Genomic DNA, 55,748 nt, shown 5'->3' with positions numbered 1-55,748 from the left:
GGCCGGTGATGACGTTGATGACGCCGTCCGGGACACCGGCGTCGGTGGCCACTTCAGCGAAGAGGAGAGTGGTGAGCGGGGTGATTTCGGCGGGTTTGAGGACGATCGTGTTGCCGGCGGCGATGGCGGGCAGGATCTTCCAGGCGGCCATCTGCAGGGGGTAGTTCCACGGCGAGATGGAGCCGATTACGCCGATCGCTTCACGGCGGATGGAGGAGGTGTGGTCCGCGGAGTATTCGCCGGTGGCCTTGCCTTCGAGGTTGCGGGCGGCGCCGGCGAAGAAGGCGATGTTGTCGATGGTGCCCGGGACGTCGAATTCGCGGGTGAGGCGGATGGGTTTGCCGGCCTGGCGGGATTCGAGCTGGGCGAATTCCTCGGCGCGTTCTTCCATGAGCGCGGCGAACTTCGTGAGGACGGCGGAGCGTTCGGCCGGGGTGGCGCGGGACCAGGCCGGGAACGCGTCCCGGGCGGCCTGGACGGCTTGGTTAACGTCGTCGCTGCCGGCGAGAGTGATGGTTTCGACGACGGAACCGTTGGACGGGTCGATGACGTCCACGGTTTCCCCGGTGGTGCCCTCGACGAGCTTGCCGTTAATGAACTGGCTCACAACTCCTGCTTTCAGTTGGTTGGAAGAATGGGGTGTTTTATGAACCGGGCGCCCAGATGTCGCCGACGGTGTATCCGGATTGGAAGGGGTCAGTGGGGTCCAGGATCCACTGGCTGTGCCCGGTGACCCAGCCCCGCCCCGTGACGGTGGGAAGGACCGCGTCCCGGCCGCCGACCGTCGTCGTGCCTGTCAGCCGACCGATGAATTCGCTGCCGATGATGCTGTGGTGCAGGAAGTCTTCCCCGATCCCGAGTTGGCCGCGGACGTGGAGTGCTGCCATGCGGGCGGAGGTGCCGGTGCCGCAGGGGGAGCGGTCCAGCGCCCCGGTCCAGGTGGAGGGGTCGGACGGGACGAGCTTGCCGTTGGATAGGACCACGGTGTTGCGGTCCTGCCGGCCCGGGACGCGGTCGCCGGTGTGGAGCATGATCAGGTTGACCCCGTTAATGGCCGGGTTCTCCGGGTGGGTGACCTGGATCTGCTCCAGCGCGGCCATCTTGATCAGCGCCCCGGCGCGGGCGAGTTCCTTGCCGTTGTCCGGGTGCAGTTCCAGTCCGACGTCGGCGACCCGCGCCTGGGCGAAGAACTGGCCGCCGAAGACGACGTCGACGGGCACGGTGCCGAGTTCGGGGACCTGGAGCGGGTAGTCGAGTTCGACGACGAACGCCGGGACGTTCACCACGGTCACGGAGAGGACCTTGCCCTCGTGCACCTTGGCCACGGCCTGGACGGTCCCGACCGCGGTGTCGATCGTGACGACCGTTTCGGGGCCGCGGACGGGGACGATGCCGGCCTCGAGCACCGCGGTGACGGCGCAGATGGTGTTGGACCCTGACATCGGGGTGAAGCCGCCCTGTTCGAGGACGACGATGCCAAAGTCAGAGCCTTCGTTTACGGCCGGCAGGATGATCACCGAGCACAGGCCCGGGTAGCCGCGCGGCTCATGGAGCATGAGCCGGCGCAGCCAGTCCAGGTTCTCCTTGCAGTACTGCAGCCGCTCCACCATCGTCTCGCCCTCCACGAGCCCGGCGGCGTTGGTCAGGATCCGCCCCGGTTCGCCCTCAGCGTGCACCTCGATGGCGTCCAGGGCGAGCCGGCCGGCAGGACGGGCGGTGGTGGAGCGGGTGCTCATGCTGCTACTGCCGGGAGGACGCCGGCGTTCTGCAGGATGGCGGCGAAACGTTCGCGCTCCTCCGCCGGGAGGGGCAGGATGGGCAGGCGGGCGGGGCCGACCGGTTCGCCGATGAGTTCCAGGCCTGCCTTGATGCCGGCGACGTAGTTGACGGACTCGAGGAAGTCGCTGATGGCCCACAGGTGCTTCCACAGTTCGCGGGCGCGGTCCAGGTCCTTCTGTTCGGCGAGGGCTTCCCAGAATTCGACGGCGAGTTCGGGGACGACGCCGGCGGTGCCCCAGACGGAGGCTTCGGCGCCGGAGGCGATGCCGAAGAACGTCAGGGTGTCCCAGCCGTTGAAGGCCTTGATGCTCCCGGTGTGATTGGCCAGCAGTTCCGCCAGGGCAATGGCGTCGTCGGAGGTGTTCTTGATGTAGTCCACTCCCTCGATCTGTCCGAGTTCGGCGAGTTCGGCGGCGGTGAGCCTGACCCCGGTGACACCGGGGATGTTGTAGTACATGACGGGGATGGAGATGGAACCGGCGACGGCGGACAGGAACGCCTGCAGGGCGGTGAAGTCCAGCGGGTCGTAGAACGGCGGAACCAGCATGATGGCGTCGGCGCCGACGGTTTCGGCGTGCCGGGCCAGGTCGATGGCGGCCTGCGTGGTCATCGCGCCGATGCCGGCGACCACGGGGATCCGACCGTCGGCGCCCTTGACGTAAAGCTCGATCACGCGGCGGTACTCGTCAGTGGACAGGGAAGTGAACTCGCCGGTGGAGCCGGTGGGGACCAGCCCGTGGATGCCGGCGGCAACCAGCCGTTCCACCTGCTGCAGCAGCGTGGCTTCGTCGACGGCGGACCCGTCCTCGGTGAACGGGGTGGTGACGGCTGCGAGGATGCCGCGGAGGTCCTTCTTGGTGCGTGACATGTGGTTAAGGTCCTTTCGTTGTTAAAGCTGTTTTGGCCGCGTGGTTGCGGGGGAAGCGGGGTGTGGCGTTAGAGGGCCGGAGCCGGCTGCCGGCGTTGGATGCCGCTGAAGCGGTCGGCCCTGAAGGGCTGGAGGGTGGGTGCCATGCGGCCGTGCACGATCAGGTCCGTGAGCACGGCAGCGGTGCCTGGTGCGAGGGTGACGCCCATCATTCCGTGGCCCGTGGAAACGTAGGTGTTTTGCAGGTGTCCGAGGTGACCGATAACCGGAAGTCCGTCGGGTGTCATTGGCCGCATGCCTGCCATCGGCGTCGGCTTGGTGGCTGGCGGCTCCCAGTTGCGGAAGTATTTCGCGGGAGCACGGAGGATCGCGTCGACCCGGACCTGGTTGATCTTCTCGTCCAGTCCGCCGAACTCCATCGTGCCGGCGAGGCGAAGGCGTTCGTTGAACGGGGTCACCGCGACCTTCGCGTCCCAAAGGTTGACCGCGCTGCGCAGGCCCAGTGCGGGAACCTCAACGCTGTAGCCCTTCCCCGGACGCACGGGCAGCGCAACCCCGAACTGCTTCGACAGGTTCCCGCTCCAGGCGCCGGCAGCAAGCACGAAGTTGTCAGCGGTGTAGCGGTTTCCGCCGCTGTGCACTGCGGTGACCCGGTCGCCGTTGCGATCAACCTCATCGATCGGCGAATTCTCAACGATCCGCACGCCCATCGCCACCAGTCGGCGGTGCAGCGCCGTGGCCATCGCTCCAGGATCGACGTGCCGCTCCTGGGGGAAATAAATGCCGCCAAGGACGTCGTCGGTGAGCAGCGGTTCCTGCTCATGCACTGCGTCCCGGCCAAGCACCTTCGGCTCGCGTCCGTACTGCGACGCCAGGTCCAGGTTGTCGATGTGGTGGTCGAAGTTGTCCTGCTCCATGAACGCCATGAGCAGCCCGTCAGTGTGCATCTCGAAGTCCATGCCGTCAGCGCGGTACTCATCAAAAATCTGGAGGGTGTCGGCGGCAAGGCGGAGATGACCCTCGAATCCTGCGCGCTGGTCACGGGCGTTGGACTTGCGCCACATGCCGAGCATGAACCGTATGAAGGACGGATCAAGGGAGGGACGGATGTAGAGCGGGCTGTCCGGGCGGAGCATCCACTTCATGGATTTGAGGACGACGCCGGGTCCCGGCACGGGTGCCGATTCCGCCGGACAGATCCAGCCTGCGTTGACCTTCGAAGCACCCAGGCCCGTGGCCCGCGCATCAATGACGGTCACTTCCTCGCCCTCCCGGGCGAGGTGGTAAGCCTGCGTCAGGCCGATAACGCCGCCGCCAACTACAACGGTGTGCACAGTGTTTCCTTTCTTGGTCCACTTTTTAACCCAGCCGGGCTAGAAACGGACGGCATCCACGAACTTCTTAAGGTCTTCGTTGTCGCATTTGTCGAACGCGGCTTCCGGGGTGGCGTTGACCGCTATTTCGCCGTTGTGGAAGAACACCACGCGGTCAGCGGCCTTGGAGGCGAAAGCCATGTCATGGGTCACGAGGGCCACCGCGATGCCGTCCTCCTCCTTCAGCCGGCGGAGCACATCCAGGACCTCGGCCGCGACGGGCGGGTCAAGGGCGGACGTGATCTCGTCGCAGAGCAGGAGCTTGGGCTTCATCATCAGGGCCCGGGCGATGGCGACGCGCTGCCGCTCACCGCCGGAGAGCTGGGTGGGCTTGCTGAGGATGTGGTGTTCCATGCCCACTTCGGCCAGCGCGGCCTCGGCCCGGTCCCGGGACTCGGAGGCGCCGGCGCCGCGGACCTTGCGTGGTGCCAGGACCAGGTTGTCCAGCACGTTCATGTGCGGCCACAGCGTGTAGGTCTGGAAGACCATTCCGACTTCCGAGCGGACGCTGTCCCATTCCTTGGTGCGCTGCTGTCCGGCGAACACGGTCTGGCCGTCGACGACGATCTGGCCTTCATCGGGGTCGGTGAGTCCGGCAAGTGCGCGCAGCAGGGTGGACTTGCCGGAGCCGCTCTTGCCGATGATGACGGTGATGTCGCCCTTGTTCATCTGGAAGTCCACGTTCCGGAGGATCTTCCGTTCGCCGAAGCTCTTCTGGAGGCCGCGGGCCTCCACCAGGGCCTGTCCGCTGCCGGCGCGGCCCGCGATCTGCTCCAGAGTTGTCACCGGGGTGCCCTTCTGTCCGTTTCCATCATTGTCCTTCTGCTGGCGGCTGGAAAGCTGCGTGCCGGCTGCCGGCTGGCTCAGTGCGGCGTGGCTCATGCCGGCACCGCCGCCTGCGAGTCGGTGCGGGGGTCTGTCGTCCGGGAACCCGGCATCATGCGGGATACCAGCTTCTTCTTCGCTGGCGGGGCGCCCATGCCGGAGCTGTTCTGCATCCGGCGTTCCAGCGTGCTCGTTGCCAGGGACACGGGGAAGGCGATCGCGAAGTAGACGAGGGCAGCCAGGGTGAAGACCTCAAGGGACCGGTACGTCTGCGAGGAGATGGTGTTCGAGATGAACATCAGGTCCGCGACGGCGATGGTGGAGACGAGCGCGGTGTCCTTGAACAGCGAGATGTTCAGGGACAGGATCACCGGCAGCTGCTGGCGCAGGGCCTGCGGCACGATGATGTAGCGAAGCTGCTGGAAGCGGCTGAGCTGGAGCATGCGCCCTGCCTCAACCTGCTCCACGGGCACCGACTGGAATCCGCTGCGGTAGGCCTCGGCCATGAAGGCGGTGAGGTTGGCCGTCAGTGCGATGACTGCCGAGACCTCGCCGGGAAGGGTGACCCCGGTCAGCGCCGGCATGGCGTAGAAGATCCAGAACAGCTGGACCAGCAGCGGCGTGCAGCGGAAGACCTCGATATAGGCCTGGGCGGCCCAGCGGACGACCTCGATCTTGGACATGCGGCCCACGGCCACGGGGACGGCGAGGACCATGCTGATGGCAATGGTGATGAGTGTGATCTGGACGGTGATTCCCAGGCCCTGCATCATTGCAGGCAATGCCCGGGCAACCACGTCCCAGTCGAAGTTGTAGTTCATGATGTCTTGGCTCCTTACCCGGCGACTTGCCCGGTGACTTCCTGCGAGGTCACTTCTTCTTCAGGTCGCCGAGGTTATCCACCTCGAAGTAGTTGACCTTGGCGTAGGCCTGGGCGAGCTTGCCGCTCTTCTGTGCGCGCTCGATGGCGATGTTGACGATCTGCATCGAGCGGGCGTCGACGCCGGCTGGTACACCGTATGCGGCGGTGCCCGAGTAGATCTCCGGATCCGGGACGACGATCTTCAGCGTCTTGTCTGCCTGGGCTTGGGATTCAGCGGTGGGAAGGTCGGTGAATTCCGCGACCGCCCGGCCGGCCTGGATGGCGGAGATGGCGTTCGAGTACGAATCCATGGGCATGATCTTGGACGTCAGGCCCTTCAGCGTGGCTTCCGGGGCTGCGCCCTGGGCGGTTGCGATCTGGCCGCCGCTTTGGACGATCTGGTCGGAGGTGGTGTGCGGCGAGTTGGCCTTCACCACGAACACGCCGGGGTACTCGTAGACGGGGTTAGTGAAGGAGATCGCCAGTGACCGCTCCACGGTGTAGTCCAGGTTTGCTGCGAAGTCGTAGCGGTTGGCCTGCAGGCCGGCCACGATGTTCTTCCACTCTGCCGCAACCGGCACCAGCTTCACGCCGAGCTGCTTGGCCAGTTCCTCCAGCGGAATGAGGTTGGGGCCGCCGAGGGTGCCGTCGGGCTGCTGGACGGTCATGGGCGGAGCGATGGCAACGCCTACGCGGAGTTCGCCACGCTTCTTGATTTCCTCGATGAACGTGCCCTGCGCCGAGCCGGTGGAAGCCGAAGCACTGTTGCCACGGAATCCGCTGCCAAAGAAGCCGGCGGCTGCGGACAGTACGGCGATGGCGAGGACAGCAAGGACGATCTTGCTTGTTTTGGTCATTGTTTAAACCCTCTTTACGGGAAATGGGTTTCCGGGCTGTCAGCGCCATCAGGGGGCCGTCCGCAGCTCGAAGGAAATTTGTGTCCGGCGGCGCTGGCGCAGCCGGTTGGGGGTGGGGGCGGACTAAACACGAGTGCCGCCGTCGTGGTTTGGTTGTTTTATTGTCAAACAATCTGCGTGCTGGTTCAACAGTAGCGTTGTGACCCCGGCCACGTCCAGTACTTTTTTCGCGGGGCGTGGGCTGGGAGGAAATATTGCCGAAATCGGGGCGCCGCGAGTTCGCGGGCCGGTGCCCCGCGGGTGGTGAGATTGCGGGGGGATTGTAAATTTCCCGTTACCGTCCGGCTGGGAGCCGTGGGTGACGTTAAATGTCAGACCCTCCCCCTAGTCTGGGAGCGTCCGGTGGGGAGTGGCCGGCACTGATTTCCGGGAAGGAGGAGAGGCATGGAGGTTCAGGCGTTCGCCGGCGATGACGATGTGTGGGTTCCGGCTGTCGACTTCACGGACCGCGAGGGTTCGCCGCTGGCTGGCACCGTGAGCTTGCCCCTCGCTTCTTTCCTCACTGCCGACGATGCGCTAGGCGTGGTGGAATCGACGGACAGGCTCATCGCCTGGGCAACAGCACAGAAACTGAGGGCCCTGGCCAGGGTCGAAGAAGCGATCCACGAGGAATCCCCCCGGCGGCAGGAGAACCAGCCGGTGCGGTTCGGCGGGGACGAGACCCACGCGCTGGCTGTCTCCGAGGTGTCCACCGCCTGCGCCCTCACGGAAGGCACTGCCGCGCGCTCCCTGAATGATGCCGCGGAGCTGGCGACGTCCCAGTGGGAGGTTCTCGAAGCGGTAGAGACCGGGGAGATCTCCGAGGCGCACGCCCGGATTATTCTCGACCAGGCCCGCTCCCTCCCTGTCGAGCAGGCCGGCAAATTCGCCACGGTGGCCCTGCAGCGCACGCGGACGCGCACGGGCCGACGCCGCACTCCTTCCGAATTCCGCGCATGCGTGCGGCGGCTGCGCGAGCACCTTCACCCCGAAAGCATCACCGCCCGCAAAGAGTCTGCCCAGCGTGAGCGCGGCGTCTGGTTCTCGGCTGAGCCGGACGGCATGTGCACGCTCTCTGCGTTCCTCACAGCGGAAGTCGGGATGGCCATTTTCAATGGGCTCGACCGCGATGCCCGGCAGGCCAGTGCGCGGGCTGCGGCACTCGGAGAACCTCCTGCTTCGGATTCCCACGCCGGTTCCGATTCCCGCACGCTGTCGGAGTTCCGGGCTGATGCACTGGCCTACCGGCTTTTTTATGGGCCTGACGGGTTTTTGGGTGGTTCTGGCCAGCTGGTTGATGGATCCGGTGAGCCGGAAACAGGAGCATTTCGTGCCGAGGTTGTGTTGACCATTCCCGTCGGATCAATCCTTGGCAGCAACGTCGTTGCCGGCGGCGACGTTCCCGGCGCCGAATCCGCCGAATTCGAAACAGCGGAACTCGAAGGATATGGTCCCATCGACGCCGCAACGGCCCGGCGCCTCGCGGCTCTTGCGCCCACCTGGCGTCGGCTCTTCATGGACTGCACCACGGGCCAGGCTCTGGGCGTGGGGCGCACGGCCTACCGTCCTCCGAAGGCGCTGCGCCGCTACCTGCATTGCCGTGACGGGACCTGCCGGTTCCCCGGGTGCACGCGCCGAGCCTTCGTCTGCGAACCTGATCACACGATCGAGTGGCAGGACGGTGGCACTACCGACGCCAGCAATCTGGCAATGCTCTGCCGAAAGCACCACGCGCTGAAGTCCATCGGCGCCTGGAGCTACAGGCAGTCGTCACCAGCCGGCGACCTTGAGTGGCGTTCACCCCTCGGCCGGAATTACACCACTGAGGCAGCGGACGTCGGCAGGGTGACGCTCTGTCCGTCCAGGGCGCCAGAACCTCCGCCGTTCTAAGGCGGGGGCTCTGGGGACGCCCGTTTGGTTGGCGTGCCTCAGTCCAGCGCGAAGACCTGACCGGTCTGAATGCCTTCGACCGACTTCACGTAGGCGCGGCCAACCTCGTCGGCGGGCACCTGGGAGAATCCCGGGAAGAACTCGTGATAGCCGGAAGCCTCGGCCAGGACCGTGGGGCTGACGGCGTTGATCCGGATGCCCCGGGGCAACTCGGCGGCGGCGGCCATCACGAACGATTCGAGGGCGCCGTTGGCCAGCGATGCTGCGGCGCCGGTCAGGATTGGCTCGCGGGCCAGGACGCCGCTGGTCAGCGTGAAGGAGCCGCCGTCGGAAATGAACTCGGCGCCGAGCTGCACCAGGTTGACCTGGCCCAGGACCTTGTCCTCAAAGCCGGACCTGAAGTCCTTGTCGGTAAGCTCGGCCAGCGGCTTGAACGGAACCGAGCCCGTGCAGGAGATGACCGCATCCACAGTGCCTACCTGGTCGAACATGCGCCGGACCGATTCTGGTTCGGCGAGGTCCACGCTGATATCGCTCGAGCGGGAGGCTTCGATGACCTCGTGCCGTCCCTTGAGTGCTGCGACCGCTGCGGAGCCAAGCAGCCCAGTCGCGCCGACGATGAGAATCTTCATGGGCAGTTACTCCTTCGACGTGTTCTGTGGGCTACTTGTTCTGTGCGTCCAGCAGGGTGATGAGTTCCTTCGCGCTGTCGACCGTGTGTTCCGTGAAGGCCTTCCGGATGACCTCAAGGTCCTTGGTCCGGATGGCCTTAACCAGCTTCTCGTGCACGCGGTGGGCGCGGACCGGGTCTGCGCGGGTGGCCTGGTCCTGGGCCAGAATGATGGTGACGTGGGCTTCGGTGACTGGCCAAAGGCGCAGCAGCAGCGCGTTCTCGGATGCCGCCCAGAGCTTACGGTGGAAGGCCACGTGGCTCTCATGCCGCACAACCGGGTCCGGATCCATTTCCACGCGGCTGTACTCGGCCCAGCTTTCCTCAACCATCCGCATCCGGCGCCCGGTTTCGTCCTCGATGATCGCGGTGACAGCGAGCATGTCGAGGGCCATGCGGGTGTGGGCCAGGTCCATGATGGCGGCCGTATCAAGGGAGGCTACTCGGAGTCCGCGGTACGGCTCCTGCACAAGGAGGCCTTCCTGTGCCATCTGGTTTAGCGCCTCGCGGACCGTGGGCCTGCTGACGCTGAGCCATTCTGACAGCTGCACTTCCGTCAGTTTTTCACCAGGCTTGATGGTGCCCAGCACCACCGCCCGGCGGATTTCGTTGACCACCCCGTCCCGGCGGGAGACAGAGGCCACGGGCGACATTCTCACAGGCAGGGATATCGGCTCGGGTGACAGGTGCGTTTCCGCCATGCGCTTCCCCAATTGCTAGGTTCCGGTCTGCCTCAGATTTGCAGATTGTCAGACAAGCCTAGCGGTTTCGCGCACGCGCGTAAATGGGTGGCCGGGGTTTTCGCTGGTGCCCGCCCCGGCTGGATCGTCGGTCGGCCGTTCATTGCCGGCAGCCACAGCGCGAGGCGTGCCGCCGACCGCCGCCATGACGCTGCCCTGTCCCACGAACCTCGGAGCCTGGGCGGTGGGATCGGCCTGCAGCGGGGACCACCAGCCGGTCCGGGGGCAGTGTTGAGCCCCGCCCTCGGGCGTGTACATATGTCGATCCAGTGATAACGGGCTTGACAAATGTAGGGCGCTGGCCGGTGCGCCGCGGGACTACGGTGGCTGGCAAGCCGCTACGGCGCTCCTGCCCACAACCCCGAAAGCGAGAAGAAGCGTGTCCGAAAACAGCGTGTCCGAAAACCAGGAACTTCCCGTTCTGTCCCACTGGATCGGGGGAGAGGAAGCACTCTCGTCCGGTGACCGCACCGCGCCGGTCTTCGACCCCGCCAAGGGCATTGAGACCAGGCGGGTTGCGCTGGCCAATGCCGCAGACATCGAGGCTGCCGTGTCCTCCGCGCAGAAGGCGTTCCCGGCCTGGCGCGATCTGTCCATCACCAAGCGCCAGCAGATCATCTTCCGGTTCCGCGAGCTGCTCAACGAGCGCAAGGGCGAACTGGCCCAGATCATCACCGCGGAGCACGGCAAGGTGCTCTCGGACGCGCTGGGCGAAATAACCCGCGGCCAGGAGGTGGTGGAACTGGCCACAGGCTTCCCGCACCTGATTAAGGGCGAGCACTCCGAGAACGTCTCCAGCGGCGTGGACGTTTACTCCACCAAGTCACCGCTGGGTGTCGTGGGCATCATCAGCCCGTTCAACTTCCCGGCCATGGTGCCGCTGTGGTTCCTGCCGATCGCCATCGCCGCGGGCAACGCCGTGGTCCTCAAGCCCAGCGAAAAGGACCCTTCGGCGGCCAACTGGCTCGCCGCGCTGTTCAGCGAAGCGGGGCTGCCGGACGGTGTCTTCAACGTCCTGCACGGCGACAAGGAAGCCGTCGACGGCCTGCTGGAGCACCCCGACGTGAAAGCCATCTCCTTCGTCGGCTCCACCCCGATCGCCCAGTACATCTACGAGACCGCCGCCCGCAACGGCAAGCGCGTCCAGGCCCTCGGCGGCGCCAAGAACCACATGCTGGTCCTGCCCGACGCCGACCTCGACCTGACCGCCGACGCCGCGATCAACGCCGGCTTCGGTTCCGCCGGCGAACGCTGCATGGCCATCAGCGTCGTGGTCGCCGTCGAGCCCGTCGCCGACGAACTGATCGAAAAGATCACCTCCCGCATGGCCACGCTGCGGATCGGCGACGGCCGCCGCAACTGCGACATGGGCCCGCTGGTCACCCGGCAGCACCGCGACAAGGTGGCCTCCTACATCGACGTCGCCATCGAGGACGGCGCCAAGGTGGTGGTGGACGGCCGCGGCATCAACGTCGACGGCGACGAGAACGGCTACTGGCTCGGCCCCACCCTGATCGACGACGTCCCGGTCACCTCGCGGGTCTACACGGAAGAGATCTTCGGCCCGGTGCTCGCCGTGGTCCGCGTCCGCAGCTACGAAGAGGGCCTGGACCTGATCAACTCCGGCGCCTTCGGCAACGGCACAGCGATCTTCACCAACGACGGCGGCGCGGCCCGCCGCTTCCAGAACGAGGTCGAGGTGGGCATGGTGGGCATCAACGTACCCATCCCAGTGCCCGTGGCGTACTACTCCTTCGGCGGCTTCAAGGACTCCATCTTCGGCAGCTCCAAGGCCTACGGCCTGCAGGGCTTCCAGTTCTACACCCGCGAGAAGGCCATCACCTCCCGCTGGCTCGACCCCAGCCACGGCGGCATCAACCTCGGCTTCCCGCAGAACTAGCAGGGCGTAGGGGAAAATCCCGCAAGATCTGAGAGGGCGTTGGGAAAAGGGTGCTGCCCCTCCCAACGCTCTCTCAGTTAAGGCCGGGTTTCACCCAACGTTCTCTCACTTCCCGCGGTTTCCAGCCTGACGCTCCTCCAGGAACTGCACCGCGGCGAACAGCTCCAGCCGGTCGCGCATACCGTCAAGGTTCAGGCCAAGAATCCGGCCGGCGGCGTCCACGCGGTTCCGCAAGGTGTGGCGGTGGACGCCAAGGCGCCGGGCGGTCTTGTCCCACACGCAGTCGTTCGCGAGCCATTCCCGCACCGTGGCCAGCAGCTCCGTCTGTTCCGCCGCATCGTGCGCGATGAGCGGCTGCAGCAGTCCCCGGGCCACAGGCCCGGCCTTTTCCTCGCGCAGCAAACCCAGCATCCCGCCGTCGGACAATTCGGAAAACTCGACGGCGGCCCTCCCCAGCTCTGTAGCGCGCCGCTGCGCGCGGCTGGCTTCCTCAAGGGCGCCCCGCAGCGCCTCCATGGCGGTCTCGGAGGAGACGCCGCAGGCGCCGTGCCGTTGCAGTAATTCCAAGACCTTGTCCTGGTGCTGCCGTCCCGCCAGAACCACCAAGAGGTCACCGCGGAGAGCGTAGAATACGGCGCCCCGGTAGTCATCGGCCAGCAGTTCGAGTGCCTCGAGCAGGTTCGGCGCCGGATTCTCCTGCCGTGAGGCGGTCACGAACAACGGATCCCGCGGCAGCTGGCCCCACACCTGCCGCGCCGTTCTAACCGCGACGTCGGTGCTGCCCGCCAGCAGCTGCTCGAAGACGCCCGCGCGCAGGTGCCGCCGGGCGGTATCGAGGGTGCGGGCCTGCTCGAGTGCCAGGCTGGCCAGGCCGATCACGCTGTTGACAATGTCCGTCCTGGCCGGGTCCAGCGGTTCGATGGCACCCAGAACCAGTGCGCCGCGAAGGCTGCCCTTCCGGCCAAGGGTTTGCAGCGTCACCGACTGGCCCGCGATCTCCAGGTGCGAGGCGGAACGCGTCCCCAGGTCCAGGGCATTGCGGACCTTCGCCGTGACGTCGCCGGCGATATCGGAAGGAACGGGACGGTTCCTGGGCATCCGGACGTAGTTGCCGGCAGCGTCGTATAGGGCCACCCAGCTGTGCAGCTGGCGCTCCAGCTCACCGAGGATGGAGGTCAGCCCGTCGGGTCGGAGGGCTGCGCGGGAGATGGCGCGCTGTGCCTGCAGCGACCATTCCGCCCGGGCGTGCTCTTCCTTGGCCAGGTAATCAGCCACCATACGGATGATCGCGATGAACGGCGTCCTGTCCGGGACTTCCAGTAACGGCAGCCCCTGCTTCCGGCAGGCGTCCTCCAGCGCGGGCGGCAGCGTTCCGTGGATCACCTGCGTGGCGAAGCCGAGGCCTGCGATGCCGTGCTCCACCAAGCGTTCAACGTATTCGTCGTACATGGCCTTCGCATCCCGCGGAACGTCCACCGGGAACTGGGTGCCGTCGGTGAGCAGCAGCTGGCCCGCGTCGAGGAACGGCGTGGGGTCCTCCAGGTCGGAACTGTGGACCCAGCTGATGGGTTCGTCGAGCTGAGCGGACCCGGCGTCGGGCACGACGAGGCGGAGCTTCAGCGCGCGGCTGCGGAGAAGGACGTTCAGGCTTGGCGGCATGCCGGACCCCTAGGGATGTGAAAATGTCGAACGGAATGGAGCTGATTGTACAAAGGTATATGGGGGCGCGGCCGCCGGGAACCGGATGATGAAGGAACTCCCCGATCCTTCCACCGAGAGGAACCGTCATGGTCGCCAGCCAGGCAATCCTGGACTCCGCAGTCACCAACGCCGAAGTCTCCGGCGCAGCCGCCAGCAACGGCACCATAAGCAATGCCGACGTCGTCGCCCTGGACCGGGCGAACGTCTTCCACTCGTGGTCGGCGCAGAAGTCCCTCAACCCGATGGCCATCGCCGGCGGATCCGGCAGCACCGTCTGGGACCACGACGGCAATACGTACCTGGACTTCTCCAGCCAGTTGGTCAACACCAACATCGGCCACCAGCACGCCAAGGTCATCGCGGCCATCGCGCAGCAGGCAGCCAGCCTGGCCACCGTGGCCCCGGCGCACGCCAACCACGTCCGGGCGACCGCGGCGGCCAAGATCCTGTCCCACGCACCTGCCAACATGGAGAAGGTCTTCTTCACCAACGGCGGAGCCGACGCTAACGAGAACGCCATCCGGATGGCCCGGCTGCACACGGGCCGCGACAAGGTCATCTCCCGCTACCGCTCCTACCACGGCAACACCGGCTCGGCGATCGTGGCCACCGGGGACTGGCGCCGCATTCCCAACGAATACGCCCGCGGCCACGTCCACGTCTTTGGTCCGTACCTCTACCGCTCCGAGTTCTGGGCGGAGACGCCGGAACAGGAAACCGAGCGCGCCCTGCACCACCTGCGCCGCGTCATCCAGGCCGAAGGGCCTCAGTCCGTCGCCGCAGTGCTGCTCGAAACCGTCCCCGGCACCGCCGGCATCCTCGTCCCGACGCCCGGCTACCTCGAAGGCGTCCGGGCGCTGTGCGACGAGTACGGCATCGTGATGATCCTGGACGAGGTCATGGCCGGCTTCGGACGCACCGGCGACTGGTTCGCGCTCGACGCCTTCAACGTCACCCCGGACCTGATCACCTTCGCCAAGGGCGTGAACTCCGGCTACGTCCCGGTGGGCGGGGTCATCATCTCCGGAGACATCGCCGCCACCTTCGACGAGCGGGTCTTCCCCGGCGGCCTCACCTACTCCGGCCACCCCCTGGCAGCAGCCTCCGTCGTCGCCTCCATCGAGGCCTTCGAGGAAGAGGACATCGTGGGCAACGCCGCCCGGATCGGCCGCGACCACCTCGAACCCGGCCTGCGCGCGCTCGCCGAGAAGCACAACGTGATCGGCGATGTCCGCGGCCGTGGCGTGTTCTGGGCCCTCGAACTCGTCCAGGACCGGACTTCCCGGGTGCCGGTTTCAGCCGACTACCTGAGCCGTCTCAAAGCCGAGCTCCTGCGCCTTGGCCTGCTGCCCTTCATCGCGGACAACCGCATCCACGTCGTTCCGCCCGCTGTCGTAACACCCGAGGAAGTGGCCACGGCACTGGCCATCTACGACCAGGCGCTCACCGCCGTCGGCCTCTAACGCCCATTATCTGTACAAAACCCAGGGCAGGGGGAAGTACGACGCCGGAGGAAGGGTCAGGCAGTGGCTTCGTCAGCCTCGCCGTGGTCAGCCTGGAGGGTGTGATCGATCTGGGCGGCTTCGATGAGCTGCGTCATGGCAACGTGGATGTCCTCCGCCTGGGCGCGGGTGAGGCCGAGCTTGGCCAGCATGGTGCCTGGCACTCCCATCGCCTTGTCCCGGAGCGCAGCGCCATCGGGGGTCAGGCCGACCGCGAGGGACCGTTCATCCCCGGGAACGCGGCGGCGGGTGACGTAGCCCAGGGCTTCGAGCCGCTTGAGCAGCGGTGACAGGGTGGCCGGGACGAGGAGGAGGGCGTCGCTGATTTCCTTGACGGAACGGGGGCTCTTTTCCCACAGCGCGAGCATCACCAGGTACTGCGGGTGCGTGAGGTTCAGCTCCTGCAGCACGGGCCGGTAGGCACTGATGACGGTGCGCGAGGCGACAGCGAGAGCGAAGCAGAGCTGCCGCTCGAGCAGGAGGTCTTCGTCGCTCCCTGAAGGGGAAGTCATGAAGCCATGATATCGAAGTACAAAATCAACTACGGGAACATGGCCAGGAAGAGGAACGCGGCGAACAGCACCAGGTGGATGGCCCCCTGCAGGCGCGTGGCCCGGCCGGGCACCACCGTGAGCGTTCCCACGATGACGGTCAGCAGGAACAGGACTATCTGAGTGCCGCCGAGGCCCAGCGTCAGCGGTCCCTCCAGCCAAATGCTGGCCACTGCGATGGCGGGAATCGTCAGGCCGATGCTGGCAATCGCCGAGCCGTAAGCCAGGTTGAGGCTGATCTGGATCCTGTTCCGTGACGCTGCCCGAGTGGCGGCCAGCCCCTCCGGCAGCAGGACCAGGAGCGCGATGACCACGCCCACGAAGGACTCCGGAATCCCGGCTCGGGTGACGCCCGCTTCGATGACAGGGGATACGGTTTTGGCCAGTCCGACGACGGCGACCAGCGCCGCACACAGCAGCGCCAGGCTTATGTAGGTGGCCCGGTTGGTGGGGGTGGGGCCGTGCAGATCGTCCTCGCCGTCGCCGGGTGACAGCACGGGAAGGAAAAAGTGGCGGTGGCGGACGGTCTGGGTCAGCACGAACACGCCATAAAGGGACAGCGAGGCCACGGCGGCGAAGCCCAGCTGCAGGGGAGAAAACTCAGGTCCGGGCCGTGATGACGTGAAGGTGGGCAGGACCAGTGTCAGGGTAGCCAGGGTTGTGACCACGGCCAGGGCGGCGCCTGCCCCCTCCGGGTTGAACCGCGGAATGCCGTACCTGCGGGCACCTACCAGCAGGGCGATCCCCACGATGCCGTTGGCGGTGATCATGACCGCGGCAAAGACGGTATCCCGTGCCAGGGAGTGGCTTCCCTCGCCGCCGGACGCGATCAGCGTGACGATCAGGGCCACCTCGATGACCGTCACCGCTACCGCCAGCACTAGCGACCCGAAGGGCTCGCCGACACGTTGGGCCACCACTTCCGCGTGGTGCACCGCCGCCAGGACGGCGCCCACCAGAACCACAGCAATGACGGTGGCCAGTGCAGGCCCGGGCGAGACTCCCCAGGTCACGGCCAGCACGATCAGGCCGACGACAGGAACGACGGCGGTCCAGGACGATCGGAGCCGGGCCAGCACAGCGCTATCTTCTCAGTGCTGGCCCTGTAGTGCCAGACCTTCGGTACTAGCCTTCGCACTCCGAGCAGTACTTCTTGCCGTCCTTTTCACGTGCGAGCTGGCTGCGGTGATGGACCAGGAAGCAGGACATGCAGGTGAACTCGTCCTCCTGCACCGGAACAACCTGGATCAGCAGCTCTTCGTGCGACAGGTCGGCACCGGGAAGGTCGATGCCTTCTGCGGTGTCGGCTTCCTCCACGTCAAGCAGGGCAGTCTGGGACCCGCCCTGCCGGGACTGGATGGCCTCCAGGGATTCGTTGGCCGGCTGGTCCTCTTGGGCCACGCGAGGGGCGTCGTAGTCAGTTGCCATGGTTTTAACTCCTTCGGCTGAGCGCCGGACGGCGCCCGTTCGCAGGACTCAACGAGTGGGCACCGCCAGGTATTCCCGGTAACCGGGGACGGGTCAGGGTCCCCAAAGTTTAGAGGATGATTTCGCGGGTCATGCCGAATGGAACCTGATCGGAAAGCGTGGCGGTGTAGCTCCCGGGCCGATGGCGCGTGACGATGATCCCGTGCGTTCCGGCGAGCATGGCAGCTTCCTGGAGGCACTTGACGGCGGCATCGAGCCTTTCGTCGAGGACCTTGCGGCTGTCTACCTGGATGTCGATCGTTTGGGTGGTGCTGGGCATGGGTGTCCTTTGGGCATTGAAAAATTGGGCTCTATCAGAAATTGGTGGCCGCGCGGAATGGCGGCAGGGCGTTCCGGGATCACTGCATACGCAGCTGCGCCGGGCGCCAATATGTTCGGCCGGTAGGCCGCTGGTGCACCGCCCCCACGGGGCTCTGATGAAGCCGGTCCACGCATACTGTCTCGCGTGCATCTTGTTCGGTGCCTGCATAAAAGTAGAACGGCGAGACAGGCACTTTGTCAACGTATTGGGGCCGCCGCCGGGTTAGGCTGTTCCGTGCTTCGTCTGAAACGCCTTGCGGTGCTCGGCCTTTTCGCGTTCTGCGCCATCACCGGGCTTGCCTTCTGGCTCCTCGGCATGGCCAACGCGGGCGTACCCGGTGCGGGGGCTCGGACAGGCCAGCCGGCGCCGCCGCAAGCAGCGGGTAAGTTCGTGCCGCTGGCAGGTGGCAGCAGGCATGCCGTGAACATCACCAGGACCGTCGATCCCGGCTGGCTGGCGCGGACAGCCGCGCAGACGGGAATTCCACCGCGGGCCCTCCGGGCCTACGTTGCCGCGGCCGGCATGGCGGACACTGCGGCGCCGGCCTGCAGAATCGGCTGGAACACGGTGGCCGCCGTCGGGTTTGTTGAATCAGTTCACGGCGCCCTTGGCGGCGGCCGGCTGACGGCGTCGGGGGAGGTGACCGGCCCGATCGTGGGCCCCGGCCTCAACGGCGACGGCTTTGCCGCCATTGCCGACACCGACGGCGGTGCGCTCGACGGCGATCCCCACTGGGACAGGGCCGTCGGGCCGATGCAGTTCATCCCGTCCACGTGGGTGCTGGCAGGGCAGGACGCGAACGGGGACGGGGTGGCTGATCCGGACAACATCGACGACGCCGCCCTCAGCGCGGCCGGCTACCTGTGTGCCGGGGGCCGGGACCTCACCACCGCCCAGGGGTGGAGCGACGCCATCTGGTCCTACAACCAGTCGGAGGCCTATCTTGGCCAGGTTGCGGAGAAGGCCGTTGAATACGCGGAGCAGGCCGGGCCCACCAAGTAGGCCCGGCCTGTCAACGCAGGTGCTGTTCTGTTCAGACGCGTTTTGTTCAGACCCGGTGCGGGGAGCCCAGTTCCACGGGCTCCTCATCCATCAGGTATGCGGATTCGGAGTGTGCCGCGATGTCGATGCCGCGGAGTTCGGCGGCCTCGTCGATGCGGAGGCCCACCGTGATGTTGAGGACCTTGGCGATGACCCAGGTGACGGCAAAGGAGTAGGCAAGCGTGGCCGCGGTTGCGACCGTCTGGATGCCGAGCAGGCCAAACCCACCGCCGTAGAAGAGCCCGTTGACCTTGTTCGGCGCGGCGTCCGTGGCGAAGAACCCGATCAGCAGGGTTCCAATGATGCCGCCGATGAGGTGCACGCCGACGACGTCGAGTGAGTCGTCGAAGCCGAGGCGGAACTTCAGCTCGATGGCCAGGGAGCAGACGGCCCCGGCGATCGCTCCGATGGCCAGTGCGCCGAGGGGGCTCACGGCGCCACACGCCGGGGTGATGGCCACGAGGGCCGAAATCAGTCCGGACGCCGCACCCATGCTGCTGGCACTGCCGAGCCGGAGGCGTTCTACGAGCGCCCAGCCGAGCAGTCCGGCGGCGCCGGCTACGGCCGTGTTCAGGAAGACTACCGACGCCGAGTGCCCGGCCGTGAGGGCGGAACCGGCATTGAAGCCGAACCAGCCGGCCCACAGCAGTCCTGCCCCGACCAGCACCAGCGGGCGGCTGTGGGGCCGGACGTGCTCGCTCTTGGGCCAGCCCGCGCTGCGTCCCAGGACCAGTGCGAGGGCGAGGGCGGCGATTCCTGCGTTCATGTGCACGGCTGTTCCGCCGGCGAAGTCGACCGCCTTGAGGTTGTTGACGATCCAGCCGCCGGTCACGGAACCGTCCGCGGAGCTGAAGGCGAAAACCCAGTGGGCCACCGGGAAGTAGACCAGGGTGGCCCACAGGGCGGCGAAGGTCATCCAGGCGCCGAACTTCATCCGGCCGGCTGCGGCACCCGCGATGATTGCTGTGGTGATCCCGGCGAAGAACAGCTGGAAGGCGGCGAACAGGGCCGGCGGTATCGCGGCGTCCGGGTCCTCGGCCAGCAACTGGCCCATACCCAGGTACTCGGTGGCGTCGCCGATGAGCCCGGCCCCGCCGAGGGAATTGCCGAAGACCATCGAGTAGCCGAACACCGCCCAGAGTACAGCGACAAGGCTGACGCCGCCGAAGCACATCATCATCATGTTCAGGATCCGGCGGGAACCCACCATGCCCCCGTAAAACAGGGCAAGCGCCGGGATCATCATGCAGACCAGGGCGCTCGCGGCGAGAATCCAGGCAACATCTCCAGAATTCATGGAAACTCCAATCGGGAACGGAAAGAGGCGTGTCCTGCCCGGCTCTTTATGGACAGGACGCGGGGTTAGTGGCGTGAAACCATGATTCACCACAGTGAACTTCCCTGGGTTTCCTCCGGGTTAATTTGCCGTTGCAATCTGCACCGAACACGGACTTTCAGATTTAACAAACAGGGCGCTCTTTTGTAACATCGGCTTGGCTACTGTGATTCAACAGCGTTTCACAGCAGGTAACACCGGCCGCCGGCCAGCCAACCACACCCCTCCAGCAAAGGACCTGACATGTGCGGAATTGCGGCGCTCCAGCTGCGCAATCCCCTGCTGCACCCCCGGATGGGCAGCCTCCTGTCCTCGATGATGTGCCAGATCGTGGACCGCGGCCCGGACTCTGCCGGCTTCGCCGTCTACGACACCCCGGGCCTGGCTTCCGGCAACACCTCTACGCTCAGCCTGCTGGGCAAGGACCAGGGCCTGCCGGCAGCCGGGATCGCCGCGGCGCTGGAAAACCTGCTGCCCGCCTCCGCCGGAACAAAAGTGAAAGTGGTGGGCGATACGACGTTCGTCACTTCCGCCGTCGACACCGGGCTGCTCGCCAAGGCCGTGCGCGAAACCCTTCCGGACTCCACCATCATCGGCCGCGGTGAGCACGTGGCCGTCATGAAAAGCGTCGGCCATCCGATGGAGATCGCTGCAGGGCACGGACTGGAGGCCATGTCCGGCAGCCAGGGCCTCTCCCACACCCGCATGGCGACCGAATCGGCTGTGACCGCGGGCGGATCCCATCCCTTCTCTGTCGCCGACGACCTCTGCCTGGTCCACAACGGCTCGTTCTCCAACCACGCCACCATCCGCCGGGACCTGCTGCGCGAAGGCGTGGAGTTCGACTCGGACAACGACACCGAAGTTGGTGCGCGCTACATCGCCTCCCGGCTGAAGCAGGGCGACACCCTGGAAGAGGCCCTGACCAACCTCGGCAAGGTCTTCGACGGCTTCTACACGCTGGTCGTCACCACGGCGGACAGCATGGCAGTGGTCCGCGACCCGATCGCCTGCAAGCCGGCCATCATCGCCGAAACCGACGACTACGTGGCCATGGCCTCCGAATACCGCGCCTTGGCATCCCTGCCCGGCATCGAAACCGCCCGCATCTTTGAACCGGAGCCCGGAAAGGTCTACACATGGTCGCTCTGACAGCACCCGAGACAACAGCAACCACAACCACAACTGACCTCGCCGTCAGCCCGGTCCGTGACTTCAACCGGGCCCTGCACGGGGCATTCGACGGGCAGTCTTGGACCGTCGAGAACCCGGGCGGAAAGCACAGCCTCGCCGTCGGTATCGACGCCGAGGTGTCCGTCACCATTAACGGCCATGCCGGCTACTACGCTGCCGGGATGCACCAAAAAGGCACGGTGACCATCAACGGCAATGCCGGCGTCGGACTCGCCGAGAACATCATGTCCGGGAAGGTCCATGTAAAGGGTGACGCCTCCCAGTCGGCCGCGGCCACCGGCCACGGCGGACTCGTGGTGATCGACGGCAACGCCGGAGCCCGCTGCGGGATCTCCATGAAGGGCGTGGACATCGTGGTGGGCGGCAACATCGGCCACATGTCGGCCTTCATGGCCCAGGCCGGCCGGCTCGTGGTGTGCGGCGACGCGGGGGACGCCCTGGGTGACTCCATCTACGAGGCCCGCATCTACGTGAAGGGAACCGTTGCCTCCCTCGGCGCGGACTGCATCGAGAAGCCGATGAAGGCCGAACACCTGGAGGAGCTCGCCGGGCTGCTCGCCGCCGCCGGCCGTGCTGACAACCCGGCCGACTTCAGGCGCTACGGCTCGGCCCGGAACCTCTACCACTTCAGCGTCCGCAACTCGACGTCTTACTAAAGGACAACGCCATGACCATCACCTCGCCGGGCGCACCGGCCCTCCCCGCACGGCAGGTCGAAGAACTGGGCCTGCGCGAGTCCGCCACGTTCGACCGCGCCACCATCGCCGATATCCAGCGGGCCGCCGCTACCGGCGTCTACGACATCCGCGGCTGGGGAGCCAAGCGCAAGGTCCCGCACTTCGATGACCTGCTCTTCCTCGGCGCTTCCATGTCCCGCTACCCGCTGGAGGGCTACCGCGAAAAGTGCGATACCGACGTCGTCCTCGGCGACCGCCACGCGAGCAAACCGCTGCACCTGCAGACTCCGGTGACCATCGCCGGCATGAGCTTCGGCGCGCTGTCCGCCAACGCCAAGGAGGCCCTGGGCCGCGGCGCCAGCGAGGTGGGCACCTCCACCACAACGGGCGACGGCGGGATGACGCCCGAAGAGCGCGGCCAGTCCAAGCATCTGGTCTACCAGTACCTGCCTTCCCGTTACGGCATGAACCCGGACGACCTCCGCAAGGCCGACGCCATCGAAATCGTGCTCGGCCAGGGCGCCAAGCCGGGCGGCGGCGGCATGCTGCTCGGGCAGAAGATTACCGATCGCGTGGCCGGCATGCGGACGCTGCCGGTGGGCATCGACCAGCGCTCCGCCAGCCGCCACCCGGACTGGACCGGCCCGGACGACCTGGAAATCAAGATCGGCGAGCTCCACGAAATCACCGACTGGAGGACGCCCATCTACGTCAAGATCGGTGCGTCCCGCCCCTACTACGACACCGCACTGGCCGTGAAGGCCGGGGCCGACGTCGTCGTCGTCGATGGCATGCAGGGCGGCACCGCCGCCACGCAGCAGGTGTTCATCGAAAACGTCGGGATCCCCACGCTGGCAGCCATCCCGCAGGCCGTCCAGGCGCTGCAGGAAGCCGGCCTGCACCGCAAGGTCCAGCTCATCGTCTCCGGCGGCATCCGCACCGGGGCGGATGTTGCCAAGGCGATGGCCCTGGGTGCCGACGCGGTGGCCATCGGCACGGCGGCGCTAATTGCCCTGGGCGACAACGATCCCCGCTACGCCGCCGAGTACGCGGCCATGGGATCGGCGGCGGGTTTCTACGACGACTTCCAGGACGGGCGGGATCCTGCCGGCATCACCACGCAGGACCCGGAGCTCTCGTCGCGGCTTGACCCGATCGCGGGCGGGCGGCGCCTGGCCAACTACCTGCGGGTCCTGACCATGGAGGCCCAGACCATCGCCCGGGCCTGCGGCAAGTCGCACCTGCGCAACCTTGAGCCGGAGGACCTGGTGGCCCTGACCATCGAGGCGTCGGCCATGGCCCGGGTTCCGCTGGCGGGCACCAGCTGGATCCCTGGAGCGAAGTAATGCCGGCCACCGTAACCGGGCTGCTGCGGGACATTTCCGACGTCGGAACGGACGCCCGCCGTGGCGGCTACTCCAGGCCGGTCTTCTCCTCCGCTGAAACTGACCTCCGGGCATGGTTCACGGAGCAGGCCGAACGGCGCGGGCTGGACGTCCACACCGACGGGAACGGCATCATCTGGGCCTGGTGGGACACGGCAACCGGCACCCGCCGGGACGCCGTCGTCACCGGCAGCCACCTGGACTCGGTGCCCGGCGGCGGCGAGTACGACGGGCCGCTGGGCGTGGCGTCCGCGCTCGTCGCCGTCGACATCCTGAAGGGCCGCGGGTTCCGTCCCCGCCGGCCGCTGGCCATCGCCGTCTTCCCGGAGGAGGAGGGCTCCCGCTTCGGCGTGGCGTGCCTGGGGTCGCGGCTGCTTACGGGCGCCCTGGATCCGAACAAGGCCCGCAACCTCAAGGACGCGGACGGCAACACGTACGCCGACGTGGCCGCAGCGAACGGCCAGGACCCCCGGTTCATCGGTGCCGACCACAGGACCCTCAGCCAGCTGGGCGTCTTTGTGGAGCTGCACGTCGAGCAGGGGAGGGGACTGGCCGAACTCGGCCGGCCGGTGGCCATCGGCTCCTCCATCCTGGGCCACGGCCGGTGGAAGCTGTCGGTGCACGGCCAGGGGAACCACGCCGGGACCACGCTCATGAAGGACCGCAGGGATCCCATGATTGCCGCGGCCAAGATCATGATCGGCATCAGGGATACTGCCGCGAAGTACCGGGACGCGCGGGCGACGGTGGGCAGGCTCCAGCCTGTTCCCGGCGGCACCAACGTCATTGCCTCCCGCGTGGACATGTGGGTCGACGTCCGGCATCCCCGTGACGGGGTCACCGCGGCGCTGGTGGAATCGATCCATCTCAACGCGCAGGTGATGGCGGCGGAGGAAAACTGCACCGTGACGTTCGGCGTCGAATCCCTCAGCCCTACGGTGCACTTTGACGCCGGCCTGCGTGACCGGCTCCAGGCGATGCTCCCGGCGGCGCCGGTCCTGGACACCGGGGCCGGGCACGACGCCGGTGTGCTGGCAGGGCACATCCCAACGGCGATGCTGTTCGTGCGGAACCCGACCGGCATCTCGCACTCGCCCGAGGAACTGGTGGAGGATGCCGACGCGGAGGCAGGTGCCGCGACGCTGGCGGAGGCCCTTGCGGGCCTGCTGGGAGCGGCCCGGGTGCTCGGATCCGGGCTGCAGGCTCCGCCTATGATGGCTTGATGACGGATCAGGCTGGCGAGGCGCGGGACATGGCTGCGGAGAACACCGAAGACGGCGTGGCCGGCAAGCTGGAGCGTATCATCGCCGGCCAGGTCCGCCACTACCGGACGGCGAACGGGCTCTCCGCGTCGGAGCTGGCCTCACGTACCGGCATGTCCAAGGCGATGATCTCCAAGATTGAAACCGCCAGCACGTCCTGTTCCCTTACTACGCTGCAGCGGCTGGCGGACGGGCTGAAGATTCCGGTCACCGCGCTGTTCCGCGGGGCGGACACGGACCGGGACGCCACGTTCACCAAGAACGGCCAGGGCAGCCTGACGGTGCGCAGCGGAACCCAGCACGGGCACGAATACCGGGTGCTGGGGGCCCTGAAAGGGCGGACCGACGCCATCGAGCCGACCCTGGTGACGCTGACCGACGCGTCCGACGTCTTTCCGCTGTTCCAGCACCCCGGCACCGAGTTCATCTACATGCTCGACGGCAGGATGATCTACGGCCACGGTGCCTACGAATACACCATGGAGCCGGGGGATTCACTGCTCCTGGACGGCGAAGGCCCGCACGGTCCGCTGGAGCTGCTGGACCTGCCCATCAGGTTCCTGGCCATCGCGGCCAAGTAGCGTTTTCAGTCCGCGAGGATCTGGTAGAGGGCCCGGCGGGTTTCGTCGATCTTTTCCATTGCGGCTGCCCGCTGTTCGTCGGTGGCTGCGAACCGGAACTGGTGGATGACGCCCATGAGCTTCTCCACGCTCTGGTGGAACGCCGGGCCGGATTCCTCCGCGGTGGTGTTCCAGGCCCGGTCCAGCTCCTCGGCGTGGTCAGCCACATACTCCCGTCCCAGGTCGGTGAGTGCGAACTCGGTGCGGCGGCCGTCGCCCACCGGCGCGATGAGTTCCTCGTCGACGAGCTGCTGGAGCGTCGGGTAGACGGAGCCGGGGCTGGGCCGCCAGGCGCCCGAGGACTTCTCGGCAATGGTCTTGATGATCCCGTAGCCGTTGGACGGAGCCTCCGCCAGGAGCGAGAGGATGGCGGAGCGCACATCGCCCCTGTTGGCCCGGCGTGAACCGCCGGGTCCGAACCCCGGGCCGAATCCGCGGCCGGGGCCAAACCTGCCGTGGCCATGAGGCCCGCGCCGGCTCCTTCCCCGCTCGAAGCGCCCCGCCTCTGGGCCGAAGTCCGTAAATCTGCTGTGGTCGTGAATGCCTTTCATGGGGCATCATCCTTCCGTTGAGTGTGGTCACTCCTCTTCGAAGCGATACTCAACGATATATCGGTACATATCGGCCGTCAATGAGTTTTTGTCCAGTTGTCGCGGCTTCACGTGGTGTTTGCGGCGATTATCTGTACAAAAACTCCATGGGGGATGCCTTCCGGAAAAGTACGACGGCGTCGTCCGGGCGGGACGGGTAACGGCGCCTTAGGCGCCGCCCCGCCTGCTCACCATCTCGTTGATCCAGGCCGGGGCGAAGGGTGACGTGCAGTTCGGCGGGGTGGGGTAATCCTTCAGGACTTCCAGCCGTTCGCCGATATCGAGGGCCCGGGCCCGGTGGTCCGCATGCTCGATGCCGATCTGCGCCAGGGTGTGGTTCATGGCCCACTGCAGGCGGTCCGGGGCATCCTTCATTTCCGCCTCGATAGTGTCCAGCAGTCCCGGCAGGTCAAGCCCCTCGGGCTTCTTTGCGACCCGTTCGGTGGTCAGGGCCCAGCCGGCACTCGCGACCACCTGGTCCGGATCGTCGGTCCAGGCGACCCGCAGTTCTTCGGCGTGCTGACTCTTCTTCACCACATAGTTCACCAGCCAGTCATGCACCTTGGGTGCACGGGCCTGGCGCAGCATCGCGTCCAGTTCCTGCCGCCCGAAGGCCTTCGGCCGGCAGATCAGCACCGCCAGCAGCCGGGCGGCCGTGTCGTCCGTGGCCCACAGGTCAACGGCCAGGCTGTGCTGGGTCTTGAGCCGCCTCGCGACGGCGCGCAGCGCGGACAGGTTTACGCCGTGGTCATCGCCGCGCTTCCGGTTGGCCTCGCGCATTTTGGGATCCTCGAGAGTGCCGAGTTCGGCCATCACCGCGTCAATAGTTGCCTCGGTCACCATTGCTCCTGCCTGCCGCCTGCCGTCGCTCGTATTCTACGGTTGCGGACAGGCCGTCCTAGCGGCCGTTTCCGTATGTGCGTTCATTAAATGAACGCACTGTTTGGATGGGGACTTGGCCGCATGTCCCGCACCCCGTTGGGCGGGTGGGCCGCCCCACCGACGTCCGGGACCTGGCCGTCTTCCTGGCCAGCGACCGGTCAAGCTTCCTGACCGGAGAGGTTGTCGTGCTCGACGGCGGCAGGACGGCAAAGCTTCCGCTTCCGCTTTGGCGGCGCTGCTTTTCCTCGCGCTGGCCGCCAGCGGGGATGGACTAAGGTCAAAGCAACACCACCCAGAAAGGCGGTCCCTGCCGGCCCATGAGTGCGCCCGGATACCTTGCGGCTTCGATACCCCCGAGGATGGCGATGGCCGGTTCGGCCGTTGCGATCCCCATCCTCGCAGTGCAGCAAATGAACAGCGTGGGCATCGGCGGTGCGCTGGTGGCGGTATCCCTTGGCCCCAGCGTCCTCGCCGCACCGCTCGCCGGAGCCGCGCTGGACCGGGCCAGGCGGCCCGCCCTGCTGGTGGCGGTATCCGGAGTGCTCACCGCCATGGCCTTTGCCGTAACCGCATTCCTCGGCCAGCTCCCGCTGCCGCTGGTGTTCGCCTCCCTGGCTGTGGCCGGCGCCGCCTCGCCCTTCTACATGGGTGGACTCTCCAGCTTCGTCGCTGACGTCATCCCTGACGGCCGCCGGGCGTTTGCCTTCGATGCCCTTTCCTACAATGTCTCCGCGGTGGCCGGTCCGGCCTTCGTGGCCATCATGGCCCTGTTCCTCCCGGCCCCGGCTTCGCTCGCGGTGCTGGCAGCCACCGCCGCCGCAGGAGCTGTGAGCGTCAGCCTTATCGCATTGAAATCGCATTCGGGCCCCCGGGATTCACCGTGGCAGACGGTCGTGGCCGGGCTGCGCCGGATCCTCCGCCACCGTCCGCTGGCCGTGGTCACCGCCGCGTCCACCCTGAGCCAGCTGGGCCAGGGCGGCCTGGCGATCGCCGCCGTCGCCCTTTCCATCGAACGGATCGGCTCACCCGGCGACGGCGCACTTGTGGTGACCTCCTTCGCCGTCGGCAGTCTGCTGGGTGCGCTGTACGAAACCGTCCGTCCCACGCGGGCCCGGCCGCACGCGGTCATGATGGCCGGTTTCTTGGCCACCGGCCTGCTGACCGTCGGCGCCGCCGTCGACGTCGGGACGGCCTGGACCGTCGTCGCCATCGGCCTGTCCGGCGTCTTCACGGCGTCCACCGCCGCCGCGATGCTCTTCCTTCGCAACCATCTGAGCCCGCCGCACCTCAGATCCCAGATCTTCACCGTGGGCGCGGGTCTTCGCGCCAGCGCCTCGGCCGGCGGTGCAGCCCTGGCCGCCTCCGCCACGGGATTCGGCGGGGCACTGGGCCTTGCCGTCGTCGGAATTATCTGGGTGGCGTCCGCCGCTCTGATGGCCGCATACCCGAAAGCCGGCCAGTAACACCCGATATAGTGGAGGGTATTATGGACGACCCTCCTTCACATATGCCCTGGCCCCTCACCCACTTGACCGGCATGCCGGTTAGCACGGGAGAGGGGCGCCCCCAATGAATGAATGGATCATGATCGGGATCGGCCTGATCCTGACAGTCGGCACCGGATTCTTCGTCGCATCCGAGTTTGCCCTGGTCAATCTTGACCGCAACGACCTGGAAGCGCGCCAGGCCCGGGGTGAGAAACGCCTTGCCCCCACCATCAAGGCCCTGAAAATCACCTCGACGCACCTGTCCGGTGCGCAGCTGGGCATCACCCTCACTACACTCCTGACCGGCTACACCTTTGAACCGGCCATCAGCAGGCTGCTGAGCGGACCGCTGACGGCGGCCGGGTTCCCGGAAGCCCTCGTGCCCGGGGCGGGTGCCGTCGTCGCGATTTTCGTCGCCACCATCTTCTCGATGGTGATCGGCGAGCTGGTACCCAAGAACTTCGCGCTCGCGCTGCCGCTGGCCACCGCCAAGGTGGTGGTCCCGTTCCAGGCCCTGTTCACCACCGTGTTCAAGCCCGTCATCCTCCTGTTCAACAACACAGCGAACGCCATCATCAGGTCCTTCGGCATCGAGCCCAAGGAGGAACTCTCCGGCGCCCGGAGCGCCGAGGAACTGAGCTCGCTGGTCCGCCGCTCCGCGGTGGAGGGCGTCCTCGACCTGGACCACGCGGCCCTGCTGCACCGGACGCTGCGCTTCTCCGAGCACAGCGCCGGGGACGTTCTGACCCCGCGGGTGAGGATGACCGCGGTGAACACTGATGACACGGCCGAGCAGGTCATCGCGCTGGCCAGCTCCACCGGCTACTCGCGGTTTCCGGTCATCGGCAGGGACCGGGACGACGTGCTCGGCGTGCTCCACGTCAAGCAGGCCTTCGCCGTCGCACTCGGGGAACGCGCCAGCGTCCTGGCCGCCGACCTGATGATCGAACCGCTCAGGGTCCCCGAATCCATGGGCGTCGATTCCCTGCTGGTGCTGCTCCGCAGGCAGGGCCTGCAGGTGGCCATCGTCTCCGACGAGCACGGCGGAACGGCCGGCATCGTCACCCTGGAAGACCTGGTGGAGGAGATCGTCGGTGAGCTGGAGGATGAGCACGACCGCGCCCGGGTGGGCGTGGTCAGGACCGGCAGGTCCATCACCTTCGATGCCTCGCTGCGCCCGGACGAGCTCCTGGACCGCACCGGCATCGCCGTGCCCGACGGCGAGGACTACGACACCGTGGCCGGGTTCGTCGCGGACCGGCTGGACCGGATCCCGGAACTGGGCGACGAGGTGGGCATCGACGGCGGCACGCTCCGCGTGGAGCGGGTGGCCGGCACCCATGTGGGGCGCCTGAAATTCACGCCGGAGGAATCGGCGGAGCCGCCCAAAAGCACGCACGACAGGATCATTGACAGCCTCACACAGGAGCTGACCCATGAGTGAGTACCTTCCGGGCATCATCTGGCTCGCCGTGCTGCTGGTGGTCAACGGCTTCTTCGTCGGCGCCGAATTTGCCGTCATCTCTGCCCGCCGCTCCCAGATCGAACCGATGGCGGAGGCCGGCAGCAAGGCCGCGAAAACCACGCTGTGGGCCATGGAGCACGCCACGCTCATGCTGGCCACCAGCCAGCTGGGAATCACCGTCTGCTCGCTGGTGATCCTGAATGTCTCCGAGCCGGCGATCCACCACCTGCTGGAAATTCCGCTGGGGCTGACGTCCCTGTCCGGGGAGGCGATCGGACTCATTGCCTTCGTTGCCGCCCTGCTGCTGGTGACCTTCCTGCACGTGGTCCTCGGCGAGATGGTCCCCAAGAACATTTCGTTCTCGGTCCCCACCCGCGCGGCGCTCATCCTGGCCCCGCCGCTGGTGATGGTGGCGCGCGTGTTCAAACCGGTCATCTGGACCCTGAACGGTATCGCCAACTCCATCCTCCGCCTGTTCCGGGTGGAGCCCAAGGACGAGGCCACCAGCGCCTACACCCTGGACGAGGTGGCCACCATCGTGGAGCAGTCCACGCGGGAGGGCGTGCTGACCGACAACACCGGCGCCCTCACCGCCGCCTTCGAGTTCACGGAAAAAACCGTGGCCGACGTCGAGGTCCCCATCCGCGAGATGGTGCTGCTCCCGGCGTCGTCGACGCCGGCGGACATCCAGCGCGCGGTCACCGAGCACGGCTACTCCCGGTACATCATGACCGACGACGACGGCGACCCATCCGGTTACCTTCACCTGAAGGACGTCATGGACCTCACCACGGCGGAGAAGTTCAACCGGCCCGTGCCGGAGAAACGCATCCGCCGGCTGGCCTCGACCTTCCGCGGCAGCGAACTGGAGGATGCGCTGGCCACCATGCGGCGCACCGGGACCCACGTGGCCCGGGTCTTCGACGCGCGGGGGAACACCACCGGCGTGCTGTTCCTCGAGGACATCATCGAGGAACTGGTGGGCGAGGTGCAGGACGCCACCAGCAGCACCTGACTACCGGGTCATGGTGAGGCCCGGACACACCGAAGTCCGGTGGCTGACGGCTGATGCCGCCGGCCACCGGACTCGGTGGTTAAGGCTGGTTAGTTACTTATTGGCTACCGCTTTGGGCCCGGCGGTGCCGCCGAGCGTGGATTCAACCCACACGGTGCCCGGGTTTGTGGTGCCGGCGGCTGCGTTGCGGAGCCGCAGGGTGTAAACGCCGCCCGTTGCCGGTGCCACAGCCGCGGTGACGGCTGCCTGGCCCAGGACCCGGCCGGTCGGTCCACCGACGCGGACGGTGACGGTACTGCCGACCACGGAGCTGGTGCCGTCAATCCTGAGGTCGCCTGTCTTCCACTGCGCGACGCCGATGGTCACCCGGTCAGTAACGGGGACTACCTTGACTTCGTCGGTGCGGACCGTCGTGCCGACCGTGACCGTCAGCCGGAACGTGAGCGGGTCGTTGGTCATCGGTGACTGGAAGACCGGAAGGCTGAACGTCGGCTTCAGTGTGGTGGCGCCGGTCAGCGTGACCTTGTTGGGGTCGGTTGGCGAGGCCAGGACCTGCTCCCACTTGTAGGTGGCTCCGGTGGTGGAGCCGGTGCCGTCCAGGGTGACCGTGGTGGCCGTGGTGCGCCGGACAATATTCTGGTCCGGGCCGGCCACTGCGACGACGGCACCCTGCGAGGTGACGGCGGCCGTCTTGGCCGATTCGGGGCTGCTGCCGTTGGCGTTGCTGGCCTTGATGGTGAACTGGTAGGCGGTGTCGCCGGCGAGTCCGTCGTAGACGAGGGACGTTGCGGTGCCGGCGGCCGTCTTCGGGGCCCCGAATGCTGCGCCGTCAGCGGTGTACGCCTGGAGGGTGTAGCCGGTGATCGTCAGGCCGGCGGCGCCCGGGTCCGGGGCGGTCCACGTCAGTGTGGCCGTGCCCTGCCCCACCACGGGTGCGCCTGTGAAGGCGGGAGTCGCAGGAACCGGATCGTTCGTGACCTTGAAGAGGGCTTCGCTGATGGCGGAGACGTTGCCGGACGGATCGAACGCCGCAAACCTCAGCGTGGTGTTGGTGGCGATGTCCATCGGACCGGTGTAGCGCACTGCCGTGGCACCGAGGACGCCGCCGGAGAGGACCGGGTCGGTGCCGTCGGTGGTGTAGTAGATGTCGCTGCCCGTTTCGTTGGCCGTCAGCGTCACGCGCTGTGCCACCGGTGAGGTGCCCCCGTTCGGGGTGGCAGAGACCGTCGGCGCGGTGGTGTCCGTGACCGGGATGGCGTGGGCCGCGGGGTAGGACTCGCCGACGCTGCTGACGCCGACCACATAAACGTCGTATTCCTCGCTGGCGGACAGGCCGGTGATCGTGGTGCCGGTGGCTGCCTGGCCGGAGATGCGCTTGCCGATCTCCAACTGCTCGTTCGCGGTCACCGTCTTGCCGACGGCGACGGCGCGGTAGCCGGTGATCGCGGGGGTTCCGGGGATGGCTTCGGCGGGTGTCCAGTTCAGCTTGAGTCCGCCGGATACCTTGGCGGCCGTGATGCCGGACGGTGCGGGGGGACCGGACTGCAGCGGGCCGTTGGGGCAACCGCCCATGCCGGGGCCGCCGGGCTCGCCGTATTCGGCGATGGTCAGGCCCTGCCGGTTGGCGTCGGCGTCTTCGAACTCCCAGGCCATGGCGCGCTCGCCGAGCCCGGCGTTCGCGGCGATTTCGGCGGTGGCGGCGTCGTCGAAGTTGTAGGTGGCGGTGAAGGTGTCGCCGGTGACTTCCAGGCCGGAGGAGTAGCCGCCCTTGGGGGCCGGCGTGAGCGGGCCGGGGATGGCGCGGATGTCGCGGCGCGCCACCGTGGTGTCCCGGAGTGCCGGCTCAATGATGCGCTGCTCCAGCTGGGCTGGGTTGACGCCTGCCCCGATGTGGCCCTTGACGGTGAGCGTGCTGCCGCTGAGCGTGGAGTCACCGGTCACGTAGGCGTCCTGGACCGTGGTCTGGCCGCCGTCGGTGGCACCGAATTTGATGGAGACGACGTCGCCGGGGAGGATGTCCGGCGTGATGTTCAGGCCGGTTCCCGCGCCCCAGCAGTAGCCGCCGGGATGGTTGATTTCGAACGCGACATCGCCGGCCGCCACCACGCCCTGGGCGGAGCCGATCACCTTGCCGGCGCGGCTGACCTCGACGGTGCCGGTTTCACCGATGTGGTTCTGGTACCCCTCGATGGTGACGAAGTCACGGTTGGGGAAGACCACGATGTTGTCCGGGAAAGTGGGGACCGCCGCGCTGGCGGCCGGAATGGCGAACATGGACGTTGAGCAGATGACCGCGGAGACGGTGGCAAAGACACCGGCCCTGCGGACGCCGGGAAGGCGAGAAGTGTGCGCTCCCGGCTCGCTTTGTGCTGATTTCATGATGACCTCATCGATCCGAGGTGCGCGACCTTCACGCACAATCACAGAATCAAGAAGGCCCCTTGGGGAAACGCTGGGCGTTTTGGCTTGGAAAAACGCGCCGGGGCGCCACTTCGGCAGCGCCCTTTGGGCCCCCCACATGGAGGAGCCCATGAGGGGGACAGCGGCGGTTTACCCACGTCAGTGCAGGCATCCCGGGCGTGGGGCCATTCAGCGGACGTGCACCCCGCGAGGGGGTGGCGACCCCCAAATCCCCCAGCGCGGGGGGATCAGAATTATGGGTTTCCCAAGGGATTGGCAGGAAATCCGGGCCGCGCACGTGCCCCCAGCGGGGCCGGCCAGACGGCCTCAGCCCTGGCGGGCCTTCTTTGCTGCCTTCTTGGCAGCCTCTTCCTTCACCCGCTCGGCCTCGGCGCGGACGGCGGCGTGCGTGGCGCGCTCGGCAACCAGCCACGCAGGGGGAGCCTGCAGCAGCGCGGTGATCTCCGCCGTCGTCAGCGCCTCTTCAACGCCGCCGCGGGCGAGACCGCTGATGGAGATGTTGAGTTTCTGGGCGACCACCGGGCGGGGGTGCGGTCCGGTGCGGCGCAGTTCGGCCAGCCACTCCGGCGGGTTGGACTGCAGCTCGGCGAATTCCATGCGGGTGATGGTTGAATCCTGGAACTCCTGGGGTGTTGCAGGCAGGTAGATGCCAAGCTTCTTGGCAGCGGTGGCCGGCTTCATGGACTGGGAGTTCGCAGACGTCATGCATTAAGGGTATCCGCAGTACTGTGAAGGTGTGTCCGCTGAAGATGAACCCACCCTGGATCCGGCCGCGCCGGACTCCCCGCCGCGCGAGCTCCGCTTCGCCTACGTCGCCGGCGTGACGCCGGGAAAGTGGATCCGGCGCTGGGAGGAACGGATGGCGGATGTTCCCCTGCGTTCGTTCATGTCCGACGGCGGCAACCAGCTTTCGGTGCTGCGTGACGGTTCGGCGGACCTCAGCTTTGTCCGCCTACCGGTGGAGCGCGAAGGCCTCAATGTCATCCCGCTCTACGAGGAACAGCCGGTGGTGGTGGCGCCCAAGGGGCACGAAATCAGCGTGTTCGAGGACGTGGCGCTGGAGGACCTGGCCGAGGAGACTTTCCTCGACGCCGATGAACTGGGCGGGCCGGAAATGGCCCTGCAGGTGGTGGCGTCGGGCGCGGGCCTGCTGATACTTCCAATGTCCGTGGCGCGGCATTTCAACGTCAAGGACACCGTGGCCCGCCGCCTCACGGGGGCGCCGGGAACGCAGATCGCACTCGCCTGGCCCAGCGACGCCACGGACGAGGTGATTGAAGAGTTCGTCGGTATTGTCCGCGGCCGCACGGCACAGAGCTCGCGGCAACCCTCCGCCCGGCAGGAGAAACCGAAGAAGACGCCCAAACCGGACCGCCGCGGCGGCGGTTCAGGCGCCGGCGCCCAGAAGCCGAAAGTCGCCCAGCGCTACGCCCCCAACCCGGACAAGGGGAGGGGCCGCGGCTCACGGAAAAAGGGCAAGCGGTAGCCCGGCCCGAACCCCTCCCGAGGTGACACTGAGCCCAAGGAGGCACAAGGAAGCGCCGCCCGCTGCGTGAGCGGACGGCGCTTCCTGCTTCCGGTTCGGCAGGTTCCGGTATTCAGTTCAGTCGTTCAGTTCTTTCGCTCAGCGGGTGCCGGTGGTGAAACTCCAGGCCGTGCTGGCCAGCGGAGTGCCGGCCACGTCACGTACCGCGGCAGGGCCACCCGTGGCGGCGGTGTACCTGGTGCCTGCCGCAAGGGTGGCCGCCGGGTTGAGGATCCACTGGTTGGTGGTCCCGTTGCGGGTGACCGTTGCCGTCACCGCCGCGCCCGTGGCGGCGTTCTTCAGGGTGAAGGTGGCCGTGCTGACACCGTTGACGGGCTTGCTGAACGTTGCCGTGACGTTGGCCGTCCGCAGCGCACCTGTCGAGTTGATTCCCGGCGCCCGTGAGGTCACGGTGGGTGCGGAGCTGGTGGTGAACCGCCAGGTGTTTGAGGCGAGCGGACGGTTGCCCAGGTCGCGGATGGTGGCCGTGCCGCCGGTCAGGGTTGCCGTGTACGTGGTGCTCGGGGTGAGCGGGGCAGTGGGATCCAGCGTTGCCCGCCTGGCCGCCTGGTCATAGGTCACCGCGGCCGGGACCGTAACCCCGGCGGCGTTCTTCAGCGTGAACGTGCTGCCGGAGACCCCCTGGACGAACTCACTGAAAGTGGCGGTGACGTTCGTGCCGGTTCCGACGCCGGTGGCTGCCGAGGCCGGTGCCCGGCCGGTGACGGCGGGAGCCACCGTGTCTGCAGGGCCGATTTGCACGGTCCTGCCGGCTACGGCGCTGACGTTGCCGGCGGCGTCCGTTGCCCGGACGTTGAACACATAGGTCCCGTTGACCTGGGCGTCCCAGGTTTTGGGTGAGGCGGCAGGTCGGGTCCCAGGAGGTGTTGCTGGGCAGCAGCTGGCATTCGAACCTGGCGCCGGCCTCGCTGCTGAAGGTCAGCGTCGGCGTGTTGTCGAGGGTCGGCGTTGACGGGAACGGGGCGATGACCGAGGCCACGGTGCGGCGCTGTCCACGGTGAACGTCAGCGTCGGGGAGTTCAGGAACTGCGGAACGCCCGCCGGCACAACACCGGTCAGCGGGTCCGGAACGTAGGCCGGGTTAGCAGTCCGGGACTGGATCCTGTGGACACCCTGGCCCAGCGCTGCCAGCTTGGCGGAGTAGCTCCCGCCGGCAACAGTGGCGGCCACCGGGGTTGCCGCACCGTCCACGACCAGCTGCACGGGCGCAGTGCTCCCTGCGGGCAAAGTGCCTGTGAAGGTGGGCGCCGTGACGTTGGTGATGTTGTCCGTGGCGGAGCGTCCGCTGTCACTGGCTGCCGCCAGATCCGGGGTGGAAGGGGCACCGTCGGATCCTTCAGCTATCAGTCCCTGCACCGTAAAGGTGCTGACGGTGAGGGTGTTGATCCCCGGACCGCCCGCGTTGGGGCCGGTGATTACGACGGCGTTCGTGCCGGAGGGTGCGCCGGTCACCGCCCGTGCGGTGTTGATGTCGCCCAAGGTTCCGGGGGCCGCACCCACCTGCCGGAGGAAGGTGGCGGTGCTGCCGGTTTTGTAGTCGCCCAGAAAGGCGGCGCCGACGCCGGCCCAGTCGCAGGGTGCGGTGGGGCTGGGCGCGCAGACGCCGGAGTCAATGGTGGTTTTGATCCTGCCCAGGGATGCGTTCTTGGGATCAGGTGCGGCCGTGATGACGTTCACGCCGTAAGGGTGGGTGATGGTGTATGAAGCATTGGGCACGAGGTTGTCCACCAGGAAGCGAAGCCGCCCGAATCCCATCTGCTGGCCCGGCTCCACGACGCCGTTGGTGTGCGCGCCCTCCAGCGCCGCCTCATAGAGCCGCAGGTTTCCGCTGGAGGCTTCGGCGTTGAACCAGAAGGCCTCCTCGGGGAAGTTGTCAGGATATGACGCCGGCGCTTGCCGGCACCATCGCCAGCGGCGACAGCGCAGCCGTCAGCAGGGCACCGGCGGCAATGGATGCCAGTCCGCCCCTTTGTTTGGAAAACATGATGACTCCCTTGGTCTAAAGATGGCCCCCAGAACCTTCCAGGCCAGGCCGGGTGATGCCCCAACCACGGCAAGCTTCAAATAAAGACCTTGGATAAATGCCCGGCGGGCCTATTCTCGACAGCCCCCACATTCACGCCTTGGGGGGACCCCGCACCCGCTCAGCAGGGTCCCTCAGCCGGGCCGCCGCCGCGGGGCGCGTCCTGGTCCCCGCAGTCGCGCAGGTGCGCCAGCAGCGCCAGTTCCGGGCTGCCGGGGTTCTCACCTAGATGCCGCAGCAGCGCCATCCGGACGGCGGTATCGGTGGCCTCGTCAGCGAGGACATGGCCGATCACGCCCATGATCTGGCGCCGAAGACCGTCGTCCTGCATTGACCGGCTCCTTTCTGCGCGGACCTGCTCCATGTTCCTCGCTGCAGTGTGCCCCCGGCCCGTTGTGAATAGCCGGGAGTCTGCAGGGTTAATGGCACATGCGGCGGCCATACCTAGGGGGCCCCGGGCACTAAGACAGTGGACCCACCTATTCAGGTGGGGCAGCCCTCCATGAGTGATGGTTCCCAAGGTTTTCTGGAGTCGCGCGGCGCACGATGAGTTGTGTCTCAAATATTTGCTCAGCGCCAACGGCGTCGCTGGGGCCATCACAACACGCTGGGAGGACGTCATGGCAGCAACACGGAGGGACGTGTTGAAACTAAGCCTGTTAGGCGGCGCTGTCGCCGTCAGTGCATCAACCGGGGGCCCGGCGCTCGCAGGCGTGCCGGGCCGGAAGGGTGGTGCCGACGACGCCGCGACGCCGATCACCACGCCAAGCAGGCTCGCGCCGGCGAATACACCCGTTCCGTATACGAGGGCCTTCCGGCGGCCGCCCGAACTGCTTCCTTACGCCACGGGCCGGGACCGCGACGGCACGCCGTTCGCCAAATATGCACTGAACCAAAAACTCGGCAAGGCCCAGATCGCACCGGGGCTGAGCACTACCCTGGCCGGGTACAACGGCATTTTCCCGGGCCCCACGGTCCGGGTGCAGCAGGGCACGAGGTCCGAGCTGAGGATCAGCAACCGACTGCCCGCCACAGGCCTGCTCTATCCGAACACCTTCAACACCGTCACGCACCTGCACGGCTCGGCATCGCTGCCCCAGTACGACGGATACGCCAACGACCGCACCGCACCGGGCCGGGTGAAGAACTACCACTATCCAAACTGGCAGGCGGCGCGGACACTCTGGTACCACGATCACAACCACATGCTGACGGCGCAGGGCGTGTACTCGGGGCTCGCCTCGATCTACTCCATCACCAACGCGCGCGAGCGGGCGCAGCTGCCGCAGGGTGAATTCGATGTGCCCATCCTGGTCTCGGACGTGATGCTGAACGCCGACGGGTCCCTCGGCTACAACGACAACGGCCACGCCGGGCTGTGGGGTGACATCATCATGGTCAACGGGGTGCCGTGGCCCACCATGAAGGTCAAGCCGCAGATTTACCGGTTCCGGTTCCTGGTTGGCTCGATCACCCGTTCCTACCGCTTCGCCCTGTCCAACGGCGACCCGTTCCACGTGGTGGGCACCGATGCCGGGATGACCCCCAAGGTGCAGGCTGTGTCCTCCTGGCGCCAGGGCACCGCCGAACGCTACGAGGTCCTGATCGACTTCCGAAAGTACAAGCCGGGCCAGTCTGTGGAGCTGCGGAACCTGAGCAACAAGAACAACGTGAACTTCGCCAACACCGGCAAGGTGATGAAGTTCCAGGTGGTGGCCGACTCCCCGGCGCAGGCCGGGTCCCACACCATCTCGGCCATCCCCGCCACGCTGGACCCCGGCCCGCACCCCACCAAGGCCATGGGCGGGCTGGACACCATGGCACTGACCCCGGACATGGCCGTCGCCAAGAGGATCCTCCGGGTCCAGCGGCAGGGCGGAGAATGGACGATCAACGGTGAAACCTGGGACGACGTGGAGAAATCCAACTTCACCCGCTGCTTCGCCAACCCGCAACGCAACCAGGTGGAGCAGTGGACCATCGTCAACGAGTCAGGGGGCTGGTTCCATCCGGTCCACATCCACCTGATTGACGGCAAGATCATCGGCCGCAACACCAACGGCGGCCAGCCGTTCGCGTGGGAAGGCGGCCCCAAGGACGTCTTCTACGCCGGTGAAAGCGAGTCGGTCACGGTCCTCATGCAGTTCGACACCGGCAAGCACGTCGGTGGCCGGTACATGGTGCACTGCCACAACCTCGTCCACGAGGACCACGACATGATGGTCCAGTTCTCCGTCGGCGACCTGCGGAACAACGACCCCATCAACGCCGACAAACCCGTGCTGGAAACCAGGCCCGAAGGCTACTTCGCGTCAAAGTACAAGACGGCCTACCCGGCGGGGACCTGAGATGAACCGTGTGCTCCTGATCGCACCGGCGGTGCTGCTGGCCTTCTCCCTGGCCGGCTGCACCGGCGGTGTCCAGGCCAACCCCGCGGCAAACCCGGCCCCCAGCCCGCCCCCCAGCAGCGCAGCCAACGCCGCGGACCGGGTCCTCGCCCAGGCGGAGGAAGGCCAGGACCTCGGCAACGGGCGGCCCACGGTCACCTACGACGGCCTCATGGTCCGGCGCAGGGTGGTGATCGCCGTCCACACCGCGCTGGACGCCGACGTCGCCGGCGTCCGCAAACGGCTGGACGCGGCCGCCGCCGCGCGGGGCACGGCCCTGTCCGCCATTTCGCCGGATGTGCTCGAACCCGCTGTGCTGCAGCAGATGGTCCCCGAAGTGATCGTGGCCCTGCCCGCAACTGCCACTCCCGCCGACGGACGCACTATTGTGCGGGCAGTCACCGAGGAGGACACCGGCAAACTGGGAGTGAAGAACTTCTACGTCCTGCCGGTCCTGGTGCACGACCTGCGCTTCAGCGTTGCCACAGCCGACCCCGCCGGAGTTTCGGCGCGCGTGGACAGGGAGGGCATCGTCTCCGACGCACTCGGGAACTACAGCACCGTGGCCGGGGACGGGCAGCTCAGCATCAGCTATACGGGCCCGCTGCTCGGCGACCAAATCGTCGAGAGCGTCCGCGAGGGCATCAGCCGGCAGGCGCACCTTCCGGCCAGCGAGGTGGCCGTGGGGCCCAGGTCCGCGGCCGGAACCGGCGTGGACATGGCCGCCGAACCGCCGTGGGACCCGGAGCAGCTCGAAGGCCAGACAATACACCCGCACACTGAGTGACGATAGGAGAAACAGTGAGGAGCATGTCCAGCCCCACCATCCGGGACGTTGCCGAAAAGGCCGGGGTCTCACTGACGACCGTGTCCTACGTGCTGTCCGGCCGGAGCGGGGGCACCACCCGGATCAGTCCGTCCACGCAGGAGCGGGTCCTGGCCGCCGTCGACGACCTGGGCTACGTGCCCAACCAGGCGGCACGGGGAATGCGCCGCGGCAGGACGGACCTGGTGGCCATCGCCATTGACGACCTCGAATGGCCGCCGGACCGGGCGCTGGCCACGGCCGCTGCCGCGATACTTCCCCGGCACGGCTACCAGCCGGTGATCCTTCTCGGCCAGTCGTGGCGGCAGTTCATGCTGGCTGGCGGCGCCGACGGCGTCATTGTGGGCGTCCTGCCCGCCACTGAGGAGGAGGATTACGCCATCGCCGAACTGGCCAGGCGCGGCATTGCGCAGGTGGTCATCTCCGAATCGCTGCACGCCGAACAGGCCGTGGAGCTGCTCTTGGACCGGATGGCGGGGTACGCGGCCCGGGCTGCGGCAGAGCCGGCCTCCTGGAAGCGCCTCAGCGGACATGCCCTGTTCGGCGGTGGTGCGATCCAGCTGCTGAACGACATCCTGTCCATGGCCGGCGAGTTTTCCCAGCAGGTCCCCATCTTCTAGGAGCGTAACAATCGGATCTGCCCCTGCCCGCGCGACGTTCACAGGCAGGGCGGCGCCGGCCTGTCATTGTCCGTAGCCGGCCGCAACATCGGCAGCCTTCCGGGCCCGTTTCTGTCGCCATGCGTCACCCGGTGTCTCCGGAAGACGCCCGTCATTACGCCCTGTTTACTTCGAAGTCCCTTCGCGTCCCGGCGCCGCCATCCGCGGCACCGGCCGGCAGGTTACGCCCCGTTTCCCCTCATGACCGTGCCCTTCAGGCGGTGGTCTATCTCTGCTCTCATGGTGGACACCAAACGCCTCGAACGACCTGCTGAAGGGAAGCACACCATGACCTCCGGAACCGGGCCGATACCGAAAATCAGCCTTCAAAACATCACCAAGAAGTTCACGGTGCGGCCCAGCAAGGACAACCCGGAAGGGTCAGTGCTGACCGCCTTGGACGGCATCTCGCTCGACGTCTCGGCCGGTGAGTTCATCACCCTGGTGGGCCCCAGCGGCTCCGGCAAGACCACCCTCCTGGACCTCCTGGCAGGACTGACCAGGCCGGACACCGGCCAGGTGCTGGTGGACGGGCGGGAAGTCGCGGGTCCGGGCCGGGACCGCGCCGTCGTTTTCCAGCAGTACGCGCTGTTTCCCTGGCGGACGGCCGCGGCCAACGTGTCCTTCGGCCTGGAAGGCGCGGGCAGCGACGGGAAGCGCTACACCCGCAAGGAGCGGGCAGCGAAGGCGCGCGAATACCTCGAGCTTGTGGGCCTCGGCGGCTTTGAAGACCGGTACCCACATGAGCTGTCCGGCGGCATGAAGCAGCGCGTGGCCATTGCCCGCAGCCTCGCCTATGAGCCGGACATCCTGCTGATGGACGAGCCGTTCGCCGCGCTGGATGCGCAGACGCGCGAGCAGCTCCAGACCGAACTGCTCCGCATCTGGGCGACCACCGGCAAGACCATCATCTTCATCACCCACGGCATCGACGAGGCCGTGTACCTCGGCCAGCGCGTGGCGGTGCTCAGCTCCCGGCCGGGCCGGCTGAAGGAAATCGTGGACATCGATCTCGGGGACCGCTCCGGCGACGAGGACGTCCGGTCCAACCCCGCCTTCGTGGAACACAGGCACAAGGTCTGGTCGCTGCTGCATGACGAGGTACGCCGCGCCCAGGAGGCCGGGCACGCAAAGATCCAGCCCGACGGTACGGCGCCGGATGAAACCAGGACCATCACCACCGGAAAGGCAGCCTGATGAGCACGCCAACACTGACCAAGGAAACGGAAACCCGTACCGGTCCCGCGGCCGCTGCCGGCGGGGAAAGCACGGCGGCCACACCGGCGCTGCGTCCCGCACCCGGCAAAGCCACCGCAGCCAGGCTGCGCCTGTACGCCCTGCAGGGCGGCAAAGCCGTATGGGGTGCCGGGGCGATCATCCTGTTTCTGCTGCTGTGGGAACTTGGCCCCACCTACCTCGCGCCGGCATCGACGAGGGTGTTCCTTCCGCCGCTGCACACGGTGCTCGAGGCACTGGGCACGCTTATCGCAAACGGGCAGCTGCAAAACCACCTCGCCGCCAGCCTGAGCCGCTCCGCGAGCGGCTTCGGCATCGCCGTCGTCTCCGCCGTGGCCCTTGGGCTGCTGGTGGCCTGGTACGGGGCCCTTGACCGCTTCCTCAACCCGCTGCTGGAGGTCTTCCGGAACACGGCGGCGCTGGCACTGCTCCCGGTGTTCACGCTGCTGCTTGGCATCGGGGAGACGTCCAAGATCAGCATCGTTGCCTACGCAGCGTTCTTCCCGGTGCTGCTGAACACCATCGCGGGCGTCCGGACCGTGGACCCGCTGCTGATCAGGGCCGCCCGTTCACTGGGGCTGTCCAACTTCCAGCTGTTCCAGAAGGTGATCCTTCCCTCTGCCGTACCCACCATCTTCACGGGCATCCGGATGGCCGGCACCTCCTCCATCCTCGTCCTGATCGCCGCCGAGATGGTCGGCGCCAAAGCCGGACTTGGTTACCTGATCGTCAATTCCCAGATGAGCTTCCTCATTCCGGACATGTACGCGGGCATCCTGACCGTGTCCCTGCTCGGCCTGCTGGTCAACTACCTGCTGGTCGCCGTCGAACGCCACTTCTCCCGCTGGCGGACCGCCATCGGCTCCCGGACCTCCTGACCGCCCTCCCACACCAAGGAACCTGACCATGCATGAACGCCAACTCCACCTGAATGCCTTCCTGATGAGCACCGGACACCATGAGGCGTCCTGGCGGCTGCCCGAGACTGACAGCTTCGCCGGCACCCAGGTGGCGCATTTCCAGCAGCTCGCCCGCACCGCCGAACGCGGCACGTTCGACTCGATCTTCTTCGCCGACTCGCCGGTCCTGCACGGCGACGTGCGCCAGCGTCCCTACGGGACGCTCGAGCCAACGGTCCTGCTCAGCGCCATCGCCGCCGTGACCAAGCGGATCGGGCTGATCGGCACCGCCTCCACTACCTACAACGACCCCTACAACCTGGCTCGCCGGTTCGCCTCCCTGGACCACATCAGCGGCGGCCGGGCGGGCTGGAACGTAGTGACCACAGCAGGAGAGGCCGCCGCGCGGAACTTCTCGCTGGAGGACCAGCCCGCGCATTGGCGCCGCTATGAGCGCGCCGCCGAGTTCCTCGATGCCGCCCGGAAGCTTTGGGACAGCTGGGAGGACGACGCCGCGGTGGGTGACAAGGCGGCCGGAATCTGGGCGGACAGCTCCCGCGTCCACACCGTCGGCCACACCGGGCGTTACTTCCGCATCCAGGGTCCCCTGGACGTGCCGCGTTCGCCGCAGGGCCATCCCGTCATCGTGCAGGCAGGCTCCTCCGAGGACGGCAAGGACTTCGCCGCCCGCTACGCCGAGGCGGTGTTCACGGCGCAGCAGACCCTGGCGGAGGCCCAGCGTTTCTACGCCGACCTCAAGCGGAAGACGGCCGCCGCGGGCCGGAACCCGGAACACATCAAGATCCTTCCCGGCATCGTCCCGGTCATCGGCTCCACCGAGCGTGAAGCGCGGCAGCTTGAAAAGCAGCTGGATGAGCTCATCCACCCCGAGCATGCGCGCAGGCAGCTGGCCGGCGTCCTGCGGGTCTCGCCGGAATCCCTCCCGCTCGATGCCCAGCTGCCCGAGGACCTTCCCTCGGAGGACGCGATCGAGGGCGCCAAGAGCCGGTACACACTGATCGTGGAGCTCGCCCGGCGCGAGCGGCTCACAGTCCGGCAGCTCATCGGCAGGCTGGGCGGCGGCCGCGGGCACCGCACCTTCTCCGGAACGCCCGAGCAGGTGGCGGACGCCATCCAGGAGTGGTTTGAAAAAGGCGCGGCCGACGGCTTCAACATCATGCCGCCTGTGCTGCCCTCGGGGCTGGACGCCTTCGTGGACCACGTCATTCCGATCCTGCGGTCCCGCGGGCTCTTCCGCCGGCAGTACACGGGGCGCACGCTGCGTGAGCACTACGGACTGCCGCGGCCCGCGAACACATTCACGCAGGCAGTCCCCGCCGGGCCGGCGGTTGCGGCTAAGGCCGCCGTGCCCGCTGGAGTCTAGGCCTCCTGCCGCTCCGGCAGGGGCTTCCGGGCCAGCCAGGCAGCAACGATGGCACCTGAAATGTTGTGCCAGAGGGAGAACACGGCGGACGGCAGGGCCGCCAGCGGCGTGAAGTGCGCGGTGGCCAGCGTTGCCGCGAGGCCGGAGTTCTGCATGCCCACCTCGAACGCGAGTGCCCTGCGCGCCTTGGCATCCAGGCGGCCCAGCTTGCCGGCCAGGTAGCCGAGCCCCAGGCCGAAGCCGTTGTGCAGCACCACGGCAAGGAACACGATGCCGCCGGCGGCCAGGATCTTGCCGGCGCTTCCCGCCACCACCACCGCCACGATGAGGGAAATAACGACGGCGGACGCCCAGGGGAGCGCCGGCAGTGCCTTGGCCACGAGCTTCTTGAGGAACAGGCGGGCCAGCAGGCCTGCGATCACCGGGAGCAAAACGGTCTTGACGATGTCCAGCACCATGCCGCCGGCGTCGATGGTCAGGAAGGACCCGGCGAGGAACAGCACCAGGACCGGGGTAACCACCGGGGCGATCAGGGTGGATACGCTGGCGACGGCCACGGAAAGGGCAACATCGCCCTTGGCCAGGAACGCCATCACGTTGGAGGCGGTGCCGGAGGGTGCACAGCCCACGAGGATGAGGCCCACGGCGAGTGCAGGTTCCAGATGCAGGAGTGTGGCGATTACCCAGCCGGCTCCGGGCATGATCACGTAGTGGGCGACGATGCCGAGCACCACGGCCCACGGCCTGCGGGCAACGGCCGCGAAGTCCGGCGGCGTCAGCGTCAGGCCCATGCAGAACATGATGATTCCCAGCAGGTAGGGGACCGTCGGGCCGAGGGGTTTGAAGGCGCCGGGAATCAGGAACCCGGCCACTCCGGCAGCCAGCACCAGGAGGGGGAAGACGGTCACCGCGACGCGCGCAATCCTGGCCTCTGCGGCGAGGGCCGGGTTCAGGGTTGCGGCGACGGCCGCCGTGGCATCCGTGGCCGGAGTAGTGGGGGCGGGTTCTTTTGTTGCCTCAAGCATTCAATAATGCTGGCACTGCGGGCCTCCGCCGCCCCAATTCGTGACTGATGTCAGACAAATTGTTTCGCGTCCAAAAATAGCCGGCAGCACTGCGAAGCCCACCCCGCGGGTGCGATACTGGAGTGCATTGGATCGGGATTCAAGGGGGCCGAATGATCCTGGACACGGTGACGCTTCGGATCGCTTTCGCCGCGATGGCCCTCATTCTGGCTGTGCTCTTCTACTTTTCCACCTACCGCAGTACGCGCTCACCCTACAGCGCCTGGTGGTGCGCGGCCCTGCTCCTGTTTCTCCTCGGCGCGGCGGCCTTCCTGATGAACGGCACGCCGCAGCAGGTCTGGGCGAACCCACTGGGCAACGTCCTGTTGATCTCCGGTGCAGCCTGCGTCTGGGCCGGCGCGCGCTCCCTCCGGCCCCTTAAGCCCAGCCCCTGGCTGTCCGTGGCACTGCCGGTCCTGGCCGGCGTGGCTGCCGCCGTCGACAACCCCGGCTCCAACGCCTGGGCCGGGGGAGAGGTGTTCCTGGGGTCCATGGCTGTGCTCATCGGTCTGGCCTCGCATGAACTGTGGCGGCTGGAGCCCGGCTATTCGCGGGTCAGGATCCCCATGGCCATCGCCGCGGGCGGCGTGGCGGCCTTCTATTTCTGCCGGCTGATTGTTTTCCTTATCAACGGGCAGGATGGCGCCGTCTTTGTCACGTTCTTCGGGTCCGCGGTGACCACCATGGTCACCATGGTGCTGCTGGTGGTGGTTTCCTTCAGCATGGCGGGTCTGAGCACCGAGCAGCAGACGCGGGCGCTGCGGACCGTCGCCACACAGGACGGGCTGACGGGCCTCCTTAACCGGGGGGCGTTCCTGGAGGCCGCGGCCGAAGAGCTGGAGCGCAGCAAGGCCGCCAATGGCGGGGGCTCGCTGATCCTTGCTGACCTCGACCATTTCAAGGCGGTCAATGACACCTTTGGCCACGCGGCGGGCGACCTTGCACTGCAGGCCTTTGCCGAAGCGTGCAGCGCTTCGGTCCGGTCTACGGACCTTGCCGGGCGCTACGGCGGCGAGGAGTTCATCCTCCTGCTTCCCGGGGCGGGGCCCAAGAGCGCGGAAATTATCGCGGGTGAAATCAGCAGGCGGATGGCGGGGCAGCACATCCCGGAGCTGCTGAGGATGCCGACCGTCAGCTACGGCATTTCCATCTACAACGCGGAAACCGCTGACCTCGATGAGGTGATTGCGGCCGCGGACGTTGCCCTTTACGAAGCCAAGTCCCAGGGGCGGAACCGCACCGTCCGGGGCTGAGGCTGGTTGCTGCCCTCCGCTGCAGGCAGGCAGGCAGGCGCCGGATCCGGAATGCATGGGGGACAATCCGGACCCGGCGATCCTGGCTCGCAGCCGGAGACTGCGGTCTTTCATCAGGCATGGCCAGTGTGTCCCGCCATCCCTATGGAAAGGTGGGAGCACCTTGGGGGTAGCCGTGTTCCGCCGCCCCCAAGGCAGCGGAACACGGCGGTTTTCTTTACCTCCGCGAGGCCTCCGCTAGGCCGCGCGCACGAACGTGACGGGACCCGTGGCCGTGAGCCAGGACAGCGGGTGGGCCATGGTGGCGTTGATGCCGTTCATGCCGCCGCTGACGACCTTGCCGGCGCCAGCGTAGATGGCCACGTGGCCGGACTGGACCACCATGTCGCCGGGCTGCGGGGTGGAGACCACCTTGCCGTAGTTCAGGAACTGCATCGGGGCGAGGTCGCCCACGTGGATGCCGGCCGCGCCGAGGGCCTTCTCAACCATGGCGGTGCAGTCCTGCGTGATGCCGATCTGGGCGTAGGCGGAGGCCAGCATGGCGGCGTTGACGCCTGCCGCTGCCTTGACGGGTGCCTTCGGCGCCGGAGCGGCGGCCTTGACGGTGATCTTCGGCGCGGCAGCGGCCGGTGCGGCCTTGGGTGCGGCGGCAACGACAGGCGTTACCGCCCTCTTCGCCGCGGGCTTCGCGGCTGCGGGCTTTTCGACGGCGGGCGCTGCCACGGGAGCCGGGGCCGACTTGACCGCGGTGCGGTCAAACTCGATTTTGATGCTGGAGGCAGCGCTCAGGGGAGCCTGGATCTGGCTGGCGGCCTCGGGGGCGGAGACCGGAGCCTTCGCCGGCTGGGCCGGAACGTTTGCGGCGTTGGCCGCGACGGTGCCGGTGAAGGCCAGTCCGGATGCGGCAAGGATGGCCGCAGCACGGCGGCCAGAAATAAAGCGGAACGACATGAAGAAGCCTCTCCCGATGCCTGCGAGGTGAGCTGTCGGATTCGGGTGGGAGGCACCCGGCCGCGGTCCTGAGCGTGGTCAGGAACTGCGCGGCTTCACCCCAAGGCCCGCTTCAAGCGGGCCGAAAAGTGGTTTCCCCGTCTCTGCCTGACATGGGTGTTCGGTTGGTTCCTCGGGCTGCGGCAGAGTTAGGCAATCAGCGCGGGAGTGCCCCTCGGTGAAAAAGGCACGTTTTCCACCGTACGGGAGGCTTTCCCTAATGTCACATTAAGGTAACGGGGGCGTGTTGTTCATTCTTTGTTGGCCCGCGTCAGATAAAGGGGCGCGTCCAAAATAGCGTGATGAAGCTCACTCGGCGTTGAGTTTGCCGGCCAGCCGTTCCCGCATCTGGATGCTGGCCGAGTTGAGGCCGACCAGTTCCACCTCGCGGCCGTTCCTGCGGTATTTCTCCGTGACCGCATCCAGGACGGCGACGGTGGAGGCGTCCCACAGGTGTGAGGCGTGCAGGTCGATCACCACGCTATGGACGTGCGGGTCGGCGTCGCGGGCGTAGTCGAACTGCGTGTAGAGGTCGTTGGAGGAGGCAAAGAACAGTTCGCCGTCCACGGTGTAGGTGGCCACCGTCCGGCCGTTGAGCTCCACTTCCGTCCGCTCCACGGTGGCGAAATGGGCCACCCGGCGGGCGAACATCGCCATCGCCGCCAGCACACCGACGCCGACGCCGATCGCCAGGTTGTGCGTGACCACCACAGTGCCCACCGTGATGAGCATGACGGCGGTCTCGGACTTGGGCAGCCGCTTTAGCGTTGCGGGTGCAACCGAGTGCCAGTCGAAGGTGATGGCCGAGACGAAGATCATCACGGCCACCAGCGCCGCCATGGGGATGAGTCCCACGATGTCGCCAAGGGTCACCACCAGCACCAGCAGGAAGACGCCCGCGAGGAACGTGGACACCCTGCTGCGGGCGCCGGAGCCCTTGACGTTGATCATCGTCTGCCCGATCACGGCGCAGCCGCCCATGCCGCCCAGGAACCCGGTGACGATGTTGGCCACGCCCTGGCCCCAGGATTCGCGGGTCTTGTTGGAGCGGGTGTCGGTGATGTCGTCCACGAGTTTGGACGTCATGAGTGATTCCAGCAGCCCCACGAGCGCCATGGACAGCGAGAACGGGGCGATGGTCTGGAAGGTTTCCCACGTGAGCGGCACATTCGGGACGAACAGCGTGGGCAGGCTTTCCGGCAGCTGGCCCTTGTCCTGGACGGCGGGCACATCGATCCCGGCTACCACGGCGAGGACCGTAAGGAGGACGATGGCCACCAAAGGTGACGGCACCGCCGTCGTAATCCTGCGGAAGCCGACGACGATCAGCAGGCCGGCGGCGACCAGTGGATACACGGGCCAGGGAACGCCGATCAGCTCCGGCAGTTGGGCCATGAAAACGAGGATGGCCAGTGCGTTCACGAAGCCCACCATCACCGAGCGCGGGATGAAGCGCATGAGCCGGGTGACACCCAGGACGGCCAGCAGGATCTGGAACACTCCCGCGAGGATCACCGCGGCGATCAGGTGGTCCAGCCCGTGGCTGCGCATCAGCGGCGCGATCACCAGGGCGACGGCGCCTGTTGCGGCCGAGATCATGGCGGTCCGGCCGCCCACGAACGAGATGGTGACCGCCATGGTGAAGGATGCGAACAGCCCGATCCGGGGGTCCACCCCGGCGATCACGGAGAACGCGATGGCTTCCGGAATGAGGGCGAGGGCCACCACCAGTCCGGCGAGGGCCTCGGTCTTAAGGCGCCGCGGGGAACGGAGCGTGGCCCGGACGGACTGGAGCTGTTCGGGCAACATGTAACTCTATTTCTTGGTCTGGCGGTAGCGCTCGATCTGCTTCAGCCGCCGCTGGAGGCTGTCGCGCCGCGGGTGGGGGACGGCGTCGGGCGCCTCGGCGGTGAGGTCGATGTGTTTGGTGCCGTACTGCCACAGCAGGAGGTCATCCAGGAGGCGGTCCGGGCCGGGGGAGTAGCGGTGGTCCAGGGCCCTGCGGACCTCGGTGATCCGGTTGGCGCTGAGCAGGCCCGCGAGCTGCACGGTCTGCTTGAGTCCATGGGCCGCCAGGAGTTCGGCCGCCCATCCCCAGTCATCATCCACTTTACGGTCTACGTGGGGGAGCAGGGTGCGCCAGACGTCGCGGATGCGGTTGGGGGTGAGCTGTGCCGCGCCCTCGCCGTCCACATCCCAGTAGCTGCGGACCTCCTCGTAGCGTTCATGCAGGTCAGCGAACGCACTCTCCACGGTTTCCAGCATGGCGGCGGTGGCGGTGAACTGGCGGTCGAAGTGCGGCGTCCAGGCCCTCGGGTCCTCGGCCTTGAACCGGATGTCGTGCTCGATCTCACTCCACGCGTGCGCGAAGACGGTGCGGATCTGGCATTCAAAGAAGTAGCTGCCGTTGGGCTGGACTTCCGAGTTGAAGACCTGCTGGTAGTTCTTGACGACGTCGTTCTGGATGGTGCGCAGGATCAGGTGCCGGCTGGAGTAGCCGTACGTTCCGGACTCGATGGAGCCGATGTCCTTTTCGCGGTCCCCGCGGCAGTCGAAAAGGTGCCGCTGGCGTTTGATCAGGTTGGCCACCAGCGCGTTCTCCGCCGGCAGCTTGGTGATGACCCGCACGCCCACCATGTCGTTGAGCGTCCGGAACGGGTCCGGGAATTTCAGGAGCCGCGGGCCGCCGGGTTCCAGCGGTTCCTCGGTCCGGGCTATCTTCTCCCGGAAGGAGTCCACCGACTTGGTCCGGCCGGTGACGAAAAGGGGGGTGACCTCGGTGTCCTTGAGCATGGTCCGCAGTATCTGCAGGACCTCCCGGGTGACAAGCTTCAGGGCAGGCCGGACGTGCTCATAGAGTTCCACGTTTGCCTGCACGGAGTCGCGCTGAGTGACGTCCAGGCGATCCCAGTTGCTTGCCATGGTTCCAAACTACCAAGGCGGTGTGACAGTGGCGCCGGTGACACCCCTGCCACTGCCGTCCCTTCTGCCCCACGGGAGCTACCTCACGGTAGGCTCGGCACATGGCTGTTGTGCGCCGTCGTGCCCTGCAACCCCGGATTCCGGGTGCGCGGCCGGCGGCAAAGAGGGGCCCGGCGCCCCGTTCGAAGGATCCTAGGAGGATGCAGTGAAGCGGCAGAAGTACCACTACGGTGACCACCCCAGCCAGTGGGGCGAACTCTTCCTGCCGGAAACACCTGCAGCACGCAACGGCAAAACGCCTTCCCCGCACGGCGTAGTTGTGGTGATCCACGGCGGCTACTGGCGCTCGCAGTACGGCGCCGAGCTGGGTGAGCCGCTGGCGAAGGACCTCGCGGCGCACGGCATTGTGGCCTGGAACCTGGAGTACCGGCGGGCGGGCAACGGGGGCGGCTGGCCGCGGACGTTTGAGGACATCCTCGCCGGGATCGACAAGCTCCGCGAGCTGGCCGGCGAACATGACCTCGACCTGGACCGTGTGGTGGCGCTGGGGCACTCGGCAGGCGGCCACCTGGCCGTCTGGGCGGCCGGGCGCGATCGGCTTGCGGGACTCGGGGCGGCCGACGCCGACCGGCAGGTTGCCAGGAACCTCAACGGCGAGGCCGTCCACCTGACGGGCGTGGTCAGCCAGTCGGGACTGCTCAACCTTGCGCAGGCGGAATGGCTGGACCTCAGCAACGGTGCAGTCAGCAACTTCCTGGGCGGCTCAGCCGAGAGGTACCCCAAGCGCCACAAGTACGCCGACCCGATGAGCGCCGTGCCGCTCGCCATCCCGGTCTACGCAGTCCACGGGCTCGACGACGACACCGTGCCGGTGAGCCAGTCCGAGGCCTACGCCACCGCCGCCCGGGCAGCCGGCGCCCCGGTCCAGGTGGTCAAGGTCCCCGGCGACCACTTCGCGCTGATCGACCCGAAGGCGCCGTCGTACCGGAAGTGCCGCGAGCTGGTGCAGGAGCTGCTGCAGCTTTAGGCAGGACTGTAACGCGGGAACTCCTCCGACCCTGCGGGCTCAGGCGTCAGCCGGGGTGAAGCACCGCTCCTCGCCGGCCCGGTGGAGGATGGTCTCAATGGCCTGCTGCCCCTTGCCGAACCACGTGTCCCGGAGGTGGATCTGCTGTGAATCCATGCCGATCAGGCTGACGAGGCCGTCGGGCGCCACAGCCACGCCCACCAAGTCGTCCCAAGTGATGCTGGCGGTGTAGTCCGATGAGAGCGTCACGCCCTTCTCACCGACGAACAGCTTGCTGCCGCCCGGGACCCCGAGGAAGGCCCCGCGTACGCTGCGCCGGAACTCCCTGCCGCCCAGCCACTCCACGGGGCGCTCGGAATCGGAGCGGATGGAATCGTCCTTTGGTTGGGTTCCCTCAGGCATTCCAAAGATGGCCGTGGCGTCCAGGCTGGCCAGAGCCGCCCGGCAGTCCTCAGCTGTGACGCCGCGCGCCAGGGCCAACTTGTCCTCGAGTGACACCGGAGCCCGTCCCAGCAGATGCGACTCTGCGGCGGCGATTGCCATTTCGATGCCCGAAGCCGAGTCGTCAAGGTACTCCTGCAACTCCTCAACCTCTGTGTGCAGTTCATCCGCGGTAGGGCCATTGAACTGAAGATCCTGCAGGATCGCCATGAGGCCGAGGCGGGCATCGTCCGCGTGCCGGGCCGTCGGATCCGATTCGAAGCAGAGGATTCCGCGGTCTCCGTTGTCAAGGAAGTGCATGACGTCGATGTCGTAGATCCATCCCCGCTCCTGCCGCAAGGTGGCATGGGCGCGGCGGCAGGCGATGCGGGACACGGCCCGCACGGCCTCGCGCATGGCTTCCGTCCCGGCGGGGACTTCGAAGGAGAGGCCCAGTCGCGGCCAGCCCTGCTCAAACCACACGGGCAACGGGATATCCAAAGCGTTGGCGGTGTCCGGCCGCCGCGGAGGCCCAGAGGGGAGGTCGAGGCGGAGTCCTTCAGGCGGCGGCCCGCTAAGTGCAAGCGCCGCATTGCCCGCCGTGAAGTGGCTTTGCAGCAACTGCAGGACGTCGACGGGCTCGAGCCCTTCGAGCGATGGCGGCGACACATCTGCCAGCCCCAGGGATGTCAGGCCGAATCGCTGCCGCAGGTGTTCGCCGGTGGCTGGCGGAAGGGTGCTGGAAGCCTCTGCCGCCAGAATTTTCTTCTCGATCTCCAGCCGGCTGAGGTCGGGTGCTGACAGGAAGGAACACACAGCGGCGAGGAACGAGGTCAGAGCCTCAGCCTTGCCGCTGCAGGTGAACGAGGTGAAGGTCAGCCCGACCGTGGCGTTGTGGCTCTGGCGCCGCAGATCGGGAACACCGGACATCGCCAGGTGCTCCACCAGATGCGTCAGCCCGGCGGTCATGAACGATTCGTCCTGGACTCCGGCGCGGAAAACCAGCTGCGCGGTGAGGGGTTGGGTGCTCTCCACCCAGAACACGGGAACTCCACCGGTTTCCGTTCGTTGCAATGTCATGGGGTAGATAGTAAAGGCGCCGCAAGCAGTTGCCCGCGGCGGCGCACCCGTTCCCGTCAACATGTGCATGCACTCCGGCGGTAAGTATGCTTATCATCAACCGCCAATGCCGCAGACGCCACAACGGAGGGACCCTGCCTTGTCTGATCTCACTGCCATCGCCCTGATCTGCACCCTTACGCCGTCCCCGGATCCCTCCAGCAGCGAACTCATGGCCAGGCACGTGCTGGACGAGCTCGCCAAGAACGGCGTCCAGACCTCATCCGCCCGGGTGGTGGACCTGGATATCAAGCCGGGTGTGGAGGTGGACATGGGCGGCGGTGACGAATGGCCGGCCCTGCGGGACAGGATCCTGGCCGCGGACATCCTGCTCCTGGCGACGCCCATTTGGATGGGCCACCCCTGCAGCATTGCCCAGCGGGTGGTGGAACGGCTGGATGCGGACCTGCAGGAAACGGATGACCAGGGCCGCCCAATCATGTACGGCAGGGTGGGGCTCGTGGCGGTGGTGGGCAACGAGGACGGCGCCCACAAGGTGGTGGCGGACATGCAGCAGGCGCTGAACGACGTCGGGTTCTCGCTTCCCGCGCAGGGTTCCACCTATTGGGTGGGCGAGGCGATGCAGACGGTGGACTTCAAGGACCTTACGGAGGTTCCCAAGAACGTCGCCCACTCGATCACCAGCATGGCCCGCAACGCAGCGCACCTGTCCCGCCAGCTGCGCGCCGCCCCGTACCCCGCTGATGAGTAGGACCCCGCCCATGAGTTGGACCGCGCCGATATGGACTCCGGTTGCTCCCGGCGCCGGCATGGAGGACGCTTGTAGGTGGGGGCTAAGGTACTTTTGCTTGTTACGATCCAGGGTTTCACTAGGAGATACACATGGGTGAACCCATTATGCGGGGGACAGTTTGATCCGGCTTCGAAAGCTGGCGCGCGCCGCGTCCGTCCTGACCACTCCCCTCGCGCCGGAGGACATCCTCGCGCTCTTTGACCCCGTCTTCTCTGCGCGGCAGCTGCGCGGCGTGGTCACCAAGGTTGTCCCCGAAACAGCTGATTCGGCCACCATTCATTTCCGCCCGGGCCGCGGCTGGAAAGCCCATAAGGCGGGCCAGTGGGCCCGGATCGGCGTGGAACTCGACGGCGTCCGGCACTGGCGCTCCTATTCGCTCAGCGCCCCGGCGGGCGAGGACCCCGCCATCACCGTGAGCGACATGGGTGCCGTGTCCGGCGTCCTGGTCCGTGACACCCGGCCCGGCGACGTCCTGTTCCTGGCCCCGCCGCAGGGCGACTTCGTCCTCCCCGAACACCCGCGGCCGCTCCTGATGCTCACCGCCGGCAGCGGCATCTCGCCGGTGATGTCCATGGTCCGAACGCTCGTGCCGCACAGGCCGGACGCCGACGTGGTGCTCATCCATTCGGCCCGCCGGCCGGAGGACAGCATTTTCCGCGAGGAACTCTCCGAGCTCGCGGACCAGTTCCCCAACTTCCGCGTCACGCACTGGTACACGGGCGACCTCGGCCGGGTGGACTTCGGCTCCGCCGCCGGGCTCGATGCCCTGTGCCCCGACTGGCGCCGCCGCGCCGCCTACGCCTGCGGCCCGGAAGCGTTCCTCGACGACGCCGAAGCCCTGTGGGCCGCCGAAGCGGCCGCCCACCCCAAGGCCGCCGGCTCCTCCCGCAAGGACGGGGCCACGGGCCCCTTCGCGGCGGACCCCGTCAACCTCATCATCGAGCGCTTCAACACCAGCCTGCTGGGCGGTGAGGGGCACGACGGCGGACTGGTCACCTTTGAGGCCTCCGACCGCGAAGTGGAGGCCGACGGCGATACCCCCCTTCTCGACGTCGGCGAAGACGCCGGCGTCCTCATGCCCAGCGGCTGCCGCATGGGCATCTGCCACAGCTGCCTGCTGCCCCTGCGTGCAGGGCAGGTCCGGGACCTGCGAACCGGTGAAGTCCACGGTGAACCGGGCCAACTAATCCAGACGTGCGTTTCGGCAGCCGCCGGGCCCGTTAACCTCGACATCTGAGGAGAAACACCAGCATGACTGCAATATCCGATCGCACAGCCGCGAGCACAGCAACCACCGAACGGCCGGCCACGAAACCACGCCCGGGGGCCCTGGCCGCCTCCGGCCGGCCGGCGGTACGGCCGCCAGCCGCGGCGCACCTGTCCGACGAGCAGGTGGCAGAGCTCGGTCGCGAACTCGACGCCATCCGGGACGAGGTCCTCGCCAAGCGGGGAGCCTCCGACGCCGCCTACATCCGCCGGATGATCAAGATCCAGCGCGGGCTGGAGATCGGCGGCCGGGCGGCCCTGCTCAACAGCCGTGACAAGAAGTTCTGGGTCCTGGGAACCAGCCTGCTCAGCCTCGCCAAGATCCTGGAAAACATGGAGATCGGCCACAACATCCTCCACGGCCAGTGGGACTGGATGCGCGATCCGGACATCCACTCCACCACGTGGGAATGGGACTTTGTGACCCCGGCACGCTCCTGGCAGCACACCCACAACGACCTCCACCACCGCTGGACCAACGTGGTGGGGAAGGACAACGACGTCGGATACAACCTGCTTCGCATGGACGAGGACCAGCCCTGGACCCCCCGTGCGCTGGGCAATCCGCTGTACAACGCCATCCTGGCCCCGATTTTCGAGTGGGGCATCGCGGTCTACGACCTGGAGCTGGTCGAATACAAGGAGGGCAAAAAGAGCAAGGAGGCCATGGTCCGGGACCTCAAGGCGCTCGGCGTCAAAGCCCTCAAGCAGTTCACCAAGGACTACGCTGCCACACCGGCCGTGGCCATGCTGACCGGCTCGGGCAAACAGGCCCTCCTCGGCACGCTCACCGCCAACGCCGTGCGCAACGTATGGGCCCACGCCGTCATCTTCTGCGGCCACTTCCCCGAGGGGACCGACACCTTCACGGAGGAAATGGTCGAGGGCGAGACCCGCGGCGACTGGTACGTCCGGCAGATGATCGGCTCTGCCAACATCTCCGGCTCGAAGCTCATGCACATCATGACAGGGAACCTGTCCCACCAGATCGAACACCACCTGTTCCCGGACCTGCCGTCCAACCGGTACGGGGAAGTGGCCCCGAAGGTGCAGGAAATCTGCCGGCGCTACGGCCTTCCGTACACCACCGGGCCGCTGCTGAAGCAGGTGGGATCCTCCTGGGCGAAGGTCTTCAAGCTCGCCCTGCCGGGGAAGAAGGCCTAGGGCGTGTCTCCTAAAGATGTCAGCCAGATGCTGATTGCCCGGAGAACGGCTCCGCCGCGGTAGGTGAGTGCGAGTTTGTCGTAGCGGG

General features: G+C 67.1%; 52 protein-coding genes and 1 riboswitch (1 of these 53 running past the window's edge). Of the genes, 25 read left to right on the top strand and 27 right to left on the bottom strand.

Going from position 1 to position 55,748, the window contains the following annotated elements:
• From ACFRAH_RS20815 to ACFRAH_RS20785, 7 genes are all read right to left on the bottom strand, one after another.
• Positions 1-607, bottom strand: partial view of a gamma-aminobutyraldehyde dehydrogenase gene (locus ACFRAH_RS20815; RefSeq protein ID WP_377992812.1) — the 5' end (the start) only. Its footprint begins 881 nt before the window's first position; the window shows 607 of its 1,488 coding nt (coding positions 1-607); the start codon lies at positions 605-607; the stop codon falls past the left edge of the window.
• Positions 608-644: 37 nt separating this feature from the next.
• The gene (locus tag ACFRAH_RS20810; protein ID WP_377992811.1) at positions 645-1,736 is read right to left on the bottom strand and encodes a proline racemase family protein; all 1,092 of its coding nucleotides are present in this window, start codon (positions 1,734-1,736) and stop codon (positions 645-647) included.
• Positions 1,733-2,647 (bottom strand): dihydrodipicolinate synthase family protein, encoded by a 915-nt coding sequence (locus tag ACFRAH_RS20805; protein ID WP_377992810.1) that lies wholly within the window; start codon positions 2,645-2,647, stop codon positions 1,733-1,735. Before ACFRAH_RS20805 ends, ACFRAH_RS20810 begins: the two co-directional genes overlap by 4 nt.
• Before the next feature lie 68 nt (positions 2,648-2,715).
• Positions 2,716-3,981, bottom strand: coding sequence for an NAD(P)/FAD-dependent oxidoreductase (locus tag ACFRAH_RS20800; RefSeq protein WP_377992809.1), 1,266 nt, complete (start codon positions 3,979-3,981; stop codon positions 2,716-2,718).
• A gap of 39 nt (positions 3,982-4,020) precedes the next feature.
• On the bottom strand, positions 4,021-4,902 hold the full coding sequence (locus tag ACFRAH_RS20795; RefSeq protein ID WP_377992808.1) for an amino acid ABC transporter ATP-binding protein: 882 nt from the start codon (positions 4,900-4,902) through the stop codon (positions 4,021-4,023).
• On the bottom strand, positions 4,899-5,666 hold the full coding sequence (locus ACFRAH_RS20790) for an amino acid ABC transporter permease (protein WP_377992807.1): 768 nt from the start codon (positions 5,664-5,666) through the stop codon (positions 4,899-4,901). The genes ACFRAH_RS20795 and ACFRAH_RS20790 overlap by 4 nt, the downstream gene beginning before the upstream one ends.
• Positions 5,667-5,715: 49 nt before the next feature.
• Positions 5,716-6,564, bottom strand: a complete 849-nt coding sequence (locus ACFRAH_RS20785; protein ID WP_377992806.1) for a substrate-binding periplasmic protein — start codon at positions 6,562-6,564, stop codon at positions 5,716-5,718.
• Between the two features lie 444 nt (positions 6,565-7,008).
• On the opposite strand from ACFRAH_RS20785, the gene ACFRAH_RS20780 reads away from it, so the two are divergent.
• The gene (locus ACFRAH_RS20780) at positions 7,009-8,493 is read left to right on the top strand and encodes a DUF222 domain-containing protein (RefSeq protein WP_377992805.1); all 1,485 of its coding nucleotides are present in this window, start codon (positions 7,009-7,011) and stop codon (positions 8,491-8,493) included.
• Between the two features lie 38 nt (positions 8,494-8,531).
• On the opposite strand, the gene ACFRAH_RS20775 is transcribed toward ACFRAH_RS20780, so the two are convergent.
• Both ACFRAH_RS20775 and ACFRAH_RS20770 read right to left on the bottom strand, forming a co-directional pair.
• On the bottom strand, positions 8,532-9,125 hold the full coding sequence (locus ACFRAH_RS20775) for a short chain dehydrogenase (protein WP_377992804.1): 594 nt from the start codon (positions 9,123-9,125) through the stop codon (positions 8,532-8,534).
• Between the two features lie 31 nt (positions 9,126-9,156).
• Entirely contained in the window at positions 9,157-9,816 is a 660-nt protein-coding gene (locus tag ACFRAH_RS20770; RefSeq protein ID WP_377992825.1) for a GntR family transcriptional regulator, read from the bottom strand.
• 466 nt (positions 9,817-10,282) lie between these two features.
• On the opposite strand from ACFRAH_RS20770, the gene ACFRAH_RS20765 reads away from it, so the two are divergent.
• Complete coding sequence (locus ACFRAH_RS20765; protein ID WP_377992803.1) at positions 10,283-11,803, top strand: CoA-acylating methylmalonate-semialdehyde dehydrogenase; 1,521 nt, start codon at positions 10,283-10,285, stop codon at positions 11,801-11,803.
• Positions 11,804-11,908: 105 nt separating this feature from the next.
• Here ACFRAH_RS20765 and ACFRAH_RS20760 read toward each other — a convergent pair whose 3' ends face one another.
• Positions 11,909-13,462: a PucR family transcriptional regulator gene (locus ACFRAH_RS20760; protein ID WP_377992802.1), complete on the bottom strand. Its 1,554-nt coding sequence runs from the start codon at positions 13,460-13,462 to the stop codon at positions 11,909-11,911.
• Between the two features lie 128 nt (positions 13,463-13,590).
• On the opposite strand from ACFRAH_RS20760, the gene ACFRAH_RS20755 reads away from it, so the two are divergent.
• Entirely contained in the window at positions 13,591-14,967 is a 1,377-nt protein-coding gene (locus ACFRAH_RS20755; RefSeq protein ID WP_377992801.1) for an aspartate aminotransferase family protein, read from the top strand.
• Positions 14,968-15,023: 56 nt separating this feature from the next.
• Here the strand turns inward: ACFRAH_RS20755 and ACFRAH_RS20750 are convergent, their stop codons facing one another.
• From ACFRAH_RS20750 to ACFRAH_RS20735, 4 genes are all read right to left on the bottom strand, one after another.
• Positions 15,024-15,518 carry a MarR family winged helix-turn-helix transcriptional regulator gene (locus tag ACFRAH_RS20750; protein ID WP_377992800.1) on the bottom strand — a complete coding sequence of 165 codons (495 nt, stop codon included), beginning with the start codon at positions 15,516-15,518 and terminating at the stop codon, positions 15,024-15,026.
• A gap of 29 nt (positions 15,519-15,547) precedes the next feature.
• Positions 15,548-16,636, bottom strand: a complete 1,089-nt coding sequence (locus tag ACFRAH_RS20745; protein ID WP_377992799.1) for a calcium:proton antiporter — start codon at positions 16,634-16,636, stop codon at positions 15,548-15,550.
• A 46-nt stretch (positions 16,637-16,682) separates the two neighbouring features.
• Complete coding sequence (locus ACFRAH_RS20740; RefSeq protein ID WP_003802821.1) at positions 16,683-16,985, bottom strand: DUF4193 domain-containing protein; 303 nt, start codon at positions 16,983-16,985, stop codon at positions 16,683-16,685.
• 109 nt (positions 16,986-17,094) lie between these two features.
• A complete protein-coding gene (locus ACFRAH_RS20735; protein ID WP_377992798.1) occupies positions 17,095-17,304 on the bottom strand; it encodes a hypothetical protein in 210 nt (69 codons plus the stop codon).
• 276 nt (positions 17,305-17,580) lie between these two features.
• Between ACFRAH_RS20735 and ACFRAH_RS20730 the strand changes: the two genes are divergently transcribed.
• Positions 17,581-18,348 carry a lytic transglycosylase domain-containing protein gene (locus ACFRAH_RS20730; RefSeq protein WP_377992797.1) on the top strand — a complete coding sequence of 256 codons (768 nt, stop codon included), beginning with the start codon at positions 17,581-17,583 and terminating at the stop codon, positions 18,346-18,348.
• A 46-nt stretch (positions 18,349-18,394) separates the two neighbouring features.
• Here ACFRAH_RS20730 and ACFRAH_RS20725 read toward each other — a convergent pair whose 3' ends face one another.
• Entirely contained in the window at positions 18,395-19,684 is a 1,290-nt protein-coding gene (locus tag ACFRAH_RS20725; RefSeq protein ID WP_377992796.1) for an ammonium transporter, read from the bottom strand.
• Between the two features lie 282 nt (positions 19,685-19,966).
• Between ACFRAH_RS20725 and ACFRAH_RS20720 the strand changes: the two genes are divergently transcribed.
• The 5 genes from ACFRAH_RS20720 to ACFRAH_RS20700 are packed head-to-tail and all read left to right on the top strand — an operon-like array spanning position 19,967 to position 24,822.
• On the top strand, positions 19,967-20,875 hold the full coding sequence (locus ACFRAH_RS20720) for a glutamine amidotransferase (RefSeq protein WP_377992795.1): 909 nt from the start codon (positions 19,967-19,969) through the stop codon (positions 20,873-20,875).
• Complete coding sequence (locus tag ACFRAH_RS20715) at positions 20,863-21,573, top strand: protein glxC (protein ID WP_377992794.1); 711 nt, start codon at positions 20,863-20,865, stop codon at positions 21,571-21,573. The genes ACFRAH_RS20720 and ACFRAH_RS20715 overlap by 13 nt, the downstream gene beginning before the upstream one ends.
• Positions 21,574-21,584: 11 nt before the next feature.
• The gene (locus ACFRAH_RS20710; RefSeq protein ID WP_377992793.1) at positions 21,585-22,940 is read left to right on the top strand and encodes an FMN-binding glutamate synthase family protein; all 1,356 of its coding nucleotides are present in this window, start codon (positions 21,585-21,587) and stop codon (positions 22,938-22,940) included.
• On the top strand, positions 22,940-24,202 hold the full coding sequence (locus ACFRAH_RS20705) for an allantoate amidohydrolase (RefSeq protein ID WP_377992792.1): 1,263 nt from the start codon (positions 22,940-22,942) through the stop codon (positions 24,200-24,202). Before ACFRAH_RS20710 ends, ACFRAH_RS20705 begins: the two co-directional genes overlap by 1 nt.
• On the top strand, positions 24,202-24,822 hold the full coding sequence (locus ACFRAH_RS20700; RefSeq protein WP_377992791.1) for a helix-turn-helix domain-containing protein: 621 nt from the start codon (positions 24,202-24,204) through the stop codon (positions 24,820-24,822). Before ACFRAH_RS20705 ends, ACFRAH_RS20700 begins: the two co-directional genes overlap by 1 nt.
• A 5-nt stretch (positions 24,823-24,827) precedes the next feature.
• Here ACFRAH_RS20700 and ACFRAH_RS20695 read toward each other — a convergent pair whose 3' ends face one another.
• Both ACFRAH_RS20695 and ACFRAH_RS20690 read right to left on the bottom strand, forming a co-directional pair.
• Positions 24,828-25,412, bottom strand: coding sequence for a PadR family transcriptional regulator (locus ACFRAH_RS20695; protein ID WP_377992790.1), 585 nt, complete (start codon positions 25,410-25,412; stop codon positions 24,828-24,830).
• A gap of 207 nt (positions 25,413-25,619) precedes the next feature.
• Positions 25,620-26,294, bottom strand: a complete 675-nt coding sequence (locus ACFRAH_RS20690; protein WP_377992789.1) for a DNA alkylation repair protein — start codon at positions 26,292-26,294, stop codon at positions 25,620-25,622.
• A 104-nt stretch (positions 26,295-26,398) separates the two neighbouring features.
• On the opposite strand from ACFRAH_RS20690, the gene ACFRAH_RS20685 reads away from it, so the two are divergent.
• From ACFRAH_RS20685 to ACFRAH_RS20670, 4 genes are all read left to right on the top strand, one after another.
• Positions 26,399-26,608 carry an SDR family oxidoreductase gene (locus ACFRAH_RS20685; RefSeq protein ID WP_377992788.1) on the top strand — a complete coding sequence of 70 codons (210 nt, stop codon included), beginning with the start codon at positions 26,399-26,401 and terminating at the stop codon, positions 26,606-26,608.
• Positions 26,609-26,698: 90 nt separating this feature from the next.
• Positions 26,699-27,796, top strand: a complete 1,098-nt coding sequence (locus ACFRAH_RS20680; protein ID WP_377992787.1) for an MFS transporter — start codon at positions 26,699-26,701, stop codon at positions 27,794-27,796.
• A 106-nt stretch (positions 27,797-27,902) separates the two neighbouring features.
• On the top strand, positions 27,903-29,264 hold the full coding sequence (locus tag ACFRAH_RS20675) for a hemolysin family protein (RefSeq protein WP_377992786.1): 1,362 nt from the start codon (positions 27,903-27,905) through the stop codon (positions 29,262-29,264).
• A complete protein-coding gene (locus tag ACFRAH_RS20670) occupies positions 29,257-30,300 on the top strand; it encodes a hemolysin family protein (RefSeq protein ID WP_377992785.1) in 1,044 nt (347 codons plus the stop codon). Before ACFRAH_RS20675 ends, ACFRAH_RS20670 begins: the two co-directional genes overlap by 8 nt.
• A gap of 93 nt (positions 30,301-30,393) precedes the next feature.
• On the opposite strand, the gene ACFRAH_RS20665 is transcribed toward ACFRAH_RS20670, so the two are convergent.
• Together ACFRAH_RS20665 and ACFRAH_RS20660 are read right to left on the bottom strand one after the other, a co-directional pair.
• On the bottom strand, positions 30,394-32,679 hold the full coding sequence (locus ACFRAH_RS20665; RefSeq protein WP_377992784.1) for a fibronectin type III domain-containing protein: 2,286 nt from the start codon (positions 32,677-32,679) through the stop codon (positions 30,394-30,396).
• A gap of 348 nt (positions 32,680-33,027) precedes the next feature.
• Positions 33,028-33,426, bottom strand: a complete 399-nt coding sequence (locus ACFRAH_RS20660) for a DUF5997 family protein (protein ID WP_377992783.1) — start codon at positions 33,424-33,426, stop codon at positions 33,028-33,030.
• Positions 33,427-33,457: 31 nt separating this feature from the next.
• Between ACFRAH_RS20660 and ACFRAH_RS20655 the strand changes: the two genes are divergently transcribed.
• On the top strand, positions 33,458-34,207 hold the full coding sequence (locus ACFRAH_RS20655; RefSeq protein WP_377992782.1) for a LysR family transcriptional regulator substrate-binding protein: 750 nt from the start codon (positions 33,458-33,460) through the stop codon (positions 34,205-34,207).
• 138 nt (positions 34,208-34,345) lie between these two features.
• Here the strand turns inward: ACFRAH_RS20655 and ACFRAH_RS20650 are convergent, their stop codons facing one another.
• From ACFRAH_RS20650 to ACFRAH_RS20640, 3 genes are all read right to left on the bottom strand, one after another.
• Positions 34,346-35,068 (bottom strand): Ig-like domain-containing protein, encoded by a 723-nt coding sequence (locus ACFRAH_RS20650; protein WP_377992781.1) that lies wholly within the window; start codon positions 35,066-35,068, stop codon positions 34,346-34,348.
• 117 nt (positions 35,069-35,185) lie between these two features.
• A complete protein-coding gene (locus ACFRAH_RS20645) occupies positions 35,186-36,040 on the bottom strand; it encodes an Ig-like domain-containing protein (RefSeq protein WP_377992780.1) in 855 nt (284 codons plus the stop codon).
• 371 nt (positions 36,041-36,411) lie between these two features.
• The gene (locus ACFRAH_RS20640) at positions 36,412-36,621 is read right to left on the bottom strand and encodes a hypothetical protein (protein WP_377992779.1); all 210 of its coding nucleotides are present in this window, start codon (positions 36,619-36,621) and stop codon (positions 36,412-36,414) included.
• 289 nt (positions 36,622-36,910) lie between these two features.
• Between ACFRAH_RS20640 and ACFRAH_RS20635 the strand changes: the two genes are divergently transcribed.
• The 6 genes from ACFRAH_RS20635 (at position 36,911) to ACFRAH_RS20610 (ending at position 43,681) form a co-directional block, all read left to right on the top strand.
• Complete coding sequence (locus ACFRAH_RS20635; protein ID WP_377992778.1) at positions 36,911-38,638, top strand: multicopper oxidase family protein; 1,728 nt, start codon at positions 36,911-36,913, stop codon at positions 38,636-38,638.
• Between the two features lies 1 nt (position 38,639).
• Positions 38,640-39,464, top strand: a complete 825-nt coding sequence (locus tag ACFRAH_RS20630; RefSeq protein WP_377992777.1) for a hypothetical protein — start codon at positions 38,640-38,642, stop codon at positions 39,462-39,464.
• Between the two features lie 23 nt (positions 39,465-39,487).
• Complete coding sequence (locus ACFRAH_RS20625; protein ID WP_377992776.1) at positions 39,488-40,123, top strand: LacI family DNA-binding transcriptional regulator; 636 nt, start codon at positions 39,488-39,490, stop codon at positions 40,121-40,123.
• Positions 40,124-40,450: 327 nt separating this feature from the next.
• Entirely contained in the window at positions 40,451-41,359 is a 909-nt protein-coding gene (locus tag ACFRAH_RS20620) for an ABC transporter ATP-binding protein (RefSeq protein WP_377992775.1), read from the top strand.
• A complete protein-coding gene (locus tag ACFRAH_RS20615; protein ID WP_377992774.1) occupies positions 41,359-42,276 on the top strand; it encodes an ABC transporter permease in 918 nt (305 codons plus the stop codon). The genes ACFRAH_RS20620 and ACFRAH_RS20615 overlap by 1 nt, the downstream gene beginning before the upstream one ends.
• 28 nt (positions 42,277-42,304) lie before the next feature.
• Positions 42,305-43,681 carry an LLM class flavin-dependent oxidoreductase gene (locus ACFRAH_RS20610; protein ID WP_377992773.1) on the top strand — a complete coding sequence of 459 codons (1,377 nt, stop codon included), beginning with the start codon at positions 42,305-42,307 and terminating at the stop codon, positions 43,679-43,681.
• Here ACFRAH_RS20610 and ACFRAH_RS20605 read toward each other — a convergent pair.
• The gene (locus ACFRAH_RS20605; protein ID WP_377992772.1) at positions 43,678-44,706 is read right to left on the bottom strand and encodes a bile acid:sodium symporter family protein; all 1,029 of its coding nucleotides are present in this window, start codon (positions 44,704-44,706) and stop codon (positions 43,678-43,680) included. The genes ACFRAH_RS20610 and ACFRAH_RS20605 overlap by 4 nt on opposite strands.
• Before the next feature lie 152 nt (positions 44,707-44,858).
• On the opposite strand from ACFRAH_RS20605, the gene ACFRAH_RS20600 reads away from it, so the two are divergent.
• Entirely contained in the window at positions 44,859-45,998 is a 1,140-nt protein-coding gene (locus ACFRAH_RS20600) for a GGDEF domain-containing protein (protein WP_377992771.1), read from the top strand.
• 237 nt (positions 45,999-46,235) lie between these two features.
• On the opposite strand, the gene ACFRAH_RS20595 is transcribed toward ACFRAH_RS20600, so the two are convergent.
• From ACFRAH_RS20595 to ACFRAH_RS20585, 3 genes are all read right to left on the bottom strand, one after another.
• The gene (locus tag ACFRAH_RS20595) at positions 46,236-46,949 is read right to left on the bottom strand and encodes a hypothetical protein (RefSeq protein WP_377992770.1); all 714 of its coding nucleotides are present in this window, start codon (positions 46,947-46,949) and stop codon (positions 46,236-46,238) included.
• 3 nt (positions 46,950-46,952) lie between these two features.
• Positions 46,953-47,154: riboswitch (cyclic di-AMP (ydaO/yuaA leader) on the bottom strand.
• Between the two features lie 143 nt (positions 47,155-47,297).
• A complete protein-coding gene (locus ACFRAH_RS20590) occupies positions 47,298-48,797 on the bottom strand; it encodes a SulP family inorganic anion transporter (RefSeq protein WP_377992769.1) in 1,500 nt (499 codons plus the stop codon).
• Between the two features lie 6 nt (positions 48,798-48,803).
• A complete protein-coding gene (locus ACFRAH_RS20585) occupies positions 48,804-49,910 on the bottom strand; it encodes a GTP pyrophosphokinase family protein (protein ID WP_377992768.1) in 1,107 nt (368 codons plus the stop codon).
• A 205-nt stretch (positions 49,911-50,115) separates the two neighbouring features.
• Here ACFRAH_RS20585 and ACFRAH_RS20580 point away from each other — a divergent pair, with 205 nt between their 5' ends.
• Complete coding sequence (locus ACFRAH_RS20580; RefSeq protein ID WP_377992767.1) at positions 50,116-50,937, top strand: alpha/beta hydrolase; 822 nt, start codon at positions 50,116-50,118, stop codon at positions 50,935-50,937.
• Between the two features lie 39 nt (positions 50,938-50,976).
• Here the strand turns inward: ACFRAH_RS20580 and ACFRAH_RS20575 are convergent, their stop codons facing one another.
• On the bottom strand, positions 50,977-52,437 hold the full coding sequence (locus ACFRAH_RS20575; protein WP_377992766.1) for a hypothetical protein: 1,461 nt from the start codon (positions 52,435-52,437) through the stop codon (positions 50,977-50,979).
• Between the two features lie 139 nt (positions 52,438-52,576).
• Here ACFRAH_RS20575 and ACFRAH_RS20570 point away from each other — a divergent pair, with 139 nt between their 5' ends.
• The 3 genes from ACFRAH_RS20570 (at position 52,577) to ACFRAH_RS20560 (ending at position 55,660) form a co-directional block, all read left to right on the top strand.
• On the top strand, positions 52,577-53,188 hold the full coding sequence (locus ACFRAH_RS20570) for a flavodoxin family protein (protein ID WP_377992765.1): 612 nt from the start codon (positions 52,577-52,579) through the stop codon (positions 53,186-53,188).
• Positions 53,189-53,348: 160 nt separating this feature from the next.
• Complete coding sequence (locus ACFRAH_RS20565; protein ID WP_377992764.1) at positions 53,349-54,467, top strand: ferredoxin reductase; 1,119 nt, start codon at positions 53,349-53,351, stop codon at positions 54,465-54,467.
• Between the two features lie 14 nt (positions 54,468-54,481).
• A complete protein-coding gene (locus ACFRAH_RS20560; RefSeq protein WP_377992763.1) occupies positions 54,482-55,660 on the top strand; it encodes a fatty acid desaturase family protein in 1,179 nt (392 codons plus the stop codon).
• Positions 55,661-55,748 lie beyond the last annotated feature (88 nt).

The organism is Arthrobacter sp. NPDC056727 (genome assembly GCF_042790555.1).
Lineage (GTDB): Bacteria > Actinomycetota > Actinomycetes > Actinomycetales > Micrococcaceae > Arthrobacter.
The sequence above is the reverse complement of the archived record's forward strand: the minus strand, read 5'-3'. Positions and strand labels throughout refer to the sequence as shown.

Bases quoted from the DNA above. Each gene is read 5' to 3' on its own strand.
- ACFRAH_RS20810 (WP_377992811.1), bottom strand. From the start codon at position 1,736: ATGAGCACCCGCTCCACCACCGCCCGTCCTGCCGGCCGGCTCGCCCTG.
- ACFRAH_RS20805 (WP_377992810.1), bottom strand. From the start codon at position 2,647: ATGTCACGCACCAAGAAGGACCTCCGCGGCATCCTCGCAGCCGTCACC.
- ACFRAH_RS20795 (WP_377992808.1), bottom strand. From the start codon at position 4,902: ATGAGCCACGCCGCACTGAGCCAGCCGGCAGCCGGCACGCAGCTTTCC.
- ACFRAH_RS20790 (WP_377992807.1), bottom strand. From the start codon at position 5,666: ATGAACTACAACTTCGACTGGGACGTGGTTGCCCGGGCATTGCCTGCA.
- ACFRAH_RS20785 (WP_377992806.1), bottom strand. From the start codon at position 6,564: ATGACCAAAACAAGCAAGATCGTCCTTGCTGTCCTCGCCATCGCCGTA.
- ACFRAH_RS20780 (WP_377992805.1), top strand. From the start codon at position 7,009: ATGGAGGTTCAGGCGTTCGCCGGCGATGACGATGTGTGGGTTCCGGCT.
- ACFRAH_RS20775 (WP_377992804.1), bottom strand. From the start codon at position 9,125: ATGAAGATTCTCATCGTCGGCGCGACTGGGCTGCTTGGCTCCGCAGCG.
- ACFRAH_RS20770 (WP_377992825.1), bottom strand. From the start codon at position 9,816: ATGTCGCCCGTGGCCTCTGTCTCCCGCCGGGACGGGGTGGTCAACGAA.
- ACFRAH_RS20760 (WP_377992802.1), bottom strand. From the start codon at position 13,462: ATGCCGCCAAGCCTGAACGTCCTTCTCCGCAGCCGCGCGCTGAAGCTC.
- ACFRAH_RS20755 (WP_377992801.1), top strand. From the start codon at position 13,591: ATGGTCGCCAGCCAGGCAATCCTGGACTCCGCAGTCACCAACGCCGAA.
- ACFRAH_RS20750 (WP_377992800.1), bottom strand. From the start codon at position 15,518: ATGACTTCCCCTTCAGGGAGCGACGAAGACCTCCTGCTCGAGCGGCAG.
- ACFRAH_RS20740 (WP_003802821.1), bottom strand. From the start codon at position 16,985: ATGGCAACTGACTACGACGCCCCTCGCGTGGCCCAAGAGGACCAGCCG.
- ACFRAH_RS20735 (WP_377992798.1), bottom strand. From the start codon at position 17,304: ATGCCCAGCACCACCCAAACGATCGACATCCAGGTAGACAGCCGCAAG.
- ACFRAH_RS20725 (WP_377992796.1), bottom strand. From the start codon at position 19,684: ATGAATTCTGGAGATGTTGCCTGGATTCTCGCCGCGAGCGCCCTGGTC.
- ACFRAH_RS20720 (WP_377992795.1), top strand. From the start codon at position 19,967: ATGTGCGGAATTGCGGCGCTCCAGCTGCGCAATCCCCTGCTGCACCCC.
- ACFRAH_RS20715 (WP_377992794.1), top strand. From the start codon at position 20,863: ATGGTCGCTCTGACAGCACCCGAGACAACAGCAACCACAACCACAACT.
- ACFRAH_RS20710 (WP_377992793.1), top strand. From the start codon at position 21,585: ATGACCATCACCTCGCCGGGCGCACCGGCCCTCCCCGCACGGCAGGTC.
- ACFRAH_RS20705 (WP_377992792.1), top strand. From the start codon at position 22,940: ATGCCGGCCACCGTAACCGGGCTGCTGCGGGACATTTCCGACGTCGGA.
- ACFRAH_RS20700 (WP_377992791.1), top strand. From the start codon at position 24,202: ATGACGGATCAGGCTGGCGAGGCGCGGGACATGGCTGCGGAGAACACC.
- ACFRAH_RS20695 (WP_377992790.1), bottom strand. From the start codon at position 25,412: ATGAAAGGCATTCACGACCACAGCAGATTTACGGACTTCGGCCCAGAG.
- ACFRAH_RS20690 (WP_377992789.1), bottom strand. From the start codon at position 26,294: ATGGTGACCGAGGCAACTATTGACGCGGTGATGGCCGAACTCGGCACT.
- ACFRAH_RS20685 (WP_377992788.1), top strand. From the start codon at position 26,399: ATGGGGACTTGGCCGCATGTCCCGCACCCCGTTGGGCGGGTGGGCCGC.
- ACFRAH_RS20680 (WP_377992787.1), top strand. From the start codon at position 26,699: ATGGCCGGTTCGGCCGTTGCGATCCCCATCCTCGCAGTGCAGCAAATG.
- ACFRAH_RS20675 (WP_377992786.1), top strand. From the start codon at position 27,903: ATGAATGAATGGATCATGATCGGGATCGGCCTGATCCTGACAGTCGGC.
- ACFRAH_RS20670 (WP_377992785.1), top strand. From the start codon at position 29,257: ATGAGTGAGTACCTTCCGGGCATCATCTGGCTCGCCGTGCTGCTGGTG.
- ACFRAH_RS20665 (WP_377992784.1), bottom strand. From the start codon at position 32,679: ATGAAATCAGCACAAAGCGAGCCGGGAGCGCACACTTCTCGCCTTCCC.
- ACFRAH_RS20660 (WP_377992783.1), bottom strand. From the start codon at position 33,426: ATGACGTCTGCGAACTCCCAGTCCATGAAGCCGGCCACCGCTGCCAAG.
- ACFRAH_RS20640 (WP_377992779.1), bottom strand. From the start codon at position 36,621: ATGCAGGACGACGGTCTTCGGCGCCAGATCATGGGCGTGATCGGCCAT.
- ACFRAH_RS20635 (WP_377992778.1), top strand. From the start codon at position 36,911: ATGGCAGCAACACGGAGGGACGTGTTGAAACTAAGCCTGTTAGGCGGC.
- ACFRAH_RS20630 (WP_377992777.1), top strand. From the start codon at position 38,640: ATGAACCGTGTGCTCCTGATCGCACCGGCGGTGCTGCTGGCCTTCTCC.
- ACFRAH_RS20625 (WP_377992776.1), top strand. From the start codon at position 39,488: ATGTCCAGCCCCACCATCCGGGACGTTGCCGAAAAGGCCGGGGTCTCA.
- ACFRAH_RS20620 (WP_377992775.1), top strand. From the start codon at position 40,451: ATGACCTCCGGAACCGGGCCGATACCGAAAATCAGCCTTCAAAACATC.
- ACFRAH_RS20615 (WP_377992774.1), top strand. From the start codon at position 41,359: ATGAGCACGCCAACACTGACCAAGGAAACGGAAACCCGTACCGGTCCC.
- ACFRAH_RS20610 (WP_377992773.1), top strand. From the start codon at position 42,305: ATGCATGAACGCCAACTCCACCTGAATGCCTTCCTGATGAGCACCGGA.
- ACFRAH_RS20605 (WP_377992772.1), bottom strand. From the start codon at position 44,706: ATGCTTGAGGCAACAAAAGAACCCGCCCCCACTACTCCGGCCACGGAT.
- ACFRAH_RS20600 (WP_377992771.1), top strand. From the start codon at position 44,859: ATGATCCTGGACACGGTGACGCTTCGGATCGCTTTCGCCGCGATGGCC.
- ACFRAH_RS20595 (WP_377992770.1), bottom strand. From the start codon at position 46,949: ATGTCGTTCCGCTTTATTTCTGGCCGCCGTGCTGCGGCCATCCTTGCC.
- ACFRAH_RS20590 (WP_377992769.1), bottom strand. From the start codon at position 48,797: ATGTTGCCCGAACAGCTCCAGTCCGTCCGGGCCACGCTCCGTTCCCCG.
- ACFRAH_RS20585 (WP_377992768.1), bottom strand. From the start codon at position 49,910: ATGGCAAGCAACTGGGATCGCCTGGACGTCACTCAGCGCGACTCCGTG.
- ACFRAH_RS20575 (WP_377992766.1), bottom strand. From the start codon at position 52,437: ATGACATTGCAACGAACGGAAACCGGTGGAGTTCCCGTGTTCTGGGTG.
- ACFRAH_RS20560 (WP_377992763.1), top strand. From the start codon at position 54,482: ATGACTGCAATATCCGATCGCACAGCCGCGAGCACAGCAACCACCGAA.